We start from the raw sequence: 56,667 nt of genomic DNA on the forward strand, positions 1-56,667 counted from the left end.
GCKCTGGTGGAACGAATTTAAACTGCGGTGGATGGATCGTCATCCAATGGCAAAGACTTACAAGGAATTCGTCCAGCTCGTTGAAGATGGGATCCACTATTTCAATCACGATAATCGTTCAGGACAAAGAGACGGCCTTACCCCAGAAGAATACTGGAATAAGGCCATCTAAAAGCTACCAAAATTTTATATTATTTCATCTGTCAACTTGACAGGGCCGACCGCAAAAACTGACGCCCTTAATCGTTAATCTGACTGATTGGGATCAAGTGTCGCCGTTAACTTTTAGCAGCCAGATCTTTGTTAATCACAATGTTCTGGTACATCCAAGTTGTCATCAGATAATACAAACCGTAAAGTGCGATGAACACTCCGAATGGCACAATGAGATTATCATAAGGCGCTTGCAGAATCATTTTGAACAGTTGTAATCCAAATAAAACGTGGATCATACCAACCACACCTGGCAGGAGGAAAAGAACCCCGATCTCCTGACGAATAGAACGACGCAAAACCTGTGGACGCGCGCCGATTTTTTGTAACATCAGGTAACGGCGCTTGTCATAATTGGCACCGGAAAGAATCTTAAACATCAAGGTTGACGCCAGCATCGCCAAGAACGAAAGACCTAAGAAGAAGCCCATAAAAGTAAGCCCGGAGTACATACCGTTGAGAATCGAATATGACACGAATTTTTGATCGGTATCATTGCCCCATAATTTTGGATATTGTTTTTGCTGCAACGTCACGATCTTTTCAATGGTGTCGTAATTCTGGTTGAAGTTTTTGACTCTAAAGGTTGTTAACGTTTCGGCATTCCCTAGCTTGGCAAATGTCGCATTATCGGTGACCCGAATCTGTTTACCGCGGTTGTTGCCGATGAAAATTCCAAAAGCACCGTAGTATTTGGAAGCAATTTGGTTAAAGTTACGGCTTGTTAATGTGACTGTGCGTAACTTGCCTTTCATGCTTTGATCACGGATCTGAACCTTCAGCGGATGAGCGTCAAGTGCGCGTTGGCTAATATAAACCATTTTGTCATCCGACTTAATCGTATACTGCTGTTTTTCCGTCACGCCTTGTAACTTTTTCATTTCCGCTTGAGTCTGCGCATTCGGTGAGGCCACCGTCAAATCGTAAACCGTGTACTGGCTTGCCAACACCGGAATGTCGTGGGTAAATCCTAAGCCCACGGTAATCGCCCCTAATGCCAAGGCCACCAAAATGGACACAACCGACAGAATCCGCGTATAGTCACGAATCCGAAAACTCAACTGTGACAGCGTGAAGGTGTGCAGCTGTTTGGAAGCAAAGGAGCGGTCGCGTTTCAGCAAAGCAATCAATCCTACAAACACAGCATTAAATAAGAAATAGGTCCCCATCACGATGGTTACCAAAGCTGTCGGAATCGCTTTGAGGCCAATATGAAGCGCATTGGCCATGCAGTAATAGCCAACAGCCAGTAAAATCAAGCCTAGAACGACTTGTAAAGCAAAGATTCCTTTTTTCTGCTTGACCCGATTCGGCGTTTGCGCTTGCCGCAATAGCCGCATCATCGGCATTTTCAGCAACTTAGCCGTGTTGTAAATTGCCGATAAAATGAACAACACAACGAAAAAACCAAATGTCCATAAAATCGCCGGCATCCAGAAAGCGGAAAAACCGGTTGCTTTAGCGTGCAGCGCATGAATCAGCCATTTGCCAATAAAATCCGTTCCAACCAAGCCGATTAAAACGCCAGCGAATGTTGCGAAGAGGCCAATCGCAACAGTTTCAAGAAAAATAAGCTGGCCGATTTTCCGACCCTTGGCGCCGAGCATCATAAACATCGCATAATCACGCTGCCGCATACTCAGCAGAAAACTGTTGGCATAAACAATGTAGACAAACGTAATGATCGCCAGTAACACTGCGCCAAAGCCGAAAATGAACGGTGTGTAGCTAATCGGCGAATTTTGTTTTAAAAAACTGGTGTTGGTCGCCAAGGCCATGAACATATAAAAGACCGCGCTGGCAATCACCAAACCAGAGAATAACACCGCATAGTCACGAAAGCGGTTCTTTAAGCCGCCAAGTGCAAGTTTGCTTAACATAGACCCCGCTCCTTACTTTTGAAATGTGCCAAGGGTTTCCAGAATTTCCTGGTAGAACGCTTCTTGGCTCTTATCGCCGTGCACCAATTCAGATCCGATCTGACCATCTTTAATGAAAAGAATACGGCTCGCATAACTTGCGGAAAACGGATCATGGGTCACGAGTAAAATCGAAACCCCGTGATTTTTGTTTAAGTCATCCATGGTATCTAGCAATTCACGTGCAGCTTTGGAATCCAAGGCGCCAGTCGGTTCATCACCAAACAAAATGTCCGGTTGTTGCACCAAGGCACGTGCAGCGGCAACGCGTTGCTTTTGCCCACCGGATAACTCGGTTGGATAATGATCAAGCACTGCGTTAATGCCTAAAGTTGCCGCAATTTGATCAACCGCCGCTTGTTGCTTTTTGGCACTGACATTTTGCAACGCCAACGGCAAGGCGATGTTTTCACGTCCGGTCAAATTCTCCAATAAATTAAAATCCTGGAAAATGAAGCCGATTTTCTTTGCGCGAAAATCCGAAAGTGCGTTGCCTTTTAGCTTAGTAACATCTTCGCCTTTAATTCGTACGGCACCGGCAGTCGGACGATCAAGCGTACTAAGAATGTTCAGTAATGTTGTTTTTCCTGAGCCAGAAGCCCCCATAATTCCTACGAATTCACCGGGTTCGACTTGGAAACTAACACCTTTTAATGCAGGTGTCTGCTTTTCACCACGTTTACCATAAGTCTTGGTCACATTTTCAACCGTCACAACGGGTTGTCTGTTCATGATAATCCTCCATCTGCTTGTTTACTTTCTGAATAAAGTTATCATACCGGCTCTAGATCGGCATTTCCTGATAATGGGCTAACAAACGCCCTTTTCAACCTAACGTCTTTGTAAGCGACTTTAGTTTTTCTTTACTTGTCTAAGGTGGCTTCTGTTATTTCAAAATAGTTTGGCCAGCGCCCACTAATAGACGCTGTCACATGTAAAAGCCATGCATATTCAGGCAAAAGAAAAACAAGGCCGCGATCTTCCAAACTGCATCAATCTAGACCTTGTTTCTCCTTAGTTTATACACTCGTTGGTTTATTGTAATTTGTCTCTGGCCGCTTTCGGAACGTCCTTAGAAGGAACCCCTTGCCAGCGGGTGATGCCACGTTTTTCGTTGTAAGTCATCTTGAGATAGGCATTCATCTTCAAAGGACGATCCCGGAAAACCTTAAACTTCAGTTGTTTAGCTTGGCCTTTTTCATCATAGCCGGTTAGCTGGTAAGCATATTGCTTGTTGCCTTCGCTGTCATTTGATGCCTTGCCCGTTTCGGTGATCCTCGTATAGTAGCTCGGACCGCCATAGCTAAAATGTTGATAAGCTTTCATGGCACCGAATCCCAGCACGATCAAGGCAATAAGCCCTATTAGCATTTTTTTCAATGTCGTTTCGCCCCTTTTTAAAGTCCAACCGTTGCAGCGATTCGGGAAATGATGGTTCCCACAGCTGTCAGGCTTACAGATAGTTTATCAAGAGAGGCGCGAAATCGAAAAGAGAATTGGCTAACAAATCACAAGATGTAACTAACGGGTTTGTAAGCAGAAATCGCGGTATAAATTGTCAGTACGCAAAAAGCCCATCAGATCAGGCACACTAACAATTGGCGGCAATATGGCCACTGCCAGCTTTACATTTAGTACAAACTGACTGCGCGGACGGTTCATTCATCATGCAAAACGATCTGGCTGGCACTTGCTTCCAAACTCGCCAACACATCCTGCTGTGCGATGAAATCCAGCCAACTTTGCTGCGGATCCCGTTCATCTTCTTCTATGTAGCGTTTCAAGTTGCAATAAGCGCTGCAGATGAACTGCTCCACCATCGCATCAACCGCCTTTTCTTCCCAAGCTAAATCTCTTTTGGTCGCGGGACATCCTTGTGTGGACTTCAACCGTTGATAAACTGTAGCCCGCTGCCGAAAAACGCTGACGGCATGGCAATGGGTCATCACATATTCTTCAAACACTTCATGATTCAAACTTCCGCCTTCTTTAATTGATTGAGCGATTATGCTTGTCATCATTTTAACATGGCGAGCGTTGATTCAGGATGTGGCGCCGGTGACGGTATATTTTCAGCCTCCATTTGGCATCATGTGGCACGATTTTATGATCAACCAATATCTTCTTTCTCTCTCAGTACAGTTCAAGCTACTTTAAGCCATAACTTCTTCCACCCCTATCACGATTAGAATAAGTGAAACGGGAATCAAAACAATGCCAAAAAATAAAGAAGCCCGTCGGTAAGGATTGTTTACGCCAAGACGCTTAAAAAACCACCCTGCCAATAGAACAAGAAGCATGATACCAAATGGCGAATCTCCAAGCGTCTCTTGTGCATCATTTTCACGAAGCTTCAAAAATGCCCCTACAAACACGCAACTGTTGAAGGCGCAGAGGAACCCGAGTAATAATGTGAACATGTCATCATTCCTTGTTTTGTCTAAACCTGGGTTGCGTATCAAAACTCAATGTTTAAATGTGCTAGCTAAACTCATCCGATTAACCTGGACAACTAAAGTTCACTCCGCCTAACTAAATCAACTGCCGCATCGCACGTCGCCTCAAACTCAATACCGCGTGCATATTCATTGCGCTCTTGATATGCTTCCCATAAACTTTTCAAATTCTGGTTATCCCGCAGAGATTGAATCGTTGAGATATAACTTGGCAACAACATCCCTGTGCCCCGAAGCTTTGTGGTCGTTCGCAATGCCGACTTTAACGTCTTAAAGTCAATGTTTTGAATTTGCACTTTATCAAACAAATACAAATCGTAATAGTCTTTCAATCGCGTGTTCAAATCTATTCTTGCCACCATTGATTCCAATTTTTCCGATAGAATCGTCTCCACATTGTACGCCATGATTGTAATATTCTGATCATTGAATATGGTGCGATGATGCCATAAAATTTCACGTGGCGTAATGACATCTCCAGTTGAAACATCGATACTTGTCACAATCTCGCTGGCAAATATTTTGGCTTGTACTTTAACGCGAAAACCTGAATAGTCGGCAGCAGCAACCCGAATATCGTTAATTTTAGTGATCCGCATGTTAATGTCACTCTCAGGGTCATTCATATCTGCGATTTCCGAGAAAACTTTGATAACCTTTTCCTTGGTAACAGGCAGTCCCTTGATTGACGTATCAATATCACGTGTTGAACGGGTATCAACGCCCAACATGGATGCAATCAAAAGCCACCCTTTAAAATTAAATTGTCCCGATACCTTGATTTAGAAATCCGATAGACAATCTCATCCAGCACAACTTCCTGCATCAACAATTGCGGGTCAAGTTGTTTTTGTTTTGCCATATTTCTAACTTTCGCCTTGAACTGCTGACCGTTGGTGACGCCAAGTTTCATAAAAGTACCTCCATATATGTCCTAATTTGGTCTTTCACGTTAAAGATATCAGCGTATTCACTTAATCGATGCAGGTTCTTATTTTTCATCCTTGAAAATGACACCATTGCTTGCTGAATCGTTTCTGCATCTGATCGATCGCGCGTTCTTAGAATATCGCATAATGTGCGTTCAACGTTATAAGTTCGCACCAGATGCTGACCCGGACTTTTAACAAGTTCTGCACCAAGTTCATACCACGCTAAATTTTGACGATAGACCTTAACCGGATATTGATTGATCTTAGTTGGGTGATAGTTTTGTGGAAAGTTCATCTCATACGTGCCTGGAGCCCGATCAGTCATATCATGTAAAAATAATGCCGTATCCTTAAAATAAATCCCCTTGCGAAACCGATACTGCAGAATATACATGTTATCTTCAAAAATAGCCGGATCAATGTACACACCACGATCCACCCGTTCTAATTTTCCGGCTCGAGTTAGTTCTCCGAGTATATGTGGATCAATTCCCGCCTGATCAATTTGTCGTCGGGTTACCTGACCATTATTTGCATGCAGCAATTCGCTTATAGCATCTAGTTGCATTGTCTCATCTCCCACATTCAAACATCATTATAGAACACAACTATGTTTGATCGTGTAGTTTAATCAAAAACTAAAAATGTCGTGTCAAAATTTAGCGTCATAAAAATTGCCTGGACTGGATGAAGGCAATCGTTGACCCATTGCAAATTTTTTAAAGCAACAAAAAACACCTTCTCGAAATTTCGAGAAAGTGTTGAACTCCAAATATTGATCGAATGATTAACGCTTGGAGAATTGTGAAGCCTTACGAGCCTTCTTCAAACCGTACTTCTTCCGTTCCTTCATACGAGGGTCACGGGTCAGCATGCCGGCCTTCTTAAGTGGGCCGCGGAAGTCAGGATCAACGGTCAACAAGGCACGGGCAATGCCGTGACGAGTTGCGCCAGCTTGGCCAGAGAAACCGCCGCCATTGACGTTAACAAGAACGTCGTAGCTGCCAGTAGTTTCAGTAATGCCAAATGGCTGCGTTAAATCGGTGATCAGGTTTTCATATGGAAGGTAGTCGCGAACGTCTTTACCGTTCATCGTGATCTTGCCGGTGCCAGGAACCAAACGGACCCGGGCAACGGAGTTCTTGCGACGACCTGTACCTGCGTATTGTACTTGTGCCACAGTTATTGCCTCCTTAGATTAAGTTTGAAATGTCGAGTACTTCTGGCTTCTGTGCCAAATGCGGGTGTTCCTCCCCAGCATAGACATGAAGCTTCAAGAATTGCTGATGGCCAAGTGTATTCTTGGTCGGAAGCATCTTCTTAACAGAATATTCAACCAGACGTGCCGGGTTATCCCGTAAAAGATCCCCAGCGATTTCATGTTTCAAACCACCTGGATGCTGACTGTGACGATAGTAGATCTTGTCTGAGGCTTTTTTGCCAGTCAACTTTAGCTTCGAAGCGTTGATGACGATCACATTGTCACCGGTATCAACGTTTGGTGTGAATTGCGGCTTGTTCTTACCACGCAAGATCGAAGCAACGACGGATGACAGACGACCCAACGCAATATCCGTTGCATCGATCACATACCATTTACGTTCGATTTCACCTGGCTTAGCCAAAAATGTTGTACGCACGATTTGTTTCCTCCATAATTCTGTGCTTGTTTGAACACGTTAAGTTTCCGGGGCTTATCGTGGGGCAAACAATACCAGCTACTAGAATACCAACGATTCAGGCCTAAGTCAATGTTAAATTACAGCACGACGCCACAAGTGAGCGTAATCGGTTGGCTTTTTCACATCATCCCAAAGCTTTTGCCGTTAGACCCCAATCTTCCGCACCAACGCCTGCCAGGAAGATTGCGAACCAGTAACGATCGAACCATGTGCCGTTATTCCGTCATGAAGCCGAGCAAGTTGCGATTGACTAACCCGACTCCGAACCGTTATCTGCAAGTCTCCTTGCTGCAACTGGTTCGCTGACGGTATCTGCGTAACTTTTCCGATGAGTAAAAGTGCATCCCCAGCATCCGGTGTGATTTTTACACGCACCTGCTGACCACGTTTAACGCTAGAAACGTCCTTTTTTGTGACCTTCAAGTTGAAGTTGATTGAAGATTGGTGATTTTGCTCAGGTAAAATCCGGCCAATCACCTGTTTTTTCCCAACGATTTGCTGATCAGCAGCCGCTGACTGGCGAAAATAGATCAGCCCTGTAACTGGTGCTTTAATGGTTTGCGGTTGGCTAGCGTGCCTTAAGTCATCGTATTTTGCCTCAAGCTTTTCAAGGGTTTGTTGGATGCGCTTCGCGTCCGCTGCGATTGTTTGCTCAGTTATGCTTTGCAAAGTCGTTAACAAGGTTTCTGCACCGACTTGGCTAGTTCCTGTCGTTTGTTGATTCTCTCGTTGCTGTGCTTGCAAGGCAGCCAATTGTTTTTGTCGATCATTTAACCTACCTTGCAACTGAGCCAAATCTTGGTCCTGAATTGACGCTTTTTCTGCATCACCTGCCATGGCGACTGCCCGCTGATAATGTTGATAAAAACCAGCATAAGGATTGTCGGGGGCAACACTTCCTTGACCGCGAATGGCAGCTTCAGCAGCTTGTACCTGACCGATCTCGTTCATCGTCTGAGCGATCATCGTTGTCAGTAGCTGGGCAACTTCCTGCTTTTTGTTATTAAGCGCCTGGTCGCCACTCGCCTCATTCCCAGATAACGTCTGCATCACCATTTGCCGTTGGTTTAAATAAGTCTGTAACACTTCTTGATAACCAAATTCATCGGCCTTTGAAAAAAGATTTCTATTTTGGTCAACGCTTTGTTCGAGCATTTGCAATTGCCTTTGCTGTTTTTTTAGGTCAGTTATCTGACTAGCCAGATCGTCAGCTCGCTTTGGATCACCGGTTGAGCGATAAACCAAAATAGACTTACTTTTGCGAACTTTTTGACCAACTTGCATCATGACTCGGGTGATGGTCGCTGGCCCTTGTACATAAAGCGCACGACCTCGCTGACTGGTAGCAATGGTGCCATTTGCCTGCGCAACTTTTTCTTGTTTGGTAAGGACCAGAAGTAGAACCATGAAACAGACAAACGCGATGAGTGGTAAGACGATCCAGCGCTTAAAATGCTTGAAGCGATGAGTGAAATCAGTTGTCGTCATCAATTGATTTTCTTTCTGGCTCATGGCGACTACCTCCTCAACATTTGGGCATAATACCCGCGTTTGCCAAACAACATCGAATAGCTTCCTTGTTCAACGATTTGGCCATTAACCAACACAACAATTTTATCAGCATTACGGGCTAGCTGCGGCTGTTGCGTCATTAAAATGATCGTTCGATCTTTTAGGGCAAACAGGCGATTAAGAATTTGATCAGCCACGGCACTTTCGATCTGGCTAAAAGTCCCATCGAAAATAAGCACTTTCGCCGGCGATAATAAGGCCCGAGCGATTGCCAACCGCTGCTTTTGGCTTGCTGTTAGAGTTGCAGTATCGGCATCAACCAGTGTATAAACGAGGTTCGGCAGGTTTGTAATGTCATCGGCAATTTCGGCCGTATCACAAGCAGCATCCATGTCCTCATCGGTCACATCTGATCGATTGCCAAGGCGCAAGTTGTCAAGGATGGAGCCGGAGAAAATCACCGGCTGTTCTGGAACATAGATAACATATTGTTGTAATAGCGATAAGCGAATGTCATTGATATTCGTTTGATTAAAAGTGATCGTCCCACTGCCGGCATCAAGTGGCAATAAACCGCCGATTAAACGTGCTAAAGTCGTTTTGCCGGCTCCACTCACGCCCACGACTGCCATGGTATGATTTGGCATAATCGTTAAATCAATCTTTTGTAAAACGGGATGCTTTTGCTGGTAGCCGAACGTAACCTGGTTTAATTTAATCGTCCCAGTAATTTGTCGTGACTCACTGACGCGGCGTTGCTGCTCAGCCGTATTATTTGACGGAAGATCACGCAAACGACTTTCGGCAACGCCAATTAACTCCCTTTGCGGCTGCAACCGCACCACTTGTGTCAAGTGACCGATCAAGTAAACAAACAAGGCAGCAAATGCTAACAATTGACCGAGACTAAGCTGCTGCATTAGGACCATGTCGGCACCTAGCCATAAAAGACTGACCGTTAAGATGAAATGGAACGCCTGCAGCACCGCGCGTTGGAGTTGCACAAACTGTAGCTGGGCAAACTTTTTATGTAGATCATCGGCAAACCTCTGATCAACCCGTCGAAAAAGATCTGGTTCGGCACGCAATGCCTTCATTGCCTCAACGCCACGAAGGCCTTCAGCAATTTCGGTGTTAGCCGCCACACCGGACTGAATCGTGGCGTAACCAGCTGCCCGCAAGCGATCACGGGAAAGCCACATCAGTAAAGCATCCCCAAATACAGCCAGAACTGCTAGTAACGCCAACTTCCAGTTCATAACAATCAATAAAACAAGTAATATTGTCGCAGCAAGCGTTTCAAGCCACTGAGTCACAAGTGTTTTGGCAGCAACCCCAATGAGCCGACTTACTTCCGCGACTTCGGCAGTGAGCGTTTGCCGCTGGCGATTCAAAAAAGGCAAAGGCATCGCGTATAACCGGCGGACATAGGCCAAAGTCACATCAATCATGAGCCGTTGATCCAGCATCCCTAACAAAAGTTCACGGCCCCATGTCACCGCTGCTTCAAAAAGACCTGCCCCCATTAGTGCGAGCGCCATGATAACTAAAGGCGTCATTAATCCATTCGGCAGATAAGTATCCACAATGGTCTGGAAGAAAATAGCCCCTGCAACACTGATACCTGTCGTCGCTAGCATCGCAAATATCAAATGTACCAAAGCCACTTTTTGTTGCAAAATCAGCGCTTTAATCGTCTGTAAATGTGTTGAAGGCATTTTAACGGCTGCATGCCTCAGCCTCGGCTTAATAAGGGCACCAGCCGCTGTCCACGTTTGGTCGAATTGTTGATAGGATAACCACTTAACGCCAACTGTCACATCAGGATCCGCTACCAACAAATGCCGTTTGGTGATTTTGAAGACAACAGCAAAGTGCTGCTGCCCGTTCTTTGCGTCTCGGCTCGCCACAATCAGTGGTGTTTCGTTTAAACGCTTCGGAGTAATGCTGCTAACACTTTTCGCTGTGAAATGAAGTGCCTCGGCAGCATGAATCAAGTCATCTAGTGTCGTTCCAGTCTGGTCAACTTTAGCCAGTGCCCGCAAACGCACTGGCAATATCTCCGACCCATAAAATTTCAAAACCATGCTCAAAGCTGCAACACCGCTTTCTCGCGGGTCAGCTTGTGGCACATAGTCACACCGATTGAAGTGCCTCACCCAAAAATCCCCGGTAACCCTCATGTGTGTGCTCCCCTTGTCACTATGCTTGATCAGCATTTAATTAACATTAAGCTTATCACAAAATATTAAAATATTTGTCATTAAAAAACAGCTAAGGCAATTAAGCTCACAAACATAAAAGGTCGCCATGTTACTTTTTCCCGTCCGTTCGACTAACGCCAGTACAGAACATCTGCAACGCCCGATCAAGTGGCAGTTGTTGTTGAAAGCCGCCGTTTTCTGAAATATTAGACGGTCGCAAATAAAAAGCTAGAATGTTTAAAAAATATAGCGTGACTTCGCGAGGCTGATATGCCTCCAGTAATTCAGATTGAAAACCGGCAAAAAAGTGGTCTAATGGCGCAAGCAGACTATTCTGCCAGGCTTTAAAAACTCTTCCCCGCGCGCTGGCCTTCAAAGTGGCAATATCGTGAATCACCATTTGCAAGTTCATATCATTGTCGTCGGTCAGAATATGTCCTAAATGGTTCACCTTAGCGACTAGGTTGCCACTGCTGGTTTGTGCCGATGCAATTTTGGCCGCCATGTTATCACTCACCTGCATCACCACTGCCAAGTACAGTTTTTCTTTGGTGCCGAAGTAATGATAAAGCAACGGTTGCTGCACGTTGCTAGCTTCAGCAATCATCCGCGTGGTGACACTGGCATAGCCGTTGGTCATAAATAAATTCTGTGCCTCGGCCAAAATACGTGCAATGGTTGCCTTCTTTTGCTTTTCTCGTTGATTCATTTTTACCAAGCCCTTTTTATTTATCAACTGATAAACGAGTGCTATAATGATTTTACAAAATTCAAACGGAGGTGATCGAAATGTTTCTTGCCATTAAAGAAATTCTGCACAACAAGGCGCGTTATCTTTTAGTTGTCGTCACGTTCGTCCTCATTGCCTACCTGGTCTTCTTCCTGACGGGTCTGGCAACCGGCTTAGCACGCAATAACCGTACTGCGATTGACGCCTTGCCTGGTAATTATGTGTTAATGTCCAAATATGCTAACAAAAACCTGCTGAGTTCCAGCTTGACTAAGCAGCAAGTTGATAAAGTCGCTAATAAGCACACCGCTGTGCTCGGCCAGGTTTCTGTGGTCGCCGAGAATACTAGCACAGATAAGAAAGTCAATAGCAACGTTTTTGGCATTAATCTTACTGGTAAGCTGAAGCCGACTGTCACTAGTGGCCGTATGCCGAGAAACAATCATGAAGTTCTGGCCGACGATAGTGTTACCAACGAAGGCCTGCATAAGGGTGATCGCATCACGCTCAATGGTAGTGACCAAAAGTACCGAATTGTCGGTTTCACCCATGATCGCCGCTTCTATACTGTACCTGTATTTTATACAACTTTGGCAACTTTTCGCCAATTAAAATACGGCCAAGCCAACGTGGCCAACGCTTCAATCGTCATCAGTACCCGCCCTTTCAAGACGATTCCCGCAAAAACCCAACAAATTAATCGGGCGACTTTGATTAACAACATTCCTGGTTATACCGCCGAAACGTCCACATTCGCGCTGATGATTGGTTCCATGATCGGGATTATGTTACTGATTATCGGCATTTTTATGTATATTCTCACAATTCAAAAAATTTCGATGTACGGCGTCATGCGGGCGCAAGGTATTCGTACCCGCTCCATTATCGCTGCGTTGTTCTGGCAGATTCTGATTCTTGCCGTCGTCGGGGTTGGTATTGGCGCCGGGTTGCTAGGAATCACTCAGTTTATTCTGCCAAAAAAAATGCCGTTCTATGCCAATCCGACACTCTTCTCAAGTATTGCTGCCGCACTGGTTGTCATGTCATTAGTCGGCGGATTATTCTCATTGCGCCGCATCATTAAAGTTGACCCATTAGCTGCCATCGGAGGAGGGGAATAGCATGACCAATCTCGTTGAATTAACCCAAGTAACGAAAATTTACGGCAGCGGCCGCACTGCAGTCACGGCCTTACAACCAACTGATTTTGTTCTGAAAGCAGGCGAATTTGCCGCGATTATCGGCCCTTCAGGCTCAGGAAAAACCACACTGCTCACAATTATCGGTAATTTACAACGTCCTAGTGGCGGCAAGGTCATCATCAATCATCAAGACACCACACATTTCACAGAACATCAACGGACTGACCTGCGTTTCAACACATTCGGCTTCATACTGCAAGCCAGCAATCTGATTCCCTTTTTAACTGTCAAAGATCAGCTAGCATTAGTCGATCGGTTCAATCACCATAAACAGCACAAAATGTCGAAAAGTGAGTTGTTCGACATGCTGGGAATCACCGATCTTGCTAGTAACTACCCGGCTGCACTTTCTGGTGGTGAACGCCAGCGGGTGGCCATCGCTCGAGCATTGTACAATGACCCGCCGATCGTCTTGGCCGATGAGCCGACCGCCAGCCTAGACACCAAGCGCGCGCTGCAAGTCGTGCAACGACTCGCCGACATTGCCCACAATACCGATCGTGGCGTCATCATGATCACCCACGACACCCGACTACTTGATCCCGTCGATACCGTTTATGAAATGCGCGACGGCCACCTTAAAGCCCTCCCCAATTCCAGTTTGGAAAAGATTCAGGAAACCGCGATTTAGTCAAAATTATTTAATTTTTAGCACTCAATTAAAAACAGTGCTAAAAATTTGCATCATTAACCGGTAAAAGGCTTATAATGAACCTGTATCAAAATTGAGTCTAAATCATGGAGGTAATTCATTATGGCATCAGTAGATCCTGAAAAGACATTGTTTCTCGATGAACCAATGAACAAGGTATTTGACTGGAGCGACAGCGAAGCACCTGTTCGTGACGCGCTGTGGGATTATTACATGGAAAAGAACAGCCGCGACACCATCAAGACCGAGGAAGAAATGAAACCAGTCCTCGACATGTCTGACGATGAAGTCAAGGCACTGGCAGAAAAGCTCCTCAAAAAGTAATCACAAAAAGCTAAACATCATGAACCCCCAACCGCAAAGACGGAAGGGGGTTCTTTTGGTGTGAGCGTGAACTGGCGCGGTTAGGGGCCGGAGTGTAAGTGGCCTTGGGCGTGATGGCGCTCCTTGCCATTGCGACCAAGGTTCTTACATGCAGGCTCCTGTGCCAGTGAGCGCGTTATTGAGCGCCAGCAGGAGCGCTTAGAAATCGGAGTGTAAGTGGCTTTGAAACCCAAATGACCCGGGTTTGGCCATCACACCCGAGGTCCTTATGTGTAGGTTTCTGAGCTGGTGAGCGCGTTATAGAACATCAAAGTCCCTTACTTAATTACTTCTAATAGAACAACATCCCCTCATCGTGGTCACTTTTGCCATTGCGCCTGAAGCCCTTATACGTAGGTTTCTGGGCTGGTGAGCGCGTTATAGAACATCAAAGTCCCCCTAAACAATTGCCTTTAATACCCCCCTGACAAGCACATTTCCCCCAAAACAGCTTTTCCTTGACCCCAACGCAACGTCACCCTTTAAAGTTATAATAGTCCAAGGGAGGCACGTCATGATCTACTCAACCAAACAGCTCGCCAATCTCGCTGGCGTCACCGTCCGAACGTTACGCTACTACGACAAGATCGGCCTACTGCAGCCGCATCGCAATCCGCTCAACCAATATCGCGTTTATACACAGACAGAAGTTAATCGCTTGCAAGTCATCCGGTTCCTACAGCTCTTCGAAATGCCTCTAGCCACAATCAAAAATCTACTAGATGGCCCAACCGATCAACTAACCGTCGCCCTAACCCGTCAGCGCAAACAAATCATGGCAAAACGCGACCAACTAAGTTTACTGTTGCAAACCTTGGATCAAACTTTAGAAAAAGGGGTCGACACGATGACAGATGATGAGAAGTTCGCAGCGTTCAAAGAGCAAGCTATTAACAACAATGAACAAACTTTTGGCAAAAAAATCCGTGAACAGTATGGTGAGGATATCGTGAATGCCAGTAACGAAAAATTCCGCAAAATGTCGCAAGCACAAGTAGCAAAACTCACTACATTGCAGCAAAAGATTCTAGATGAATTAAAGCCACTTGTCGGTACGACCGACTTCAACACGCCAGAAGCCAAACATCTTTTCAAGCTGCATAAACAATTTCTGCAGCTCACTTGGCCATCCGAACAATACTCGCCAAAAGCCCATCGCGGTCTTGCTGCCATGTATGTTTCGGATCCACGTTTCAGCAAATATTATGAAGATGGTACCGGTAAAAAAGGTGCCGCTGAGACGCTCAACGCCATTATTCGCCATTACACACGGTAGTTTGGAAAGTTCGACAATTTTGTCTTCTGAATGCGAAAAAAGTCATTAAATGCAAGTCAGAAATCAAGATTGACAAAAAGGATGGTGACATAGTGTCACCATCCTTTTTGTCAATCCTATTGGTTGAATAGTCGCTTAAATTCATTTTGCGCTTGAGGAAATGCGCCGCCAAGTCAGTAATAAACTTCCTTCAAATACAATCCCGAAGCCGGAGCCGTTCCTCTCGCCTGTTGTCGATCCTTAACCGCAAAAAGCCGTTCAAAATCATGGACTTCGCGCCGGCCGTTACCAATCTCGAGCGCCGTGGCGACCAGTATTCGCACCATGTTGTACAAGAAGCCGTTGCCATAAAATTCAAAAATCAGTTCATTTGTTGCCGTATCTTCGCGAACCGTGGCCTCGTAAATCGTCCGAACCTTATCTTTAATCACACCTCCACTGGCTGCGAAACTCGTGAAGTCGTGCGTTCCGATGAGATCCTTTAAGGCTACTTCGATTCGCGCAACATCCAGCTTATAAGGATAGTGGCCAGTGTAAAGCCGATTAAACGGATTTGTGTAATAGCCGCGCGCAACCCGATACATGTAACGCTTACCTTTAGCCGAGTATCGCGCATGAAAATCCGCCGCAACAATTTCCGCCTTCAAAATCTCAATATCTAAAGGCATTAGCGAATTCATCGCTCGCAGCATTGACTCTGCAGGAATATTTCCCGGGTAATCAAAGCTAATCACCTGGCCCAAAGCGTGAACGCCTGAATCGGTACGTCCGGAACCATCCACATGCACCGGTTGGCCTTTCGTCATTTTAGTCAAGGCATTTTGCAACACGCCTTGGACCGTCCGTTGTTTTGGCTGAACCTGATAGCCGGCAAAGTTAGTGCCATCATAAGCCAATGTCACTTTATAATGCGTCAAAAACTATATTTCCTTTCTAATACGCCCGCAGCAAAAGCAACAACCCAGTCAAAACCGCCATACCAGCGGCAGCTATCCAGTCGCGCTGGTGGTAACGCAAAATCCGATACTTCGTGCGATCGTCGCCACCTTGATAGCCACGCGCCTCCATCGCCGTTGCCAGTTCATCCGCAGTGGTAAAACTAGAAACAAACAGTGGAATCAGCAATGGCACGACAGCCTTCATCTGTTGGAAAATGTTGCCTTCACCGAAATCAACACCGCGCGCACGCTGCGCATTCATAATTTTAGTCGTCTGATCCATCAGTGTTGGTACGAAGCGCAAGGCAATTTGCAAAACCAACGCCAGCTCAGTGACTGGTACCCGAATCACGCGTAATGGCTTGAGCAAGCTTTCAACCGCATCCGCTAACGACAAAGGCTGTGTCGTCAACGTTAGCAAGGTCGACATGAAAATGATCAGCACAAACCGAACGAAAATAAAGGCACCATTGATCAACCCGAGCTTCGTGATCCACAACCAGCCCCAATGCCAGTAAACCATACCGCCGCGCACAAATAAAACCTGGAGAGCAACGGTAAACAGAATCAACCAAATCAGCGGGCGCACCCCACGCAGGAAAAAACCAATCCGAATACCAGATAGCCAAATCATGAATAAGGTGGCAACGAACATCATTAAATATGTCTGCCAGTTGTTGGCGAGAAAAACAATCCCGATATAATAGAAGCTCGCCATTAATTTAGTCCGTGGATCCAACTGATGAATCCATGAATGACCCGGAATATACCGGCCAAGCAACAGTTTATCCATGCTGGCCACCCCCAATCTGTGGCAACAGCTGATCAGCCAGCTCCGTCTCGGTTAACGGCCGGGGATCGAAATGGAATCCTTTTGCTATCAATTGTTGGGCCATTTGGGCGGTTTTAGGCAGCCCCAACTGGTTGGCTTTCAACCATGCCGGGTCACTGAAGATTTCCCGCGGCGTGCCCGTTTTAATTAGGCGTCCCTCAGCCATCACCCAGACGGTGTCGGCATAATCAGCCACGTCATCCATTTGATGGGTCACCAGGACAATGGTTTGGCCTTGTTCCCGATGTAGGCGTTCAAACATTGTCATCATTTCATGGCGACCAGCCGGATCCAATCCAGCCGTGGGTTCATCAAGCACCAAAACTTCAGGCTGCATCGCCAATACCCCGGCAATGGCAACCCGCCGCATTTGCCCACCAGATAAATCAAAAGGCGACTTTTCTAACACATCATGCGGCAATCCAACCATGGCGACCATTTTGTCAGCCAACGCCAAAGCGTCCTTTTCACTCACACCGAAATTCTGCGGACCAAACGCAATGTCTTTGGCGACAGTTTGTTCAAACAACTGGTTTTCGGCAAACTGAAACACCATGCCAACTTTTTGCCGCAATGGTTTTAAATTTTTATTATTCGTTTCGTTGGTGATCACCTTGTCACCAATTGTCACCGTACCAGATGTGGGCTTTAACAACGCATTCAGGTGCTGAAGAATAGTTGATTTGCCAGATCCTGTATGCCCGATAATCGCAGTATAGCTGCCATCATGAATCGTGCCGGAGACATCTTTAATACCGTCACCGGCGAAAGGCGTACCTGCCTGATAGGTAAAGCTCACATGGTCGAATGTAATGTCCACAGGTAGTCTACCAACCTTTCATTGTCCAAATATGCTTTCGGCATTGCCACCCCACGCTGAATCAAGGCATCTTTTAGCTTCTCCGAATACGGAACGTCCAATCCCAAGCGCAACAAATCCGTACCATGGGCAAAGATATCGCTCGGCGTCCCAATTTCGTTAATTTTACCGTCGTTAAGCAAAATAATCCGATGAGCTACCGCGGCTTCGTCAATATCGTGCGTAATCGACAGGACAGTCAGGTTAAGTTCGTCTTTTAACTCACGAATGACCCCTAAAACTTCCTGGCGACCAGCCGGATCCAACATTGACGTTGATTCATCCAAAATAATAATCTCCGGCCGCTGGGCAATAATACCGGCAATCGCAACTCGTTGCTTTTGACCACCTGACAACCGCGCCGGCTCCCGATCGGCAAATGCTGTCATGCCAACCCGTTCCAGCGACTCGTCAACGCGTTTAACCATTTCATCACGGGGAACACCCCGATTTTCCAAGCCAAACGCGACATCATCAGCCACCGTTGCGCCAACAAATTGATTATCAGGATTTTGAAAAACAATGCCGACTTTAGCGCGAATGTCCCAGACTGTTTCTTCGCTGAGCGTCATTCCGGCGACTTCGACCGTGCCCGACTCAGGCGCCAGCAACCCATTCAAATTCTTAGCCAGCGTACTTTTGCCGCTGCCATTATGCCCGATAATGGCCAGCCATTCACCCTTAGCTACATCAAAAGAAACATCCGTCAGAGCTTGATGTTTTGCTTCGGGATAAGTGTAATTCAAGTGTTGAACACGAATGACGTTGCCCACGATGCCCCTTCTTCCTACGCTTTGTATACCGAACAATAATACCATATTTTACTGAGTTGTTGGGAATAAGCACTTGCACTCATATGATCAATTGGTGACCGTAATGCTGCATAGGTATTTGTCCCATTTTATAGACTTTTTGTCCCAAACCGTGTTATTCTGTTTTTGAGGTGAAACCCCATGAAAAAAAAGGACATCATCAACCTAATCAAAGCTCACTACGATCAGGATGAGCTTCTATTTCGCAGTACGACCAATGATATAGCCCGGGACTTTGATGCCAGTGGTGACCACCAACTGGCACAATACATCATGACCTTCTTGTCAAGCGCCAATACATTTGTGCCGCAAGCGTATACGTTCGAAAGCCCGTTCTTCAAGACTGTCAACACAAATACCGGCGCACTCCCTCTGCCAACACCCATTGCAGACGACATTAAGGGAATCATCAATGCTGTCAATCACCACGTCGGCATTCATAAGTTTCTTTTTGAAGGTGCTCCTGGTACCGGTAAAACCGAGTCCGCCAAACAAGTTGCTCGGCTACTTTCTCGTAAACTCTACATGGTCGATTTTAACAGCCTGATCGACAGCATGATGGGGCAAACTGCTAAGAATATTGCAGCAGTTTTCAATGAAATCAACCGCATGCCCGCGCCTGATCAAGCAGTTATTTTATTCGATGAAATTGACGCAATTGCACTGGATCGTGTGAATACCAACGATCTCCGAGAAATGGGTCGAGCCACCTCCAGCGTTTTGCAAGCGCTTGATCGCGTCAATGAAGATGTTGTCGTGATTGCTACCACTAACCTCTATAAACAGTTAGACCGCGCATTTATTCGTCGTTTCGACAGCGTTATTGACTTTGATCGTTATACTCAGGAAGACAAGCTGGACATCGCCGGGATTCTGTTGAATAACGACTTAAAGAAATTCAAAAATGCCAGCAGGGATATGAAGCTCGTTCGTAAGATTCTTAACAGTATGCCCAGTATTCCTAATCCTGGTGAATTAAACAACCTGCTTAAAGTATCCTTGGCCTTTAGTGACCCAGACGATCCTCAAGATTACCTCCGGCGATTATACCGAACAACGCAAAATATCAGTGAGATGCCTAGCTTCCTGCAACTCAAAAAACAAGGCTTTACACTCCGCGAAATCGGCGTATTAACCGGTGTTTCTAAGAGCCAGGTCGCGCGTGAATTGAGAGGTGCTTCCGATGAATGATGTCTTGACGTTAAAGGGCAAATTTGAGCATCGCAGTAATTCCGGCGGTGGAGGCAGCCCGCGATTACCCCAAGATACACATGTTTCAGCTGACCATGTTCTTAGTCTAATTCAGGATCTGAAAACCACCCAAGCTTTCTGGAAAAAGAACAATTTATTAGACAAATATCTAATTAGTGCCCATTACATTAAAGTCGCTGCCAAAAGCAATCGTATTCAAGGCTTTTTTGCGTATCACAAGGAAAACCCCAACAACGCGATTGTCGGGGCCAAATTTGCGGCTGGGCCAGTCCATGTCATCACTTATTTTGTCTCGCCCGAAAGTGTCAGCCGTTCAATCGTCATCGCTACCCAAGTGGCAACCATTCTGGAAGCTGAGTTTGGTGGTGCCACCACGGCCGAGACTTTTAACAATCCCAAGTCATTTGCGTCTATTGATTTCAAAAAGTACAGCATTCCTAAAACAACTTTTCAACAATTTGTGGTTGATGCACATTATGTGGACCACTTTGGTATCGAATCCGGGCGCTTACCACAAATGCAAAGTGCCATCGTTTCGCTCTATGACACCCAGCAGCCAATTCTGCCACTGTTAAAAAAACTCGGTATCACTGCCGATAGACTCGATATGTTGGACGATACAACTATCAGGCTTGATGCAGGTGAAGTGACAATGCTTATGGAAAAAGCCCCATTCCTTGTCGCTATGGCTACGACAGATCTTTCCAAATTGTCACCAACTGCTTTTCATGATCCGGAAACGTTAACTATGGGCCAGATTCCCGAACCTAAGAATGAACCTACGATTGGCGTCATTGACACGCTCTTCGATGATCATGTGTATTTCAACAAATGGGTCACCTACACACAAATGATTGATCCTAACATTCCCATTGATCGTGGTGATTATTACCATGGAACCGCGGTCACATCAATCATAGTCGATGGATCAAGTCTGAATCCGTCACTCGATGACGGCTGCGGACGCTTCAAGGTACGTCATTTTGGCGTTGCTACTAGCCGCGAGTTCAGTTCTTTTGAGGTCATCAAGTCGATTAAACAAATCGTTGCCTCCAATCCTGACATTCATGTGTGGAATTTATCACTGGGATCAAAAAACGAGGTAAACCCAAATTTTATCTCAGCGGAAGCATCTGTTTTGGATCAGCTACAGTACAAATACAATGTTATCTTCGTTATCGCGGCAACCAATAAGGAAGCTGCAGATGCTCCAAAAAGAATCGGCGCCCCAGCTGATTCCATTAACTCGTTGGTGGTAAGTTCCGTGGATAGACATCAACAGCCAGCAGCCTACTCACGTGAAGGAATCGTCCTTGAATTTTTCACCAAACCCGATGTGAGCTATTACGGCGGCGTGGGCAATGATTTAATCCGCGCGGTAGAACCCATCAGCGGCGGTGTCCAGGTGGGTGGCACATCGTTCGCTGCGCCTTGGATCAGCCGCAAACTTGCTTATCTAATTGAAGTGCTTGGACTAAGTCGTGAAGTCGCTAAAGCAATGGTGGTCGATTCAGCGATCGGCTGGCATCCAGAACTGAGCAAGCAAGCACTTGCTTTGCGCGGCAACGGGGTCGTGCCACTAAACATCCAAGACATCCTGCACACAAGGGATGATGAAATTAAATTCGTCATTCAAGGTGCCGTGACGCAATGGGAAACCTACAACTATCAATTGCCCGTTCCCGTTGTGGCTAACAAACAACCGTACGTGGCGAAGGCAACATTGTGCTATTTTCCGAAATGTTCGCGTAACCAAGGCGTTGATTACACGAATACAGAGCTTGACCTTTATCTTGGTCGTATCAACGACAAAGGCAAGATCAAAAGCATTAACGAGAATGTCCAAAGTTTTGATAACACTCACCGGGTGAACGAAAGTGATGCCCGCGAGAATTTTCGCAAGTGGGACAACATCAAACATATTAGTGAAGTGTTGAAACCTAACGCCCGAGCGAAAAAGGTATATTCGAATCCAATGTGGGGAATCAGTTTAAAAACCAAAGAACGTCTAAGCAACCATGACGGTGAGCATATTCGTTTTGGTCTCGTTGTCACGCTCAAAGAGATCAACGGCGTGAACCGGATCGACGACTTTATTCAGCAAGCGAGCCTTAAGGGCTGGTTGATTAACCGCATTGATGTCGCTAATCGGGTTAAAATTTATAATCAAGCTGAAGAGGATGTCCATCTAGAATAGTGGCATCACCTTTCCAGAAAGAGAAACAAAGTCGGCCGAAAATTCCACTCGGTCGGCTTTGTTTTTAAAATTGAAAACAATGTTCTGATATCTCGTTGTACTCGGCGTCATTTAGCCATTCTTTAAGATGATATCAACACGTCATTTAATCGGTGCCTGATGCTGAGTAACAAAACCACCATAAAAGAAACAATCAGCTAAAACTCTTTTTCGATAATATCTTGCTTCGTACTTAAAAAGGCAAAGACGGCAACAACGATCGCACCAAGTACCATCAGGATCCAAGCTTCCCACCGTGTTGGATCAGTTTGAAGCACCGCAATGCCGACGTGACTTTTGCCATTCACAATCCAAAGATTCTGGCGCAACATTTGGACAAGGAAAATGAAGAAAACTGCCCAAATCATGCGCCCGCCTTTTCTAAACAATCCGACATAGGCAGAGACCATGCCAGCCGGAAAGATGCTTAAGAAGCTCAGCATCATCAATAATAGAATACCAGCCGTCGATTTCGGCAATGCCTGTGTTGCAAGCGGGTACCATTGAGCCAGCCCGACCATCGCAATCCAAAGTGTAAAAAGTGGGATTAAAGTTTGAATCAGTTGCGGGTACTTTTTCTGTTTGCGAGACTGTCTGCCGGTTAAGAAGCCGCAAACAATCGCAATCATCCACACGTCACGCAGCCATGTCACGGTCGCGTTACCATTGGCATCTCGATACACGCTTGGAATAAAGGGGCCGCCGAAGCTTCCTACGTTGGGCGGCATCACGTTGATCACCAAGACCACAAGCATCACGACAAGCGTTAGCCAGATCCCCACGACCAGCAAGCCGATCTGCCATGGCGCGCATTGTTTCAACCAATTGTGCATGTCATTCACCCCCGATAGTGTGCAGTATACAGGAAAAATGATGGCTGTGCTGGATCGTTGATGACTTTTTGGCCGCTAGCAATATGGATATTGGGAAGATCGAAGGTGTCTGGATAATAAGAAAAAGTGGCAGTAAAAAGGAATCGCTTCGAGTTTGGGCGATTGCTTTTTACTGCCACTTGGGTGTGGTTGTGTTGTTTGGCTTATTGGGGATGCTGTTGAAGGCAGGTGAGGTTTAGGTTTTGCTCTCTATAACGCGTTCACCAGCGCAGAAACCTGCATGTAAGGACCCCAGATCACAATGGCCAAAGGGCTTCGCGCAACGTACAAAAAGTCTGTTCTATTGAAGGCAAAGTATGGGTTTGTCTTCCGTTTTCTATAACGCGCTCGCCAGCGCAGAAGTCTGCATGTAAGGACCCCAGACCACAATGGCCAAAGACCAGCCATTGTGGTCTGGGGCCACTTACACTCCGGTTTCTAACCGGGCTGGCTCACGCTCACACAAAAAAATCATTTAATGATGGAGACATCGGTTGCCCGGTGCTCTCAAGCTAGACTAAGCAGGACTGAGCCTGCCATCATCGTAACGCTCCATCGATCAAATGATCAAAGTTGGTTGACCTTCAAGGGCCAGCCGGTTTTTAACTGTGTTTAGACGAGCTCAATGATAACCATTGGGGCACCGTCACCGCGACGTGGCGCAGTCTTCAAGATGCGGGTGTACCCGCCATTGCGATCTGCGTATTTTGGTGCCAAGTCACTGAACAGCTTTTGCAAAGCGGACTTCACAATAACACTGTCTTCCTGTTCCTCGACACTTGCAATTTCGTTGCGGACATAAGCTGCTGCTTGGCGGCGTGCATGTAAATCGCCACGCTTGCCCAAAGTGATCATCTTTTCAGCAGTCGAACGAACTTCCTTAGCGCGGGCTTCGGTTGTGACGATCCGTTCATTGATCAGCAGATCAGTTGTCAGATCACGCAACATTGCTTTACGCTGTGAGCTGGTCCGCCCTAATTTACGGTAACTCATGGATTGGCCTCCTTTTCGAAATTTTAGTCTTCTTTACGCAAACCTAAGCCAAGATCAGCCAACTTGTTTTTAACTTCTTCAAGTGACTTACGGCCTAAGTTGCGCACTTTCATCATATCGGCTTCTGTTTTGTTGGTTAACTCCTGGACCGTGTTGATCCCGGCACGCTTCAAACAGTTGTAAGAACGAACCGACAAGTCAAGCTCTTCGATGGTCATCTCAAGCATCTTTTCCTTGTGCGTTTCTTCTTTTTCAACCATAATTTCGGCGTTTTTAGCCTCATCCGTCAGATTGACGAAAATATCCAGGTGTTCGGTCAGGATCTTCGCTGCTAAGCTGATGGCTTCACGTGGTGAGATTGAGCCATTAGTCCAAACATCCAGCGTTAACTTGTCGAAATCATTCCGACGGCCAACACGGGTGCTTTCAACTTGATAGTTAACCCGGCTGATCGGGGTGAAAATCGAGTCGATCGGCAAAACACCGATTGGCATGTCATCAGACTTGTTCTGGTCAGCTGCCACATACCCGCGACCCTTTTTAACAGTCATACGTACATGGAAGTGCCCGCCGTCTGCAACAGTACAGATATACTGTTCAGGATTTAAGACCTCAACATCAGGATCAGTGACGATATCAGCAGCAGTTACCTTAGCCGGACCGTTGACATCAATTTCGATGTTCTTATCTTCATCGGTATTCATCTTGAGTGCCAATTTTTTGATATTCAAAATGATTTGGGTGACATCTTCCAGCACACCATCGATTGTCGAGAACTCATGAAGCACCCCGTCAATCTGAATGCTGCTGACAGCTGCGCCCGGTAATGAAGAAAGAAGGATCCGCCGCAACGAGTTACCTAACGTAGTACCGTAGCCGCGTTCCAACGGTTCAACCACAAACTTGCCATAGTTGGTGCTTTCATCAACTTTGGTAATGTTCGGCTTTTCGAATTCGATCATCTAGTTTGTACCCCTTTCAAAACGAGAAGTGAAGATTTGTCTGCCTGACCGCCATAACGGTCGAAGGGTAACAATTAAACACGACGACGCTTTGGAGGACGAGAACCGTTATGCGGAACCGGTGTAACATCACGGATCGCAGTAACTTCAAGACCTGTTGCCTGAAGCGAACGGATTGCAGCTTCACGACCAGAGCCAGGGCCCTTAACCGCAACTTCAACCGACTTCATGCCATGTTCCATTGATTCCTTCGCAGCCGCTTCAGCTGCCATCTGCGCAGCAAATGGCGTTGACTTACGACTACCTTTAAAACCGAGTGCACCAGCAGAGGACCAAGCGATCGCATTGCCGCGAGGGTCCGTGATCATTACTAAGGTGTTGTTGAAGGTTGAGTGGATATGAGCCACGCCAGATTCAACGTTCTTGCGGACACGGCGCTTCCGCGTAGTTTTTCTACCTGCCATCGATCAATGACCTCCTTTAATTATTTTTTCTTGCCTGCCATGCTTGCTTTCTTCCCTTTACGGGTGCGAGCATTGTTTTTGGTGTTTTGCCCACGAACCGGCAAGCCACGACGATGACGGATGCCGCGATATGAACCGATTTCCATCAAACGTTTGATGTTCAAGTTCACTTCACGACGGAGATCGCCTTCAATTTTGTATGAATCCAAAGCTGCACGAATCTTGTCTTCTTGTTCTGGGGTTAGGTCATCTTGACGAACGTCTTCCGGAACACCGGCAGTCTTGAGAACCTTTTGAGCGGTTGTCTTGCCAACACCATAAATATAGGTTAAGGCAATGACGATTTGCTTACCACGTGGTAAGTCGACACCTGCGATACGAGCCATGTACAATGACACCTCCTATTGTTTTAGTTTGTATTATCCCTGACGCTGTTTATGCTTTGGGTTTGCAGAGCAGATAATCATGACCCGACCCTTACGACGGACCACTTTGCAGTGCTCGCACATCTTTTTAACAGATGGACGTACTTTCATGAGAATATAGCCTCCTTGAGTTGGCAACTACTTGAAACGGTAGGTGATCCGGCCTTTGGTCAAATCATAGGGTGACAACTCAACCGTTACCTTGTCCCCTGGTAAGATTCGAATATAGTGCATCCGAATTTTACCGGAAACATGGGCGAGAATTTCCGCACCGTTTTCAAGTTTGACTTTGAACATCGCGTTGGGTAAGGTATCCGTCACGGTGCCTTGGATCTCAATTACATCGTCTTTTGCCACGAAGTGTTTCCTCCTAAAAATTATTGGTTCTATTAACGCGCGAAAAGGGTGAGGCCGATTGGCACTCACCGCATACCGCGATATTGTACCATAATTCTTCGACTTTGAAAACAGTCATGAGGGGCGTGCAATCGTCCAAGCACTTATTTTGCCACAGTCGCCAAAATCGCTTTGATATCATCAAACACTTTGTCAATGTCCTGGTCGCCATTAACCGTGTGCAACAGGTTCTTCTTTTTGTAGAAGTCCAATAGCGGTGTGTTCATCTCGATATTGACTTTAAGTCGATTCTTAACCGTTGCCGGCTTGTCATCTTCACGTTGGTAAAATTCATGACCGCCGCAACGATCACAAGTGCCGGCAACCTTTGGCGGATTGTAGATTTTGTGATAAGTGGCTCCGCATGTCTTACAGATAAACCTACCAGACAAACGGTCAACCAATTTTGCAGGCGCAACATCAATGTTGATAACAGCATCTAACGGCTTCTTAAGATCAGCTGTGATCGTTTCGAGTGCCTCTGCTTGTTGAATGGTGCGCGGAAAGCCGTCAAGCATATAACCGGCGTCGGTATCGGATTCAGCAAGGCGTTCCTTGACAATGCCGTTGGTCACGGAGTCCGGTACCAACTGTCCTTTATCAATAAACCCCTTTGCTTCTTTACCCAATGCCGTGCCAGCAGCCATCGCAGCTCGAAACATATCTCCGGTAGAAATATGTGCAATCGGATAAGTATCCTCGATCCGTTCTGCCTGCGTGCCTTTCCCTGCACCGGGAAGTCCCATTAAAATGAGATTCACGTTGCATCCTCCTCTAAACATACACACACCAGCGCAGCAGCGAAGTCTTGGATTCAAACAAAATGTCTGAATTTTCTGACTGCCAAGTGCACTAGCCTATACACTGCTTTTGCCGCGTTAGCCAATTCAAAAATCGAACCGGGTAACGTACAATTTTGTTTACTTCTTCTGATCATCCTTAACCAAATCACCACGGATAAAGCCGACATACTCACGTTTCATGAGTAACCCGTCTAACTGCCGAACTAATTCAATCGCGGTCATAACAACAATCAGTAGACTGGTACCACCAAGCCCAATTGATTGTGGCAGGCCCCAAATATTAGCAGCAAGTTGCGGTAGTAAGGCAACCAAACCGAGGAATAGTGCGCCGACTGTCGATAAACGCATGAGCAGTCGCGAGATATAATTCTCGGTTTCCTTCCCCGGCCAAACACCGGGAATGTAACTACCTTGTTTGGTGAGGTTTTCTGCGACCTTTTCGGGATTTACCTGAACGAATGCATAGAAGAATGTGAACAGGATAATCAAAATCGTATAGATCGCAGTTCCGGCTGGTTTTTGCATATTGAAGATGTTCGTCATGACCTGATACCAGCCATCACTACCATGATTCTTCTGAAAAGCCATTAAGATTGTCTGCGGCGTTACAATGAAAGAACTCGCAAAAATAACCGGAATAACACCGGCAACGTTCACCTTAAGTGGAAGGTAACTATTGCTACCTGCACTAGTAACGCGGCGGGTATACTGAATCGGAATCTTGTAGTTTGCTTGTTGAACCCAAGTGACGAAAGTGATCACGATAATCACAATCACTGCCAAGGCGGCTAAGAACGCAATTCCTTTCCAGATCTCGGCGCCGGAATATACTTGAACATTGTCCCGATATAACTCCTGAAGACCTGAAGGCAGACGTGCAATGATCCCTGAGAAGATCAGTAGCGAAACACCATTACCAAGTCCCTTATCGGTGATTTGCTCACCCATCCAAGTCAGCAGCATTGTACCGCCGGTGAGGATGATACCAATCGTAATGTAGGTGCTAACAGACGGATTCTTGACCAAGCCCATCGAACTTAATGTTTGAAAGCCGGCTGTGATCCCAATTGCCTGAAAGAACCCAAAAATGATGGTGAGATAACGGGTAACCTGATTCAGCTTGCGCCGACCGACTTCCCCTTGCTTGCTCCACTCAACAAATTTCGGAACGATATCCATTTGCAGTAGCTGAACCACAATCTGCGCCGTAATATACGGCGAAACCCCCATTGAAAAGATGGAGTATTGCGCAAGTCCGCCACCGCTGACGGTATCCAGCAGTGAGATCAAGCCTGTCGAGCCAATTGACTGCAGTGCTTTGGCATTAACGCCTGGCACTGCGATCAGTGTACCTAATCGATAGACCAATAAAACCGCTAAAGTGAAGAAGATCTTGTTACGGATGTCTTTAACCTTGAGCGCGTTTTTTAGGGTCCTCAGCATTAGATCACCTCAATCGAACCGCCAGCTGCTTCAACAGCAGCCTTTGCTGCGGTTGAAGCTTTTGCAACCTTAATGGTCAATTTTTTCTCAAGTTTGCCGTCTGCCAGCAACTTGACACCGTTCTTTTCGTTCTTAACAATACCAGCATCGATTAAAGATGCTGGTGTTACTTCGGCACCATCGTCGAAGCGGTTAAGATCGGAAAGGTTAACGATTGCGTATTCCTTGCGGTTAATGTTATTGAAACCGCGTTTTGGCATCCGCCGGAACAATGGCATCTGGCCACCTTCGAAGCCAAGACGTGTCTTGCCGCCCTGACGTGCCAATTGACCTTTTGTCCCTTTACCGGCTGTCTTACCTTGACCGCTAGAAGTACCGCGGCCCAGACGTTTGCGGGCATGACGGGAGCCGACACTCGGCTTTAATTCGTGCAATTGCATACTCTTGGGCACCTCCTTGTCGAAATAATGTATTAATCCTTGATTTCTTCAACAGAAACCAAGTGTGAAATTTGGAAAATCGCACCGCGAGTGGCTGCGTTGTCTGGCTTAATTACCGAGCTATTGACCCGATTTAAGCCTAATTCCTTCACAATCTTACGTTGCTTAGGAAGACGGTGGGCAGCACTACGGGTCAAAGTAATCTTCAATTGAGCCATGTGTTTACCTCCTAGTCTTCAAGCGATGACGCAGAAACGCCGCGCAATTCAGCAACTTGTTCCCGAGTCCGCAATTGTGAAAGGCCGTCCATTGTTGCGCGAATCATGTTGATTGGCGTATTCCGGCCGAGTGACTTACTAGTGATATCGGCAATGCCGGCAAGTTCCATGACGGAACGGATAGCACCACCAGCAGCAACCCCGGAACCTTCTTCAGCAGGCTTCAACAGCACTTCACCAGCACCAAAGTGGCCGATAACTTCGTGAGGAATGGTTGTTCCCACGATCGGTACTTCAATGAGGCTCTTCTTGGCTGCGTCAACCGCTTTACGGATTGCTTCAGGTACTTCTTGGGCTTTACCAGTTGCAAAGCCAACGTGACCGTTCTTGTCACCGACAATTGCAATTGCAGCAAAACGCAGGCGCCGACCACCTTTAACAACCTTTGTAACCCGGTTGATGGCAACGACCTGGTCTTCTAAGTCCAATTGGTTTGGATCGATAAATGATGCCATGTGTTGGTTATCCTCCTTTTTACTAGAATTCGAGGCCATTTTCACGTGCTGCTTCAGCTAACGCAGCAACGCGACCATGGTACAGATAACCACCACGGTCAAAGACCACAACTTTATGACCATCAGCAACAGCGCGCTTGGCGATCAGTGCGCCAACCTGTGCAGCTGCATCGGTCTTGTTTTCAGGATCTTTAATGTCCTTATCAAGAGTGGAGGCACTTGCTAGCGTCACACCCGCTACGTCATCAATTAATTGCGCGTAGATGTTTTTATTGGAACGGAAAACGTTCAAGCGTGGGCGCTCGCTCGTACCAGAAATCTTGCCTCGTACGCGGGCGTGACGCCGTTGCCGAGTCTTGTTCTTATCTGGCTTTGAAATCACAATGTTCACCTCTTGTTAAATTTGTTGAAGGTTACGACTACTTACCAGTCTTACCTTCCTTACGACGGACATGTTCGTCAACGTAACGAATCCCTTTACCCTTATAAGGTTCAGGTGCACGGACGGAACGAACAACGGCTGCGAATTGGCCAACAACCTGTTTTGAGATCCCACTGATGATGATCTGAGTGGTACTTGGAACTTCAACAGTGATCCCTTTTGGTGCGGTCATTTCGACCGGATGCGAGTAACCGACGTTCAAAACAAGCTTTTCGCCTTGTTTTTGGGCACGATAGCCAACACCGACCAGTTTCATTTCCTTCTTGTAGCCTTCGGTAACACCGACGACCATATTGTTTAAGTTGGCACGCATGGTACCGTGGATAGCCTTATACGAATCATCAGGACGGGTGAAACTGATTTCGTCGCCTTCTTGATGCATTTCGATTTCAGGAACAAAATGACGGGTCAATTCGCCTTTGGGACCCTTAACCGTGATATTGTCGCCATCTTTGGTGACGGTGACACCGGCTGGGACTTTAATGACTTTATAACCAATACGACTCACTTATCGGCACCTCCTTTTTGATGTTATGAATTACCAAACGTAAGCGAGTACTTCGCCGCCGACGTTCTTGGCACGAGCTTCCTTGTCGGTGATAACACCTTCGGAAGTTGAGATAATTGCAATTCCTAAACCATTTAAAACCTTAGGAACAGCATCGCTCTTAACGTATGAGCGCAGACCCGGTTTGGAAATCCGCTTCAAGCCGGAGATAACCCGTTCATTGTTCTTACCATACTTCAAGAAAATGCGGATCATGCCTTGCTTATCATCATCGATAACTTCATAGTCACGGATGAACCCTTCACGTTTAAGAATCTCAGAAATGTCTTTCTTCATCTTTGATGCAGGTACGACCAAGGACTCGTGACGCACCATATTAGCGTTACGGATCCGGGTCAAGTAATCTGCGATTGGATCGGTCAAGACCATTGATTTAACCTCCTTTGTCTAGTGATTACCAGCTAGCTTTGCGCATGCCTGGAATTTGGCCGGCATGTGCTAACTCACGAAGGCAAATCCGGCAGAGTTTGAATTTACGATATACGGAATGCGGACGGCCACACCGTTGGCACCGCGTATATTCCTGGACTGCAAATTTTGCAGGCCGACTGTTTTTAGCGATCATTGACTTCTTAGCCAAGTAGCGGACCTCCCTTATTTGGCGAATGGCATCCCGACTTGCGTGAGCAATTCGAGTGCTTCTTCATCAGTATTTGCCGTTGTGACAATAACAACATCCAATCCACGAACCCGATTAACCTTATCGTAATCGATTTCCGGGAAAATCAGTTGTTCCTTAACACCCAACGTATAGTTCCCGCGGCCGTCGAAGGACTTAGGGGAAATACCATGGAAGTCACGCACACGCGGCAGGGAGACATTGATCAGCTTATCTAAGAAATCATACATGCGTTCGCCGCGCAGGGTCACCTTTGCGCCGATTGGCATGCCTTCACGCAGACGAAAGCCCGCGATGCTCTTCTTGGCCTTGGTGATCAGCGGATGCTGGCCAGAGATCAGTGTCAATTCATCAACAGCTTCATCCAGCAACTTAGCATTCTGGGTTGCATCACCAACACCCATGTTCAATACGATCTTTTCGATCTTAGGTGCCTGCATGGTGCTCTTGTAGTTGAACTTGCTTACCAATGCAGGGGCGATTTCTTTGCTATAACGTTCTTCAAGACGATTCTCCATGAAAAAGTTTGTCCTCCTTCCCTATTATTTATCGATTGCGGTGCCAGACTTCTTAGCAATCCGCACTTTGTTCCCATCTTTAACTTCAGAACCGACCCGGGTCGGCTTATTGGTTTCAGGATCCAGAAGCATCACGTTGGACGCGTGAATAGGTGCTTCTTTATCGATGATACCGCCTTGCGGATTGGCGTTGTTCGGCTTTTGGTGCTTCTTGATCATGTTGATGCCTTCAACGACAACTTTATCAGCGCCTTTCAGGACTTTTGTGATCTGGCCTTCTTTGCCGGCATCTTTGCCGCGCATAACCCGCACTTTGTCACCAGTTTTGAACTTCATGTATCGCACCTCCTATTTGGTCAGAATGATTAAAGCACTTCGGGCGCTAAGGAAACGATCTTCATGAAATCGCCGTCACGCAATTCACGTGCCACAGGTCCAAAGATACGAGTCCCACGTGGGCTCTTGTCAGCGTTGATGATGACAGCTGCGTTCTCATCGAATTTGATGTAAGAACCGTCGGCACGGCGAGCACCGGACTTGGTTCGAACAATGACAGCCTTAACAACATCAGCCTTCTTGACAACGCCACCTGGTGTTGCTTGTTTTACAGTTGCGACAACGATATCACCGATGTTACCGGTCTTACGGTATGAACCGCCAAGAACCTTAATCACAAGGATTTCGCGCGCGCCTGAGTTATCTGCTACTTTAAGACGACTTTCTTGCTGAATCACGGATTTGGTCCTCCTTTCATTCTAAAAATGATTAGATGATAACTGCCTTTTCGACAATGTTCAATAAACGGAAACGCTTATTGCGTGATAAAGGACGAGTCTCCGCGATTTGTACAATATCGCCAACTTTAGCGCTATTGTCTTCGTCATGCGCATAAAACTTCTTGGAATACTTAACACGCTTGCCATAAACAGGGTGTGTTTTGTATGTGCTGACTTCCACGGTGATGGTCTTGTCCATTTTATCCGAGACCACGCGGCCTTGATAAACTTTACGAGAATTACGTTCTGCCAAGGTAAATGTCTCCTTTCCGATTATTTATTGAGTTCCTGTTGTCGAAGGACCGTTTTGATCCGTGCAATGTTTTTGCGAACCTGCTTCAAGCGAGCGGTGTTTTCCAATTGGCCAGTTGCCTGTTGGAAACGCAAGTTGAACAGTTCTTCTTTGTATTGCTTCTCTTTGTCGAGCATCTCAGCAGTGGTTAATGCAGTAATTTCTTTAGCCTTCATTTGATTGCCCACCTACTTCCTCGCGTGAAACGATCTTGGTCCGGATTGGGAGTTTGTTGGATGCTAAGCGCAAAGCTTCCTTTGCGACTGCTTCGGATACGCCGCCGACTTCAAACATGATCTTCTCACGTTTAACGACTGCAACCCATCCGGTCGGTGCACCTTTACCATTACCCATCCGGACGCCGACACCTTTAGCGGTGTAGGACTTGTGAGGGAAAATGCGGATCCATACTTTCCCACCACGCTTCATATAACGGGTCATCGCAACACGCGCTGCTTCGATCTGGCGGTTGGTGATCCAATGGGATTCCAATGCTTCCAAACCATATTCGCCGAAGTCAACGTTCTTGCCGCCCTTGGCTGCACCGCGCATCTTCCCACGGAATTCACGACGATGCTTGACACGCTTAGGTACTAACATTGATTATTTCCCTCCTTTCGCACTATTTTGCTGTGGCTTCTCAGGTAAAATTTCACCACGATTGATCCAGGTTTTGATTCCGATCCGGCCATAAGTGGTGGCTGCTTCTTCCCATGCATAGTCAATATCGGCACGCAAGGTGTGCAGCGGTACTAAGCCTTCGTTGTAATGTTCGCGACGAGCGATATCAGCACCGTTCAAGCGACCGGAAGCCTGGGTTTTGATTCCTTTGGCGCCTGCCCGCATGGTCCGTTGCATTGCTTGACGCATCGCACGACGGAATGCAATTCGCTGTTCAAGCTGACGAGCGATGTTTTCGCCGACAAGCTTGGCATCCAGATCAGGTTTCTTGATTTCAATAATGTTGATGTGAACTTGACGACCAGTCAGCTTGTTAAGCTGCTTACGCAAGTTTTCAACTTCAGAACCGCCTTTACCGATAACCATACCCGGCTTAGCAGTATGAATGGAAATGTTGACGCGCTTTGCGGCACGTTCGATTTCAATACGTGATACGGAAGCCTCTGACAGCTTCTTATTGATGAAGTTTCGGATTTCAATGTCTTCATGCAAGTAGTCAGCAAAGTCTTTGTCTGCATACCACTTGGCATCCCAGTCACGGATGACACCGACACGGAAACCGGTTGGATTAATCTTTTGACCCACGCGTTATCCCTCCTTATGCTTCTTTTTCGGATACGACCACGGTGACGTGGCTTGTCCGTTTATTGATCGGTGATGCGCTCCCCTTGGCACGAGGACGGAACCGTTTGAGGGTCGGCCCTTCGTTGACATAAGCTTTGCTTACATAAAGGTTTTGTGCATCTAAGTCATAGTTATGTTCTGCATTCGCAATAGCAGATTTGAGCACTTTCTCGATGATCGGTGAACCGGATCGAGGCGTAAACTCAAGAATTGCCAGAGCTTCAGCAACATCGCGACCACGAATCAAGTCGATTACCAAGCGCGCTTTGCGAGCAGCAATCCGAACTGTTTTGGCCGTTGCCGTTGCAGACGTAATTTGATCAGCCATGAATGTTGTGCTCCTTTCTAGCGTGCTGTTGTCTTCTTGTCATCGGTGTTGTGACCGCGGAAGGTACGCGTAGGAACAAACTCGCCCAACTTGTGACCAACCATGTCTTCACTCACGAAAACCGGGACATGTTTGCGACCATCGTAAACGGCGATGGTGTAACCAATGAAACTTGGAAAAATAGTGGAACGACGCGACCATGTACGAATAACGGTCTTCTTGTCGTTATCTGCCTGCGCTTCAATCTTCTTTAGGAGATGAGCGTCGGCAAAAGGTCCTTTTTTAAGACTGCGACCCATTGTGTGACCTCCTTTAATCGATGTAACACATTAATGTGTTTACTTCGTCTTGCGGTGACGAACGATGAACTTCTCGGACTTAGCCTTGTGATCTCGGGTCTTCTTACCCAAGGTCTTCTTGCCCCATGGTGATAATGGCGACGGACGGCCGATTGGTGCTTTACCTTCACCACCACCATGCGGGTGATCGTTAGGGTTCATAACAGAACCACGAACTGTTGGACGGAAGCCTAACCAGCGCTTGCGGCCAGCTTTACCAATGCTGATCAATTCGTGTTGTTCATTACCAACAGCACCGATTGTGGCACGGTTTTCACCCAGAACCAAGCGAACTTCGCCGGAAGCCAACTTGATGGTCACGTACTTATCGTTGTCTTTACCCAGTAACTGAGCTGAAACACCGGCTGAACGTGCTAACTGAGCACCTTTACCTGGCTTTAATTCGATGTTATGAATCGTGGTACCTGCTGGGATATTCTTCAACTGCAGCGTATTGCCGACTTTAATATCAACATTTTCGCCAGAGTAAACTTTATCGCCTACCTTGAGACCTTTTGGTGCCAAGATATAGGACTTAACCCCGTCTTCATAATGCAGTAAAGCGATGTTTGCGGTCCGGTTTGGATCATATTCAATGGCTTTGACCGTTGCAGCCATGCCATCTTTATTCCGCTTGAAGTCGATCACACGGTAGAATTGCTTGTGGCCGCCGCCACGATGTCGAACCGTGATGTGGCCGTGGGCATTGCGTCCTGCGGTATGGCTTTGGCTGACCAGCAAAGTCTTTTCAGGCTTTGTCTTGGTGATTTCAGCAAAGTCGGAGCCGGACATGTTACGCCGGCCGTTGCTTGTTGGTTTATATTTTCTAATCGCCACGTGTTTAACCTCCTATAACGAATTTTTGTTACTTGTTATCGTTATCTTCATCAGCGAAGATCTTGATTTCTTTGGAATCGGCGCTCAAGGCAACCAAGGCCTTGCGACGACGACGCGTCATGCCTTCGTAACGGCCTTGACGCTTCTTCTTACCGCGAACGTTGGCAATGTTGACATTAACCACTTTCACGCCGAAGATTTCTTCAACAGCTTTGCGAACCTGCTGTTTTGTTGCATGAAGCGCAACTTCGAATGTGTATTTACGGTTATCCATTTCAGCCATCGATTGCTCGGTAACGATTGGACGTAAAATGATATCGCGTGCTTCCATTATGCAAGCACCTCCTCAATCTTTTGGAGCGCAGATTGGGTTAAGATCAATTTCTTGTAATCAACAGCGTCCAAGACGTTGATACCCTCTGCAGGAACAACTTTCACATTCGGCAGGTTGCGTGCCGCCTTGGCAGCAACTTCATTGCCGTCTTCGAGCACAACCAATGCCTTTTCATTAACCTTGAGACCGTCTAAAACATTTTGGAATGCCTTAGTCTTTGGTGCGTCAAAGTTCAAGCCATCAACAACGACAAGATCGCTATCAAGAAGCTTCTGTGAAAGTACGGATTTAATCGCCAAACGACGAACCTTCTTAGGCAGCTTGTAAGCATAGCTGCGTGGTGTCGGTCCAAAGACGATCCCACCGCCACGCCATTGCGGGCTGCGGATTGAGCCTTGGCGGGCACGACCTGTACCCTTTTGGCGCCAAGGCTTGCGACCGCCACCGGAAACAGCGGAACGGTTCTTAACGGCGTGAGTACCTTGACGAAGGGAAGCTCGTTGCATCACGACTGCGTCAAACACGACGTTTTCATTTGGTTCGACTGCCCAGATGGCATCGTTGAGTTCAACTGTGCCGTTTTCTGAGCCATCTTGCTTATATAAAGTAACGTTAGCCATTAGTTATTGTCCTCCCTTCGTATTATTTAGCTGCTTTAACAGCAGAACGGATCGTAACAAAGGACTTATTTGCCCCTGGAACGTTGCCTTTGATCAACAGAACATTGTGATCTGTGTCAGCGGCAACGACTTGCAGGTTTTGCATGGTGCGGGTACGATTACCCATCCGGCCAGGCAATTTCTTACCCTTGAAGACCTTGTTGATGATGGCTCCAAGAGAACCTGGACGACGGTGGTAGCGAGAACCGTGAGCCATAGGACCGCGGGACTGACCATCTTTCTTGATGTTACCTTGATAACCGTGACCTTTGGAAGTACCGGTGACATCCACAATGTCGCCTGCTGCGAATTCGTCAGCTTTAACTTCGCTGCCGACTTCATAATCACTAAGCGCTACATCGCGGATTTCGCGAACGAAGCGCTTAGGGGTCGTGTCAGCCTTTTTGGCGTGACCGACGCTTGGCTTATTCGTCAAGACTTCACGCATATCGCCGTAGCCCAGTTGAACTGCTTCATAACCGTCAGATTCAACGGTCTTGACTTGCATTACAACGTTGGGCGTTACGTCGATGACGGTAACGGGAACAAGTTCGCCGTTTTCGGTGAAGACCTGCGTCATGCCAACTTTTTTGCCTAAGATTCCTTTACGTGCCATGGGTACACCTCCTATTTTTTATAGATTATAATTTAATTTCGATATCGACACCGCTTGGCAAGTCGAGCTTCATCAAAGCATCAACTGTCTTCGGTGTTGGGTTCACAATATCGATCAGACGTTTATGTGTCCGCATTTCGAATTGTTCACGTGAATCCTTGTACTTATGCGGGGAACGTAGCACCGTATAGATTGTACGTTCTGTTGGCAATGGGATCGGGCCTGAAATTGTTGCGCCAGTGCGCTTTGCAGTGTCCACGATCTTGTCTGCGGATTGATCGAGAATCCGGTGTTCATAAGCCTTCAGCCGGATCCGAATCTTTTGTTTTGCCATTGTGTGACCTCCTTCGTCTATTATCAGTTAGTAGACTAGCTCCGTGAAAATTACCAACTCGCTGCCGTGGCAAAGCGGCCGGGCGTGTCGCAACCTCTCACATCTACGCTACTCTGGTTCACCTTTTGAACCAAGTGCACAGTTGTCCCCTTCGAGAAACAGCACTCTTGATAGTATACAAAAACATTCCTGCCATTACAAGCTTTTCTTTCGGTTTGCAGAAAAAATCCGCGTGCGGTCAAACTGTTTCTTCTATATAGTAAGCGCCTTTTGTCAACCAGTCGAGCAAACCCGGTAATCTAAGCAAACTTGTTTTCTCAAGCCGCCAGCTGTGCTACATTCAGTAAAAGAACGTTTACCCTCGCAATCGATTGGAGACCGCTTATGAAATTTGACCACTATAAAAAATTCGTCAACGCTACCTTAGACATTCTACTCGGCCTGCTTGCCATCGTTGTCGTGATCTTCATGCTCCGCTACATCCTCGACATTGGCAGTATGATCCTCCGCCCACTTTCCACCGACCTGTTCGGCAAGGTGATCCAGGAAGTCACCAGCTTCTTCATGCTATTCGAGTTCGTCATCATGCTCATTCGCTACATTGAAGAAGGCCACCACATCCCCATCCGCTACCTCATCCTGATTTCCATGACCGCGATTCTACGCCAGCTCCTCGTGCTCCACGACCGCGGCACTGAGACGCTGCTCCTGACGCTGGCGATTCTTGTCTTGGCGGGGGTCTTGACCGTCTTTTCGTATGTCAGCGGTGATTTCAAGCACTCGCGGGATGAAAAGGATGTGGATATTGACCAGCATTTTTAGATTTGTGATATCTCTATCACTACTTCATTAAAGTTAACAGATTGCTCGAGGCAACCCAAACTGAAGTACTTTCAATGATGTCTATAAGGTCCCGGCATCAATAGTCAGATTTAGTTAATTACGTGATGGCATTCTTTATTAATAGCAAAGTTAGATCTTTAACAAATTTTACAAGAATGCTTGCTACATAATTGTAGCAGCCTTTGCTTTTTCATGTTATCCTTTAGGTACGAAGGATGGTATAGTGATGCTCCCGATTGAAGAAACCCTTGCTAAGCTAAAGTTCTTAGTGTCCGAAGAACGATTCAACATTGTAAGACGAAGGAGCCCGCGCGCTCAGGCTGTAACGTCGGATCTCGCAAAATTAATCATCAGTTATTTGACTGTTGAAGATTACAAAAAACATGAATTAGATCACAATGGTAGCAATGAGTATATTTGGGTTTTCAAAACTGAATATGAGGTTGTCTATTATATAAAGTTTAAAATTTTGCAAGAGAGAAACTGGGTGCGGTTTATATCTTTTCATGAAACTTACAAGCCTTAGGAGGTGGTTGCTGTGAGTAAGAAATATGTTATTAAAAATCATACGAACACTTTCCTCATTCGTGGTAAAGAGTACGAAGTAAGTGCTCCTGCTAAGTTTGATCAGACAACAGGTGAACTCGTGGACGATAAAGAACTCGATGATGCGGCTCTTGAGATTGCAAACAATAAATACCGTCAAGAGATGAATATCGTCTCCCCGGAAGAAATAAAGAAGTATCGCGCTCGTACAAACTTGTCTCAGCGAGATCTTGCAAATTTAATGGGTTGGAGTCCAACAACAGTCGCACTCTATGAAACCGGCGCTTTCCCGTCAGAGGCAAACAACAAGTTACTGAGAGCTCTCATCAATGATGACACCTTCTTATCTTCTTTGGTGGCCCAAACCAAGAATGATTTAAATAAGCCCGTCTTAAAAAAGGTTGAATCTTATTTAAGTGATCACCAGCATCATGGATATAAATCCTTTGTTCACAACACCAACTTTAATGCTCTCCAACTTACCAACTGGTTTCGTGTGAGAAATTATTTCAACTCTCAGACTGATCCTAATACTGAAGAGTTAAGTCAAATGAAAGTCGTTAAACTACTTTATTTTGCATATGGCAGGTGGTTAGCGCGAACTGATGGTCAACTATTTACATCAGATATTATCGCCATGCCATACGGGCCTGTCGTGGAAGATGTCCATCAGCACTTTTCAGGAAAAAGAGGTATCGTGCATAACCTCGATAAAAAGGCATTTAATGATTTCAATCTCGTTGAACAAGATGATAACGTCGCTGCTCTCCTAAGGGAAGTTGATGATGACTTTGGTGACTACTCAGCTTCCGGTTTAGTCAAATTAACCCATCAACCTGGTTCTCCATGGAGCATAACAGGCAGTGGCGTGATTAGCCCCTTGTTAATTAAGGAAACGTTTAAACGTCATCAAGAAATGTAACACTAATCTCCAAAGAAACATCTAAAGCCTTTTAGCCGTATGGCGTAACAAAGGGCATGTACTAAAGAAACACGGCAGACAGTGAGCTGAACGATCAGCCGACTGTCTGCCGTGTTTCTTTTCTATTTTTTATCAATTTTGATGGTATATGCCGTCATCCGTTGTGGGTCTTGAACCCATAATAAAATGTCTCAATAATCCATCTTGCATTATGTTGAACGCGAAGTCTGCAGTATCAATGAAGTAATCCCCAAAACCACCTCACCCTATACGACTCGCGTTCAAACATCCGTTGTGTTTACCCGACTCATTAAACTAGCCAACCTGGTCAATCATTCAGCGCTCATGACAATCCCCACGATCGGCATGAGCAAAACCGCCCATTATTGCAATCTGGCGTCTCGCTATTTCGCGTGCCGATATCTGCGGACGCCAGCAAAGCCAAGAACCGCAATGATCAGCGCACCGGCTTCGGCCAAAACGACATCACTTTGGCTTTCGCCTGTTGCTGGATAAGCATGTTTACCGTACTTTTGCGTCATGCGGCTAAGTGGCTGCGTGCTGGAAGGCGCCATCTTGACTAATGGTGTCACGACCGCTGGCTTAGAAGCAGCGCCTGAACCAGTTGTATTCGTGTTCTTAGGTGTAACCAAGCCATCTGGTGTCGGAGCGGTTGAGCTATCGGCGCCAGATGCCGCGGAACTTGATGTGCTTGATGACGCCGAGCTGGCAGCACTTGAAGCTGCTGAGCTGGTTGCACTGGAGCTTGCCGAACTGGCAGCACTTGATGCAGCAGAACTATTGGCACTGGATGCTGCAGAACTTGACGCGCTCGAGGTTGCTAAGCTTGCTGAGCTGGAGGTTGCAGAACTGGCTGCATTCGATGCACTGGAACTATTTGCACTAGAAGCGGCGGAACTTGACGCGCTCGAGGCTGCTGAGCTTGCTGAGCTGGAGGTTGCAGAGCTGGCTGCACTCGATGCACTGGAACTGTTGGCGCTGGATGCTGCAGAACTTGATGCGCTCGAGGCTGCTGAACTTGCGGAACTAGATGTTGCAGAACTGGCTGCACTCGATGCACTAGAACTGTTGGCGCTAGATGCTGCAGAACTTGAAGCACTTGATGATGCGGAACTACCACCACTTGTAGGTGTGTTCGGTTCGGGTCCCGGATCAAGCTGAGCAACTTCTGCATCTAGTCTTTTAGTAAGAGCTTGAACTGATGCATCCTGCTGATCATTGAAAGTTTGAATCTTTTGTGGAATTTGTCGAATAGCATCATAATCAGCATTAATTTTTTCAGCAATGCTAGAGAGTTTGTCGGAATAACTGTCATAGGCAGCCTGGTAATCTTTTTGTTGCTGATTTTTGAGATTGTTAATTTTGCTCTGGACTTGTTCAACCTTCACATCAATCTCATAATTATTATCAACCGGTAAGGAGGAGTCTTTTTCTGGAACAGTAGCTATATTCTTTCCGTCAAGATCACCGCTAGTATCAAAATTGAGAAGCCATCCGCCATCACTATTGCCTTCGCCTGGAAAATACTTAAGTGCCCATCCACCAGATGTCGTATCATAACTTTCGCTCAGAAGAATCTTCCTGTGTCCCCAGTTATGGTCGCCTTCATAGGTATCACTTGACCCGTCCTCATTAAAAAGACCATCTATTGCTGACGCGACTCCATCAAGGACACCAAGCATCGTAGTTTTACCATCCACTTTTTCAGTTGGAATTACTCCACTCAGCGCCTCAGCCCAACTACCCCCGAAAATCTTGTTGAGAATATCTGGGTCGTGAGTCATACCTGTTAACGAATCACTTCTTTTTTGTACTAGAGACAGAAACTCCTCTGTTGACTTTAAAGGACTTAATCCCAGAAATGACCGATAATTGTTAACAAGCATCATGGCATACTGATTAACCTCAAGTCTTTGAGCTTGGCTTAATTGGCCATTTTTAACAACGTCAGTCAATGCCCATTTGGGAACATGCACACTGTCACCACCAGGAAAGAACCAGTCATCCGAGTGTGAAGATAAACTAACTGTAGCAAGCACCTCCTTATCGGTAAACTCTGGTAAATGTTGAACCAAATAGTTACCATTCCACGTCTTATTCTTGCTATCAGCAGCCGTAATAATATTGTTCCAAGCACCTGTACGAGCAACAAAATTAAAAGTACCCCCATCACCAACTTGGATGTTTGGTGTCACTCTCTCAGCATTTAAATCGCTAATTTCCTTAGTGGCAGCTTGACTTGCAGCGGCATAGCTAGCCGCTTGGGATTTCTGGAATGTCATTAAATCCGACCATCCATCTTTTTGGTACTGATAGTAATCGGAAGTGTCCTTGTCCTTTTGAGCATTGAGCTGCTTATCAATCTGATCTGGATAAGCGCTCTTAGCTGCCTCTGCCTGACTCTTCGCAGCTGCTTCCTGCTTCGCCGCATCCGCCTTAGCCTGATCATACTTAGCCTTAGCCGCCTTCCACTGCTCATCTGTCATACTTGCCGAAGAAGGTGCTGGCGCATTGGTTTGCACCGCAACAGTAGCAGCCTTCGCCGCAGCACTGGCCGGTTGTGCAACTTGAACGGGGGTTGTTGATGCCGCTTTTTGTTGCGCTGGTGCTGCAGTCTGCGCCGTTGCGACTGTTGCTGTCTGGGCCTGTGCTGCCTGGCTTGAAGCAGCTGAAGAAGGTGTCGTGGCGTCAGTCTTATGAACCTCTTTGACTGACTGCACGGTTAGCTGCGGTTGCGTCTCCGCTGCCCGGACGGTTTGTGTCTGGGTCACGCCAAAACCACCAATTGCCAACGCAAATGCTGACGCTACCACCCATTGGCTACCGCGTTTGTACATTTTCTTCTTATCATTTACCACATGTTGTGCAAATCGATTGTATAACATTGTGTCCCCTCCAATTCATGTATGTACTCTTGGATTCATGAACAACAAAAATTATACGAAACAATTAGGTGCGTTATACCTAGTGAAGCTTTTCAACCATCATTTTTCACTTGAATCCCAACGCAGCAACGGTTAGGTCAAAAAGAATTTCCGTAGTTTCTGCGTTTTTCTCAAACTGCCGCTTGAAGTTTTCGTTTAAACTTGTTCAATTCAGTTTTGCCATTGATAACAGATAATCTTTCATAAGACAGCAAAAAGCCGTTTATGTCACCAGACACCTAATATGGGTGTTGGTGACATAAACGGCTTTTTAATTCAATCTAACTGGCTGACGATTAAATCTTGCCAACCAATGCTGCACCAGGCTTCAAAGTCTTTTCGCCTGGTTGCCAGTTTGCCGGGCATACTTGGTCGCCATGGGCTGCGACGAATTGAGCCGCCTGCAAGGTGCGGAGAATTTCGTTGGCATTGCGGCCGATGCCAAAGTTGTTGACGGAATAGGTTTGGATGACGCCATCTGGATCAACGATGAAGGTACCACGGAAGGCTTGGCCGCTTGCGGCATCACGGACGTCTAACGCGCTGGCTAAGGTGCCGGCTGGATCGGCAACCATCGGATAAACAACCTTCTTAATGGTCGGACTCGTTTCTGCCCAAGCCATGTGAACAAACTCGGTATCTTCGGAAACGGAATAGACTTCAGCCCCAACTGACTTGAACTGATCGTAATGGTCTTGCAAATCGCCTAATTCAGTCGGGCAAACAAAGGAAAAGTCGGCCGGATAGAAACAGATCACGGCCCACTTGCCACGCATGTCTTGATCGGTCACGGTGTGGAAATCTCCATGCTGATAAGCCGTCAAACTAAACTCCGGTAACTTTTGTCCAATAAAGCTCATAATATTGCCTCCAATGTTAGAATGATTATCATCTACACATTAAGGATAGCCGTTTGCTCGGTTTTTGACAAGGGCGTTTTGGACATTGGCCGGACGAATGGCTTAAAAAATCCACAACCGGTCGGAATCACTTCCCTTGGTTGTGGATTTTTTTACATATCATCCGATAAGTTGTATTTCGACAAATCGGAAATACCGTATCGTTCCTTCAGCGACGTTGCAAAGACCCACACCACATAGTCGCGCAGATATTTTGGCGCCAGCACTTTGACCAAGCCACCTTGGCCGAGGAGCCACATGCGAATGCCGAAACCATCGTTAACGGCGATTTCGATGTGATAAACGCGCCTTGCATAGTGATTGGAGTTGTCAGGGTCGACGCGAATCGGCTTGGGGTCGACTTTGGCTTGCGGGAAGCGGTCGGTCACATAGGTTGGATCATAGGCATATTCGATTTCCAGGTTAATCGGCTTGCCAAGATAGGGATACCAAGTGTGCACCTGCAGCCGGCCGCCTTGGAAGCGATCGTCGTGATTGTGGGTTGGGTGATGACCATAAAATTTCAGATTGCTGATGGCATCGAGGCGAAACTTGGCAAATTTGCCGCGGTCAGGATTTTCCGGGCGCTCATCACTGCCGTCAACAATCAAGTTGAAGAACAAGTCACCGAAAAAGAGCCCAGTCGGCAGTTTGTGGTCAAAATGGTGCTGTTCGCCGTGATACGTGAAGTCGAAGCTGATCAGTTCATGATTGACGATCGCCTGGCTCAGTCGCTCCAGCCGGTCGCTCAACGGGATACTCGGAACGCCACGGTATTCAAAAATCGGATTCCGCATCACCGTATCGTTGCCCTTGTGATTCGCGCCGGTTGGCATCAACTGCCGCAACAAGGTTTTCATCTCATCGGTGGCCAAACCGCGGCTCGCCGTTAAAATCAAACCCATTGCCAGCAACTGACCATCCGTCAACTTGGTTCCTTGCGCCCGCAACCCTGACTGCAGCCGATAGTGGCCAGCTGGCATTTTGGCGAAGGCATCCGGCTCATCCAACTCACGGTCAAAAAGCTGCCTGATTGTGGCAATATCGCGGCGAATGGCTGATTCATCTTTTCCAAATTCGGTGATTAAATCCTGCTTGTGCAAAACATCCCCGCGCAACAAGCGTAACAAGATTGTGACGATCCGTTCCTGACTCGACACCCGACCTACCCCCAATGCAAGGTTATTATATAACATCGAGTATACTATACCGCCGGACGGAGCGGGAGATGATTTTTGCGGTCGACCACAACAACTGTGCCATCGTGACCTGTTTCATCCCCATTGCTGCGGGTTATCAGCGTTTATTTCGGCCATCTCATTCATCTTCCTTGAGCCGCTTGAAAAAGTCCTGCAACGGGCTCTGATCAGCTGCTGTTTTCGCATCAGCCACATTTTGTTCATGCAATTTCAGGATGGCAATGTGATCTTGCAAGGCCTTTTTGACATAGGTCGCGACCAAGCGTTCAAATGGTTCTAGGTCGTGCTTGCTGCGGCTGATCTCCAGTGCCTCCATATAAGCTGTCCGCGCCGCTGGGTCTGGTTGGATGTTGATCACCGGATAGCCATGTCGCGTCAAGGCCATGTTCATCAGCAAGCGCGCTGTTCTGCCGTTACCATCTAAGAACGGGTGAATCGCCACAAATTTAGCATGCAACTGGGCAGCATACACCACCGGATGAAGGTCTTTTTCGGCTGTCGTCATCCATTCGACCAAAGCTTCCATCGCCGGTTTGATGTCAAACGGTTCAAGATACGGCCGATCTTTTGCCCCACTCGGCCAGACAAGCAGCGTGCGAAATTGACCGGCCTCACTTCGCTGTCGGACGGTTTGCAGCGTCACAATGCGATTAATATCGCGAATATCCCGTTCACTAATTGGGGCATTACCAATCGCTAGTTTCTCAACAAAATCATACGCCTCACTGAGGTCAAGTGTCTCAAGGATATCCTTCACCGGCGCCCCATGAATCGTCAATCCGGCGTCTAAAATCGACTCGGTTTCCGCCTGACTCAGGCTATTGCCTTCAATCGCGTTTGACGACCAAACATGATCGACTTTAATTTGTTGATGCAGCATTTTGGCCTGTGTCGCATCTAAGGGCCGGTATTGCTGCATTTCATCATGCAACTTGGTCAGTTCGTGCAAGATTTCCTCGATACGCATCGTCACACCTCCTCGTAAACACCTTTTTCAATTGGACTTCCCCGTTAATCTTTCAGGATCACCGAAAAAATCCGACTAGTGCTAACTTGCTTTTATCATATCAGGCCACCAACAAAAAAACACGGTAGACATGTCAACCTGATCAGTTGACTGTCTGCCGTGCCTTTTTCAATGTTGACGCTGGGCATTCAAGGATCATTCCTTGGTTGCGACACCGCCGCCATTTTTCTTGATGATTTCTGCTTGGATGCTCTTTGGAACTGGTTCGTAGTGGTCGAAGGTCATGGTGAAGGTGCCACGGCCTTGGGTGGCACTACGCAAGGTGGTTGCATAACCGAACATTTCGGCAAGTGGCACCATGGCGTTGACCAATTGAGCATTCCCACGAGCTTCCATACCTTCAACGCGACCGCGACGAGCCGTGATTTGGCCCATGACATCGCCAAGGTATTCTTCAGGTGCAACGACTTCAACGTGCATGATTGGTTCCAGAATAACCGCACCGGCACTCTTTGAAGCGTTCTTCAGCGCCATGGAAGCAGCCACTTTAAAGGCAGCTTCGGAAGAATCGACTTCGTGGTAAGAACCATCATAAAGCTTGGCTTTGACGTCGATTAACGGATAACCGGCGAGCACACCATTGGCCATGGCTTCTTTCAAGCCTTGCTCAACAGCTGGGATATATTCACGCGGAACAACCCCACCGACAATGGCATTTTCAAATTCGAAGCCTTTACCTTCGTCATTTGGTGTGAATTGGATCCAAACATCACCATACTGACCTTTACCACCAGACTGACGAACGAATTTACCTTGGGCAGATGCTTCTTTCGTGAAGGTTTCACGATAAGCAACTTGCGGTTCGCCGACTTTGGCAGCCACTTTGAATTCACGCTTCAAACGGTCAACCATGATGTCCAAATGCAATTCGCCCATGCCGGCAATCAAAGTTTCACCGGTTTCAGGGTTGGTTTCAGCCTTGAAGGTCGGATCTTCTTCGGAAAGCTTCTGCAAGCCAACGTCCAGCTTGTCTTGGTCTTCCTTGGAATCAGGTTCGATGGAAACCTGGATAACCGGATCCGGCACATCCAAGGATTCAAGAATCAACGGGTGGTCGACATCGGTTAAGGAATCCCCGGTTGTGGTATTCTTCAAGCCGATCGCTGCCGCAATATCACCAGAGAATACTTCAGGAATTTCTTCCCGGTGATTACTGTGCATCTGCAATAGACGGCCGACACGTTCACGGTTGTCTTTAGTTGCGTTCAAGACATACGAACCGGCTTCCAGTGTGCCACTGTATACCCGGATGTAGGTCAGACGGCCAACGAACGGATCAGTCGCAACTTTGAAGGCCAAGGCAGCAAACGGCTTGTCATCGCCAGCGGTTAACTCAACAGCATCCCCTGATTCAGGATCGGTTGCGTGATATGGCCGAACATCCAGTGGTGATGGCAAGTAGTCGATAACGGCATCCAGTAACATCTGAACACCTTTATTCTTGAAGGCGGAACCAGCAAGAACCGGGTAGAATTCCAAGTTGATGGTCGCTTTACGAATCGCAGCCTTCAATTCAGCGTTGGAAATCTCTTCGCCTTCAAGGTACTTGTCCATGATGCCATCATCAACATCGGCAACGGCTTCAATCAGTTCATTGTGGGCCTTTTCGGCTGCTTCCTTATATTCATCAGGAATGTCAACCGTATCCCACTTGGTGCCGAGTTCGTCTTCATCATACAAATCGGCTTTCATGTCGATCAGATCAATGACCCCTTCGAACTTATCTTCAGCACCGATTGGCAATTGAACGGCGTGGGCGTTGGCTTGTAGACGATCATGCAAGGTCTGCAAGGAATAGTTAAAGTCCGCACCGATCTTATCCATTTTGTTAACGAAAACCAACCGCGGAACGCCGTAAGTTGTCGCTTGACGCCAAACGTTTTCAGTCTGCGGCTCAACACCGGATTGGGCATCCAAAACGGTGATCGCACCATCTAACACACGCAGCGAACGTTCAACTTCAATGGTGAAGTCAACGTGCCCTGGGGTATCGATGATGTTGACCCGGTGATCCTTCCAGAAAGCCGTAGTAGCAGCACTGGTGATGGTGATCCCACGTTCTTGTTCCTGTGGCATCCAGTCCATCTGTGAAGCTCCTTCATGAGTTTCACCGATTTTATGAATTTTACCGGTATAATACAAAATCCGTTCAGTCGTGGTCGTTTTACCGGCATCGATGTGAGCCATGATCCCGATATTACGGGTACGGTCTAACGGAAATTCACGTTTGTTGGCCATGTGGCGTATTGCTCCTCTCTTGTTTCAACTGGCTTTATACAAAGAATGGCTACTATATACCAAGCCGCGGATATAATAGCCAAATCATCTTACCAACGATAATGTGCAAATGCCCGGTTGGCGTCTGCCATCTTGTGGGTATCTTCACGCTTCTTCACTGCGGCGCCGGTGTTGTTAGCGGCGTCCATGATTTCCTTAGCCAACCGCTCGTCCATCGTATGTTCACCGCGTTGACGGGAATACTGAACGATCCAGCGAAGACCAAGTGTGGTCCGACGATCCGGACGAACTTCAATCGGCACCTGGTAGTTAGAACCACCGATACGGCGAGCCTTAACTTCCAAGACCGGCATAACGTTCTTCATGGCTTCTTCAAAAACGTCTAATGGTTCGTTCCCGGTTTGTTTCTTAATCATATCAAATGCATCATATAAAATGGTTGATGCCTTACCGCGCTTGCCATCAATCATCAAGTGGTTGATCAGACGAGTCACCAGTTTTGAATTGTAAACTGGATCAGGTAATACATCGCGTTTTGCAACACTGCCTTTACGTGGCATGTATTTTGGCCTCCTCTTTAAACGCGTTCTCGGAAAACACAAACTTCCCGATCACGCTCTCCTTATAACCGCACAAAGCGGCACTAGAAAATTTTATCATGATCATCTGCGGCTAAACCGCGATCAATGGTTTACTTCTTCTTAGGACGCTTTGCACCGTACTTGGAGCGACCTTGCATCCGGCCGTCAACACCGGCAGTATCAAGCGCACCACGAACAATGTGATAACGAACCCCTGGCAAGTCCTTCACACGGCCGCCACGGATCAAGACAACACTATGTTCCTGCAGGTTGTGGCCAATCCCCGGAATGTAAGCTGTCACTTCGATCAAGTTGGACAGACGAACACGGGCATATTTCCGCAAAGCAGAGTTAGGTTTCTTTGGTGTCATCGTGCCGACACGCGTTGCAACCCCACGTTTTTGCGGTGCTGGATTGCTGGTAAGGCTCTTCTTCTTGCTGTTGTAACCGAAGTTCAACGCAGGAGAGTCTGACTTGGTTGTTTTGGATTTACGACCTTGGCGAACTAATTGATTAATAGTAGGCATTAAGCTTCTCCTTCCTTATTTTGCATCATTTTTAAGTCCACACATCCAGGCGGTTCATTTTTTCTGATAAAAAAATGGCCAACCGAACGGCGACGGCTCTTAACCCAGTCAGCACGTCCGGATAACCCGAATAAACTGGAAAAAAGCACCTTTGATAGTGTACTATCCTGTACGCATCAGTGTCAAGCGTAACCTGAACTAGATCAAGTTAACTAACAACTTTTAATAATAACAAAATGGACCCACAAAGCAAGCATTCCGCTCACAGAAAGCAAATGAGCCAATCCTTTTGTGTCGTAAGCGCATATCAACAGCTTCGGATAAGTCTCATGAGAGCATTTTAAAGTTGCTTTGCTTTAATTGGCGGAATGTACTTTACGAAGGGAGATGGCGATCATGTTTTCAGGGTTGATGTTGCTGAGTGTTGCTAAGTTAACAAAAGACTTAGCAGCTGATAATCGGTGTTTTCACTGTTGCCTAGCAGTACTTTTAGGGATAGTTGCCCAAACTTGGCTGTCATTATTGTTGAGTGTGGGTTTGTTAATTTTTAGCGTGTCTGATTGGCGCGAACGATCAGTGTCTGCCGGTTGGTTTAGCGGCTGGTGCTCCCTGCTCCTCATCCTGTTTCCTTGCGATTGGTTTAACCTGTGTTTGCTGGCTGCTTTGGTTGGTGGACTCGCGATCGTCTCACACGGGTTAGGCAGTGCCGATGTGATTCTCATTGGCGTATTCGGTGGTGTCTTGCAACTTGAAATTGCACTCATCATCACGTTCTTGGCATGCATCAGTGCTACCATCCACTGGTTAGTGACACATCCATCGTCCCTCCCGCTCATTAGTCATTTAGCGATTGGTTATGGCTGTGTGCAGTTAGCGCATGGTTGGCTATTTTGAAAAAAAGCTTAGTGCCGTAAAACGCGGCCATCCATAACGTGTTCACTGGCGCAGGAGCCTGCGTGTAAGGACCTTGGTCGCAATGGCCTAGAGTGGCTCACTGGAGATTATTCTATTATAGGCAATTGTGTAGGTAACTTTCGCGTTCTGTAACGCGCTCGCAGTCGCAGAAATCGGAGTATAAGCGCTCCTGCTCGCGCTTACAAAAAAACACGGTGTAAAAGCCCTTAAAGGACTCTTACACCGTGCTTGTTTGTAACTAAATGATTCAAATAGCTTGGCGGCTAACCGGATGATTACTTATTGTCAGCATCATCCTGTTGGTCGTCTTTTTGCTGACTATCTTTTTCCTTCATCTGCTTTTCAATGTCGGAAATCGAATAGACACTATCGGAAACCGTGCCGACACTCTTCGGTTCTTCGTGGCGATACGTTGCCATCCCGGTACCAGCCGGAATGATCTTCCCAATGATAACATTTTCCTTCAAGCCAACTAACGGATCGTTCTTACCACGAATGGAAGCATCGGTCAGAACTCGCGTTGTTTCCTGGAAGGAAGCAGCTGACAGGAAGCTGTTAGTTTCCAAGGAAGCCTTGGTAATACCTAACAGAACCGGACGTCCAGTAGCCGGAATGCCGCCACTGATGATCGCTTGCGTGTTCTTCTCCTTGAAGTCCGCAATGTCGAGCAAGGTTCCTGGCAAGATGTTCGTATCGCCCGGATCCATGACGCGGATCTTGCGTAACATCTGCCGAACCATGACTTCAACGTGCTTATCACCAATATCAACACCCTGCATACGGTAAACTTTCTGGACTTCAGAAAGCAGGTAGTTTTCGGTTGCCATCACGTCACGCACTTTGATCAACTGCTTAGGATCAATTGAACCGCCTGTCAGTCGTTCGCCGCGGTTAACATGATCGCCTTCCGCAACCGCCACACTGGATGCATACGGTACACTATAGGTTCGGGTATCAGTCTCACCCTTCACCGTAATTTCACGCGTATGCTCAGCCGGATTTTCATCAATAGCGGTTACTTCACCGGTGACTTCCGTGATCACAGCTTCACCTTTAGGGTTCCGCGCTTCAAAGATTTCCTGAACACGAGGCAGCCCTTGGGTAATATCTTCGCCACCAGCAACACCACCGGTATGGAAGTTACGCATGGTCAGCTGGGTACCTGGTTCACCGATTGACTGGGCAGCAACGGTTCCGACTGCTTCACCGACTTCAACCTGTTCGCCGGTGGCCATGTTACGGCCATAGCACTTCTGGCAAACACCATGTTTAGTATTGCAGGTGAAGACCGAACGGATGGTGACGGCTTCGACACCGGCATCCACGATCTTCTGCGCCATATCTTCATCCATCAAGGTATTGCGCTTAACCAAGACTTTGCCGCTCTTAGGATCAAGCACGTTTTTCATGGTAAATCGACCGACAAGTCGATCATACAGCGGCTCAATCATTTCGTTACCCTCACGGATAGCGCGAACGACCAAACCGCGATCGGTGCCACAATCTTCTTCACGAACAATGACATCCTGCGCCACATCAACCAGCCGCCGAGTCAGATAACCCGAGTCAGCCGTCTTCAGCGCCGTATCAGTCATCCCTTTACGAGCACCGTGAGTGGACATGAACATTTCCATAACGGTCAGACCCTCACGGAAGTTCGAGATAACCGGCACTTCCATCATCCCACCGTTAGGCGCAGCCATCAGACCACGCATGCCGGCAAGCTGAGTGAAGTTTGAGATGTTACCACGAGCACCAGAATCAGACATCATGGAAATTGGGTTATTCGGGTCAAAAGAATCAACCAGCTTTTGCTGAATTTCATCTTTGGCATCGTTCCAAATCTGGATAACCCGATCATGGCGTTCATCATCGGTGATCAACCCACGCCGGAACTGCTTAGAAACAGTTGCAACCTTCTTATGGGCCGCTGCCACAATTTCCGGCTTTTCCTTCAAGTTGGTGATGTCGGCAATCCCGACAGTCAACCCAGAGTTAGTGGATTGCGTATAGCCCAAAGTCTTCATGTCATCCAGTAAATCACTGGTCCGCTGAACTTTATAAACCTTGAAGACTTGCGCAATGATGTCAGACAGGAAGCCTTTCTTGAATGGATCAATCAAAGGTGCATCCGCCAGATAAGCGTGAATATCTTCACCCTTGTCGATGAAGTACTTATCAGGCACACCGTTGACAATGTTATCTTGCGTCGGTTCATTCAGGTACGGGAAGTCTTTTGGCATAATCTCGTTAAAGATCGCCTTGCCGACACTTGTTACCATGATCTTCTTCTTTTGGTCATCCGAAAATGGCTTGTCTTTGAAGGAGTTGGCTGCAACGCCGACCCGACTGTGCAAATGAACATAGCCATTTTGCAGCGCCATCAAGATTTCGTTGGTGTCCTTGAAGATCATGCCTTCGCCTTCGCGACCCTTTTGCTCCATGGTCAGGTAATAGTTACCTAACACAACGTCCTGCGAAGGGGTAACGATTGGTTTGCCGTCTTTTGGCGCCAAAATGTGGTGCGCCGCAAGCATGAGCATCCGTGCTTCAGCCATCGCTTCATCAGACAACGGCACGTGAATCGCCATTTGGTCACCGTCAAAGTCCGCGTTATAAGCTTCGCAGACCAATGGGTGCAACCGAATGGATTTCCCATCAACCAAAACAGGTTCAAACGCCTGAATGCCAAGTCGATGCAGCGTAGGCGCACGGTTTAAGAGTACCGGCCGCTCCTTGATAACATCTTCAAGCACATCCCAAACGTCATCATCCTGCCGATCGATCTTACGCCGGGCATTCTTGATGTTGCTTGCCATGTCCCGCTTAACCAGTTCGCGCATCACGAATGGCTTGAAGAGTTCCAGGGCCATTTCACGCGGTACGCCACACTGGTAAAACTTCAGCCATGGGCCAACATCGATAACGGAACGACCAGAGTAGTCAACTCGCTTACCAAGCAAGTTCTGACGGAACCGACCTTGCTTCCCCTTCAGCATGTGTGACAGAGACTTAAGCGGACGGTTTCCTGGACCGGTAACCGGACGACCACGCCGACCATTATCGATCAAAGCGTCAACCGCCTCCTGCAGCATCCGCTTTTCATTTTGAACAATGATACTTGGTGCATTCAGGTCAAGCAGTCGCTTCAGACGGTTGTTACGGTTGATGACCCGACGATACAGATCGTTCAAATCAGATGTTGCAAACCGGCCGCCTTCGAGCTGAACCATTGGCCGCAAATCCGGCGGGATGACTGGAATGGTGTCCATGACCATCCATGCCGGATCATTACCGGATTCCTTGAAGGCATCCAGAATGTCCAACCGGCGAATCGCGCGTGTCCGTTTTTGGCCTTGCGCCGACTTCAGGTCATCTTTTAATTCGGTCACTTCTTTGTCGAGATCGACATCCTGTAACAATTCCTTGATGGCTTCAGCACCCATCTTGGCATTGAAGGTTTTGCCGTATTCTTCGCGCTTTTCACGATATTCGCGTTCGGTCAGAAGTTGCTTTTTCTCCATTGGCGTATCGCCTGGATCAATCACAACGTAAGAAGCAAAATAGATGATTTCTTCCAGTGACCGTGGCGACATATCCAGTACCAGACCCATCCGACTTGGGATGCCCTTGAAGTACCAGATGTGGGTAACCGGTGCGGCTAATTCGATATGGCCCATCCGCTCACGCCGAACCTTGGAACGTGTCACTTCAACCCCACAGCGATCACAAACAATCCCCTTATAGCGGATCCGCTTGTACTTACCACAGGCACATTCCCAGTCCTTAGTCGGTCCGAAGATGCGTTCATCGAACAAGCCGTCCCGCTCAGGCTTTAAGGTTCGATAGTTGATCGTTTCAGGCTTTTTGACTTCCCCATACGACCAGCTGCGAATCTTGTCCGGCGAGGCTAAGCCGATTTGCATACTTTCAAACTTATTGACATCAATCAAAGGGCTAACCTCCTATTTCTTATCGTCGGTACTGTTATCGGCAGGCTTACCATCACTCGCTTGAGCTGCGGCTTCGTGTGCCTTCTTTTCTTCTTGCTGGGCTGCGAATTTCGCCAAAGCATCGACTGAAACAACATCGTCTTCGTCGTCATCCATGTCCCGCAATTCAATTTCTTTCTTATCCGCACCAAGCACCTTCATGTCCAGACCCAAGGCTTGTAATTCTTTAACAAGCACACGGAAGGATTCCGGTACACCTGGCTTTGGAATCGGTTCGCCTTTGACAATGGCTTCATACGTCTTAACCCGCCCGACAACATCATCTGACTTATAGGTCAGAATTTCCTGCAAGGTGTAAGCCGCACCATAAGCTTCAAGGGCCCAAACTTCCATTTCACCAAACCGCTGGCCACCAAATTGTGCTTTACCACCAAGTGGCTGTTGGGTAACCAAACTGTAAGGTCCAATTGAACGAGCATGGATCTTATCGTCAACCATGTGTGACAGCTTCATGTAGTACATAACCCCTACAGATACCCGGTTTTCAAACGGTTCGCCGGTACGACCGTCATATAGAACTGACTTACCGTCGGAAGCCATGCCAGCTTCCTTGACGGTTGCCCACAGATCTTTATCGTTAGCGCCATCAAAAACAGGCGTTGCCACGTGAATACCCAAGTTACGTGCCGCCATGCCCAGATGCAATTCCAGCACCTGACCAATATTCATACGACTTGGCACACCCATTGGCGATAGGCAGATGTCGACCGGTGTTCCGTCTGGCAGATATGGCATATCTTCTTCAGGAACCACGACAGAAACTGTCCCTTTATTCCCGTGACGACCGGCCATTTTATCGCCGACCTGAATCTTCCGCTTCTGGGTGATATAGACACGAACCATCATGTTGACACCAGGAGACAGCTCATCGCCTGCTTCACGAGTGAAGATCTTGACATCCTGAATGATCCCGCCGCCGCCATGAGGTACCCGTAATGAAGTATCGCGGACTTCACGAGCCTTTTCACCGAAAATAGCGTGTAACAACCGCTCTTCAGCAGACAACTCGGTAACCCCTTTAGGTGTCACCTTGCCGACTAAAATATCGCCGTCACGAACTTCGGCACCGACACGAACAACACCGAACTCGTCCAAATCCTTGAGGGCTTCTTCACCGACGTTTGGAATTTCACGAGTCACTTCTTCAGGCCCGAGTTTGGTATCACGTGCTTCGGATTCATATTCTTCAATATGAATGGACGTGTAAACATCGTCTTTAACTAACCGTTCAGACAGCACAATCGCATCTTCGTAGTTGTACATGTTCCAAGTCATGAAGGCGATGATTGGGTTTTGGCCCAATGCCAGTTCGCCGTTTTGCATGGCTGGCCCATCGGCAATGATTTCATCCACATCAACGTGATCGCCAATCGTGACAATCGGACGTTGGTTGTAGTTCTTGCCGGCGTTACTACGCTTGAATTTCATCAAGTTGTAGGAATCCAAGGCACCGTCTTCACGGCGAACCCGGATTTGCTTAGCATCGACATATTCAACTGTCCCGGCATTCGTAGCCAGAACCGCTGTCCCTGAGTCATGCGCCGCCTTATATTCCATCCCGGTCCCAACAAGTGGGGCGTGCGGATTGATCAACGGCACCGCCTGACGCTGCATGTTAGCGCCCATCAAGGCACGGTTGGAGTCATCGTTTTCCAAGAATGGAATGCATGCCGTCGCAACCGCAACAACTTGCTTAGGCGAAACGTCCATGTAGTCAACTTTGTCAGGTGAAATTTCGATGTTGTTATCTTTGTGACGCGCCAAAACGGTATCGTCAACGAAAGACCCATCATCGTTCAATGGCGAGTTAGCCTGCGCAACGATGTAGTTATCTTCTTCATCGGCGGTCAAATAGTCAATCTTATCGGTAACCTTATGCGTATCCCAAGAAACACGGCGATACGGGGTTTCAATGAAGCCATAAGGATTAACGACCGCGTATGATGCCAGACTGTTAATCAACCCGATGTTCGGGCCTTCAGGTGTTTCAATCGGACACATCCGGCCATAATGAGTGTAATGAACATCTCGGACTTCATAACCGGCACGATCACGCGTCAAGCCACCAGGTCCAAGGGCAGAAAGACGACGCTTGTGGGTTAATTCGCCCAGTGGGTTGGTCTGATCCATGAACTGGGACAGCTGGGAACTGCCAAAGAATTCCTTGATCGAGGCAACAACCGGCCGAATGTTGATCAGTTGTTGCGGCGTAACGGTGGCAGTATCCTGAATCGACATCCGCTCACGCACAACCCGTTCCATCCGGGAAAGTCCGATCCGGAACTGGTTTTGCAGCAATTCACCAACGGAACGAATCCGGCGATTACCTAAGTGGTCGATATCGTCAACTGAGCCAAGCCCTTCTTGCAAGTTAAGGAAGTAGTTCATCGAAGCCAAAACATCAGCTGGAACAATGTGCTTAACCTTTTTGCCAATATGACCGTTGCCGATCAAATTGATCTCTTTATCCGGTGTTACCTGTGAG

General features: G+C 47.1%; 67 protein-coding genes (1 of these 67 only partly in view). 11 read left to right on the forward strand and 56 right to left on the reverse strand.

Going from position 1 to position 56,667, the window contains the following annotated elements; translation table 11 throughout:
• The first annotated feature begins 46 nt into the window (after positions 1 to 46).
• Positions 47 to 172 (forward strand): IS3 family transposase, encoded by a 126-nt coding sequence (locus tag BVJ53_RS15535; protein WP_331250564.1) that lies wholly within the window; start codon positions 47 to 49, stop codon positions 170 to 172.
• 106 nt (positions 173 to 278) lie between these two features.
• On the opposite strand, the gene BVJ53_RS09975 is transcribed toward BVJ53_RS15535, so the two are convergent.
• The 13 genes from BVJ53_RS09975 to BVJ53_RS10030 all read right to left on the reverse strand — a co-directional run bounded on the left by BVJ53_RS09975 (position 279) and on the right by BVJ53_RS10030 (position 11,627).
• Positions 279 to 2,093 carry an FtsX-like permease family protein gene (locus BVJ53_RS09975; protein WP_129302284.1) on the reverse strand — a complete coding sequence of 605 codons (1,815 nt, stop codon included), beginning with the start codon at positions 2,091 to 2,093 and terminating at the stop codon, positions 279 to 281.
• A 12-nt stretch (positions 2,094 to 2,105) separates the two neighbouring features.
• Positions 2,106 to 2,864 carry an ABC transporter ATP-binding protein gene (locus tag BVJ53_RS09980; RefSeq protein ID WP_129302285.1) on the reverse strand — a complete coding sequence of 253 codons (759 nt, stop codon included), beginning with the start codon at positions 2,862 to 2,864 and terminating at the stop codon, positions 2,106 to 2,108.
• Between the two features lie 303 nt (positions 2,865 to 3,167).
• Positions 3,168 to 3,512: a YxeA family protein gene (locus BVJ53_RS09985; RefSeq protein WP_129302286.1), complete on the reverse strand. Its 345-nt coding sequence runs from the start codon at positions 3,510 to 3,512 to the stop codon at positions 3,168 to 3,170.
• A gap of 278 nt (positions 3,513 to 3,790) precedes the next feature.
• Positions 3,791 to 4,108, reverse strand: coding sequence for a hypothetical protein (locus BVJ53_RS09990; RefSeq protein WP_129302287.1), 318 nt, complete (start codon positions 4,106 to 4,108; stop codon positions 3,791 to 3,793).
• 177 nt (positions 4,109 to 4,285) lie between these two features.
• Positions 4,286 to 4,552 (reverse strand): hypothetical protein, encoded by a 267-nt coding sequence (locus tag BVJ53_RS09995; RefSeq protein ID WP_129302288.1) that lies wholly within the window; start codon positions 4,550 to 4,552, stop codon positions 4,286 to 4,288.
• A gap of 92 nt (positions 4,553 to 4,644) precedes the next feature.
• The gene (locus BVJ53_RS10000; RefSeq protein WP_238150164.1) at positions 4,645 to 5,331 is read right to left on the reverse strand and encodes a nucleotidyl transferase AbiEii/AbiGii toxin family protein; all 687 of its coding nucleotides are present in this window, start codon (positions 5,329 to 5,331) and stop codon (positions 4,645 to 4,647) included.
• Complete coding sequence (locus BVJ53_RS15340) at positions 5,328 to 5,501, reverse strand: hypothetical protein (RefSeq protein ID WP_238150165.1); 174 nt, start codon at positions 5,499 to 5,501, stop codon at positions 5,328 to 5,330. Before BVJ53_RS15340 ends, BVJ53_RS10000 begins: the two co-directional genes overlap by 4 nt.
• The gene (locus BVJ53_RS10005) at positions 5,498 to 6,088 is read right to left on the reverse strand and encodes a type IV toxin-antitoxin system AbiEi family antitoxin domain-containing protein (RefSeq protein ID WP_129302289.1); all 591 of its coding nucleotides are present in this window, start codon (positions 6,086 to 6,088) and stop codon (positions 5,498 to 5,500) included. Before BVJ53_RS10005 ends, BVJ53_RS15340 begins: the two co-directional genes overlap by 4 nt.
• 219 nt (positions 6,089 to 6,307) lie before the next feature.
• Entirely contained in the window at positions 6,308 to 6,700 is a 393-nt protein-coding gene (gene rpsI / locus BVJ53_RS10010) for a 30S ribosomal protein S9 (protein WP_010492533.1), read from the reverse strand.
• A gap of 13 nt (positions 6,701 to 6,713) precedes the next feature.
• Positions 6,714 to 7,160, reverse strand: coding sequence for a 50S ribosomal protein L13 (gene rplM, locus BVJ53_RS10015; protein WP_005686771.1), 447 nt, complete (start codon positions 7,158 to 7,160; stop codon positions 6,714 to 6,716).
• A 186-nt stretch (positions 7,161 to 7,346) separates the two neighbouring features.
• Complete coding sequence (locus BVJ53_RS10020; protein ID WP_129302290.1) at positions 7,347 to 8,714, reverse strand: hypothetical protein; 1,368 nt, start codon at positions 8,712 to 8,714, stop codon at positions 7,347 to 7,349.
• Between the two features lie 5 nt (positions 8,715 to 8,719).
• Positions 8,720 to 10,933, reverse strand: coding sequence for a peptide cleavage/export ABC transporter (locus BVJ53_RS10025; RefSeq protein WP_129302291.1), 2,214 nt, complete (start codon positions 10,931 to 10,933; stop codon positions 8,720 to 8,722).
• A 94-nt stretch (positions 10,934 to 11,027) separates the two neighbouring features.
• Positions 11,028 to 11,627, reverse strand: coding sequence for a TetR/AcrR family transcriptional regulator (locus tag BVJ53_RS10030; RefSeq protein WP_129302292.1), 600 nt, complete (start codon positions 11,625 to 11,627; stop codon positions 11,028 to 11,030).
• An 80-nt stretch (positions 11,628 to 11,707) separates the two neighbouring features.
• On the opposite strand from BVJ53_RS10030, the gene BVJ53_RS10035 reads away from it, so the two are divergent.
• The 4 genes from BVJ53_RS10035 to BVJ53_RS10055 all read left to right on the forward strand — a co-directional run bounded on the left by BVJ53_RS10035 (position 11,708) and on the right by BVJ53_RS10055 (position 15,141).
• On the forward strand, positions 11,708 to 12,769 hold the full coding sequence (locus BVJ53_RS10035; protein WP_129302293.1) for an ABC transporter permease: 1,062 nt from the start codon (positions 11,708 to 11,710) through the stop codon (positions 12,767 to 12,769).
• A 1-nt stretch (position 12,770) separates the two neighbouring features.
• On the forward strand, positions 12,771 to 13,481 hold the full coding sequence (locus BVJ53_RS10040) for an ABC transporter ATP-binding protein (RefSeq protein WP_129302294.1): 711 nt from the start codon (positions 12,771 to 12,773) through the stop codon (positions 13,479 to 13,481).
• Positions 13,482 to 13,604: 123 nt separating this feature from the next.
• Positions 13,605 to 13,826, forward strand: coding sequence for a P8 family protein (locus BVJ53_RS10045; protein WP_049170276.1), 222 nt, complete (start codon positions 13,605 to 13,607; stop codon positions 13,824 to 13,826).
• A 553-nt stretch (positions 13,827 to 14,379) separates the two neighbouring features.
• Entirely contained in the window at positions 14,380 to 15,141 is a 762-nt protein-coding gene (locus BVJ53_RS10055; RefSeq protein WP_129302295.1) for a MerR family transcriptional regulator, read from the forward strand.
• Positions 15,142 to 15,314: 173 nt separating this feature from the next.
• Here BVJ53_RS10055 and truA read toward each other — a convergent pair whose 3' ends face one another.
• The 4 genes from truA to BVJ53_RS10075 are packed head-to-tail and all read right to left on the reverse strand — an operon-like array spanning position 15,315 to position 18,543.
• Entirely contained in the window at positions 15,315 to 16,058 is a 744-nt protein-coding gene (truA, locus tag BVJ53_RS10060) for a tRNA pseudouridine(38-40) synthase TruA (RefSeq protein WP_129302296.1), read from the reverse strand.
• 16 nt (positions 16,059 to 16,074) lie between these two features.
• Positions 16,075 to 16,872, reverse strand: a complete 798-nt coding sequence (locus tag BVJ53_RS10065; RefSeq protein ID WP_129302297.1) for an energy-coupling factor transporter transmembrane component T family protein — start codon at positions 16,870 to 16,872, stop codon at positions 16,075 to 16,077.
• The gene (locus BVJ53_RS10070; protein ID WP_129302298.1) at positions 16,865 to 17,731 is read right to left on the reverse strand and encodes an energy-coupling factor ABC transporter ATP-binding protein; all 867 of its coding nucleotides are present in this window, start codon (positions 17,729 to 17,731) and stop codon (positions 16,865 to 16,867) included. Before BVJ53_RS10070 ends, BVJ53_RS10065 begins: the two co-directional genes overlap by 8 nt.
• Positions 17,707 to 18,543 carry an energy-coupling factor ABC transporter ATP-binding protein gene (locus tag BVJ53_RS10075; protein WP_010492573.1) on the reverse strand — a complete coding sequence of 279 codons (837 nt, stop codon included), beginning with the start codon at positions 18,541 to 18,543 and terminating at the stop codon, positions 17,707 to 17,709. Before BVJ53_RS10075 ends, BVJ53_RS10070 begins: the two co-directional genes overlap by 25 nt.
• Before the next feature lie 180 nt (positions 18,544 to 18,723).
• Between BVJ53_RS10075 and BVJ53_RS10080 the strand changes: the two genes are divergently transcribed.
• The gene (locus tag BVJ53_RS10080; protein ID WP_129302299.1) at positions 18,724 to 19,773 is read left to right on the forward strand and encodes an ATP-binding protein; all 1,050 of its coding nucleotides are present in this window, start codon (positions 18,724 to 18,726) and stop codon (positions 19,771 to 19,773) included.
• Positions 19,766 to 21,991 (forward strand): S8 family peptidase, encoded by a 2,226-nt coding sequence (locus tag BVJ53_RS10085; protein WP_129302300.1) that lies wholly within the window; start codon positions 19,766 to 19,768, stop codon positions 21,989 to 21,991. Before BVJ53_RS10080 ends, BVJ53_RS10085 begins: the two co-directional genes overlap by 8 nt.
• A gap of 197 nt (positions 21,992 to 22,188) precedes the next feature.
• Here BVJ53_RS10085 and BVJ53_RS10090 read toward each other — a convergent pair whose 3' ends face one another.
• The 30 genes from BVJ53_RS10090 to rpsJ form a co-directional block, all read right to left on the reverse strand.
• Positions 22,189 to 22,863, reverse strand: coding sequence for a hypothetical protein (locus BVJ53_RS10090; protein WP_129302301.1), 675 nt, complete (start codon positions 22,861 to 22,863; stop codon positions 22,189 to 22,191).
• Positions 22,864 to 23,514: 651 nt separating this feature from the next.
• Entirely contained in the window at positions 23,515 to 23,895 is a 381-nt protein-coding gene (gene rplQ / locus BVJ53_RS10095; RefSeq protein ID WP_010492577.1) for a 50S ribosomal protein L17, read from the reverse strand.
• Between the two features lie 23 nt (positions 23,896 to 23,918).
• Positions 23,919 to 24,857, reverse strand: a complete 939-nt coding sequence (locus BVJ53_RS10100) for a DNA-directed RNA polymerase subunit alpha (protein WP_047105402.1) — start codon at positions 24,855 to 24,857, stop codon at positions 23,919 to 23,921.
• Positions 24,858 to 24,931: 74 nt separating this feature from the next.
• Complete coding sequence (rpsK, locus tag BVJ53_RS10105; RefSeq protein WP_003567514.1) at positions 24,932 to 25,321, reverse strand: 30S ribosomal protein S11; 390 nt, start codon at positions 25,319 to 25,321, stop codon at positions 24,932 to 24,934.
• A gap of 20 nt (positions 25,322 to 25,341) precedes the next feature.
• Positions 25,342 to 25,707: a 30S ribosomal protein S13 gene (rpsM, locus tag BVJ53_RS10110; RefSeq protein ID WP_129302302.1), complete on the reverse strand. Its 366-nt coding sequence runs from the start codon at positions 25,705 to 25,707 to the stop codon at positions 25,342 to 25,344.
• Positions 25,708 to 25,740: 33 nt separating this feature from the next.
• Positions 25,741 to 25,857, reverse strand: a complete 117-nt coding sequence (gene rpmJ / locus BVJ53_RS10115) for a 50S ribosomal protein L36 (RefSeq protein WP_003567518.1) — start codon at positions 25,855 to 25,857, stop codon at positions 25,741 to 25,743.
• Positions 25,858 to 25,884: 27 nt separating this feature from the next.
• Positions 25,885 to 26,103, reverse strand: coding sequence for a translation initiation factor IF-1 (gene infA / locus BVJ53_RS10120; RefSeq protein WP_003567521.1), 219 nt, complete (start codon positions 26,101 to 26,103; stop codon positions 25,885 to 25,887).
• A gap of 143 nt (positions 26,104 to 26,246) precedes the next feature.
• The gene (locus BVJ53_RS10125) at positions 26,247 to 26,903 is read right to left on the reverse strand and encodes an adenylate kinase (RefSeq protein WP_129302303.1); all 657 of its coding nucleotides are present in this window, start codon (positions 26,901 to 26,903) and stop codon (positions 26,247 to 26,249) included.
• Between the two features lie 159 nt (positions 26,904 to 27,062).
• Entirely contained in the window at positions 27,063 to 28,388 is a 1,326-nt protein-coding gene (gene secY / locus BVJ53_RS10130) for a preprotein translocase subunit SecY (RefSeq protein WP_129302304.1), read from the reverse strand.
• On the reverse strand, positions 28,388 to 28,828 hold the full coding sequence (gene rplO, locus BVJ53_RS10135; protein WP_129302305.1) for a 50S ribosomal protein L15: 441 nt from the start codon (positions 28,826 to 28,828) through the stop codon (positions 28,388 to 28,390). The genes secY and rplO overlap by 1 nt, the downstream gene beginning before the upstream one ends.
• A gap of 32 nt (positions 28,829 to 28,860) precedes the next feature.
• Complete coding sequence (rpmD, locus tag BVJ53_RS10140) at positions 28,861 to 29,046, reverse strand: 50S ribosomal protein L30 (RefSeq protein WP_005686735.1); 186 nt, start codon at positions 29,044 to 29,046, stop codon at positions 28,861 to 28,863.
• An 11-nt stretch (positions 29,047 to 29,057) separates the two neighbouring features.
• A complete protein-coding gene (gene rpsE / locus BVJ53_RS10145) occupies positions 29,058 to 29,561 on the reverse strand; it encodes a 30S ribosomal protein S5 (RefSeq protein WP_010492603.1) in 504 nt (167 codons plus the stop codon).
• Between the two features lie 22 nt (positions 29,562 to 29,583).
• On the reverse strand, positions 29,584 to 29,943 hold the full coding sequence (gene rplR / locus BVJ53_RS10150; protein WP_005686733.1) for a 50S ribosomal protein L18: 360 nt from the start codon (positions 29,941 to 29,943) through the stop codon (positions 29,584 to 29,586).
• A gap of 37 nt (positions 29,944 to 29,980) precedes the next feature.
• A complete protein-coding gene (gene rplF / locus BVJ53_RS10155; RefSeq protein ID WP_025012539.1) occupies positions 29,981 to 30,511 on the reverse strand; it encodes a 50S ribosomal protein L6 in 531 nt (176 codons plus the stop codon).
• Positions 30,512 to 30,541: 30 nt separating this feature from the next.
• The gene (gene rpsH / locus BVJ53_RS10160; RefSeq protein ID WP_010492608.1) at positions 30,542 to 30,940 is read right to left on the reverse strand and encodes a 30S ribosomal protein S8; all 399 of its coding nucleotides are present in this window, start codon (positions 30,938 to 30,940) and stop codon (positions 30,542 to 30,544) included.
• 25 nt (positions 30,941 to 30,965) lie between these two features.
• Complete coding sequence (locus BVJ53_RS10165) at positions 30,966 to 31,151, reverse strand: type Z 30S ribosomal protein S14 (protein ID WP_129302306.1); 186 nt, start codon at positions 31,149 to 31,151, stop codon at positions 30,966 to 30,968.
• 14 nt (positions 31,152 to 31,165) lie between these two features.
• Positions 31,166 to 31,708 carry a 50S ribosomal protein L5 gene (gene rplE, locus BVJ53_RS10170; protein ID WP_003567542.1) on the reverse strand — a complete coding sequence of 181 codons (543 nt, stop codon included), beginning with the start codon at positions 31,706 to 31,708 and terminating at the stop codon, positions 31,166 to 31,168.
• Between the two features lie 24 nt (positions 31,709 to 31,732).
• Positions 31,733 to 32,044 (reverse strand): 50S ribosomal protein L24, encoded by a 312-nt coding sequence (gene rplX / locus BVJ53_RS10175; protein ID WP_129302307.1) that lies wholly within the window; start codon positions 32,042 to 32,044, stop codon positions 31,733 to 31,735.
• A 29-nt stretch (positions 32,045 to 32,073) separates the two neighbouring features.
• On the reverse strand, positions 32,074 to 32,442 hold the full coding sequence (rplN, locus tag BVJ53_RS10180) for a 50S ribosomal protein L14 (protein ID WP_129302308.1): 369 nt from the start codon (positions 32,440 to 32,442) through the stop codon (positions 32,074 to 32,076).
• Between the two features lie 31 nt (positions 32,443 to 32,473).
• On the reverse strand, positions 32,474 to 32,737 hold the full coding sequence (gene rpsQ / locus BVJ53_RS10185) for a 30S ribosomal protein S17 (RefSeq protein WP_005699404.1): 264 nt from the start codon (positions 32,735 to 32,737) through the stop codon (positions 32,474 to 32,476).
• Positions 32,738 to 32,757: 20 nt separating this feature from the next.
• Complete coding sequence (rpmC, locus tag BVJ53_RS10190) at positions 32,758 to 32,952, reverse strand: 50S ribosomal protein L29 (RefSeq protein ID WP_005686721.1); 195 nt, start codon at positions 32,950 to 32,952, stop codon at positions 32,758 to 32,760.
• Positions 32,942 to 33,376: a 50S ribosomal protein L16 gene (rplP, locus tag BVJ53_RS10195; protein WP_129302309.1), complete on the reverse strand. Its 435-nt coding sequence runs from the start codon at positions 33,374 to 33,376 to the stop codon at positions 32,942 to 32,944. The genes rpmC and rplP overlap by 11 nt, the downstream gene beginning before the upstream one ends.
• 3 nt (positions 33,377 to 33,379) lie before the next feature.
• On the reverse strand, positions 33,380 to 34,042 hold the full coding sequence (gene rpsC / locus BVJ53_RS10200; protein ID WP_010492622.1) for a 30S ribosomal protein S3: 663 nt from the start codon (positions 34,040 to 34,042) through the stop codon (positions 33,380 to 33,382).
• 13 nt (positions 34,043 to 34,055) lie between these two features.
• The gene (gene rplV, locus BVJ53_RS10205) at positions 34,056 to 34,409 is read right to left on the reverse strand and encodes a 50S ribosomal protein L22 (RefSeq protein WP_003567555.1); all 354 of its coding nucleotides are present in this window, start codon (positions 34,407 to 34,409) and stop codon (positions 34,056 to 34,058) included.
• Positions 34,410 to 34,426: 17 nt separating this feature from the next.
• Positions 34,427 to 34,708 carry a 30S ribosomal protein S19 gene (gene rpsS / locus BVJ53_RS10210; RefSeq protein WP_003567557.1) on the reverse strand — a complete coding sequence of 94 codons (282 nt, stop codon included), beginning with the start codon at positions 34,706 to 34,708 and terminating at the stop codon, positions 34,427 to 34,429.
• Positions 34,709 to 34,747: 39 nt separating this feature from the next.
• Entirely contained in the window at positions 34,748 to 35,584 is an 837-nt protein-coding gene (rplB, locus tag BVJ53_RS10215) for a 50S ribosomal protein L2 (protein WP_039639959.1), read from the reverse strand.
• Positions 35,585 to 35,612: 28 nt separating this feature from the next.
• Positions 35,613 to 35,915, reverse strand: coding sequence for a 50S ribosomal protein L23 (gene rplW, locus BVJ53_RS10220; protein ID WP_010492629.1), 303 nt, complete (start codon positions 35,913 to 35,915; stop codon positions 35,613 to 35,615).
• On the reverse strand, positions 35,915 to 36,538 hold the full coding sequence (gene rplD, locus BVJ53_RS10225; RefSeq protein WP_025012537.1) for a 50S ribosomal protein L4: 624 nt from the start codon (positions 36,536 to 36,538) through the stop codon (positions 35,915 to 35,917). Before rplD ends, rplW begins: the two co-directional genes overlap by 1 nt.
• A gap of 22 nt (positions 36,539 to 36,560) precedes the next feature.
• On the reverse strand, positions 36,561 to 37,193 hold the full coding sequence (gene rplC, locus BVJ53_RS10230; protein WP_010492633.1) for a 50S ribosomal protein L3: 633 nt from the start codon (positions 37,191 to 37,193) through the stop codon (positions 36,561 to 36,563).
• A gap of 25 nt (positions 37,194 to 37,218) precedes the next feature.
• Complete coding sequence (gene rpsJ / locus BVJ53_RS10235; RefSeq protein WP_005686699.1) at positions 37,219 to 37,527, reverse strand: 30S ribosomal protein S10; 309 nt, start codon at positions 37,525 to 37,527, stop codon at positions 37,219 to 37,221.
• 384 nt (positions 37,528 to 37,911) lie between these two features.
• Here rpsJ and psiE point away from each other — a divergent pair, with 384 nt between their 5' ends.
• The 3 genes from psiE to BVJ53_RS10250 all read left to right on the forward strand — a co-directional run bounded on the left by psiE (position 37,912) and on the right by BVJ53_RS10250 (position 39,838).
• Positions 37,912 to 38,349 (forward strand): phosphate-starvation-inducible protein PsiE, encoded by a 438-nt coding sequence (gene psiE, locus BVJ53_RS10240; protein ID WP_129302310.1) that lies wholly within the window; start codon positions 37,912 to 37,914, stop codon positions 38,347 to 38,349.
• Positions 38,350 to 38,596: 247 nt separating this feature from the next.
• Positions 38,597 to 38,896: a type II toxin-antitoxin system MqsR family toxin gene (locus tag BVJ53_RS10245; protein ID WP_129302311.1), complete on the forward strand. Its 300-nt coding sequence runs from the start codon at positions 38,597 to 38,599 to the stop codon at positions 38,894 to 38,896.
• A 12-nt stretch (positions 38,897 to 38,908) separates the two neighbouring features.
• A complete protein-coding gene (locus tag BVJ53_RS10250; RefSeq protein WP_129302312.1) occupies positions 38,909 to 39,838 on the forward strand; it encodes a type II toxin-antitoxin system antitoxin SocA domain-containing protein in 930 nt (309 codons plus the stop codon).
• Between the two features lie 404 nt (positions 39,839 to 40,242).
• Here the strand turns inward: BVJ53_RS10250 and BVJ53_RS10255 are convergent, their stop codons facing one another.
• From BVJ53_RS10255 to rpsL, 7 genes are all read right to left on the reverse strand, one after another.
• Positions 40,243 to 42,744, reverse strand: a complete 2,502-nt coding sequence (locus tag BVJ53_RS10255; protein WP_129302313.1) for an SEC10/PgrA surface exclusion domain-containing protein — start codon at positions 42,742 to 42,744, stop codon at positions 40,243 to 40,245.
• 335 nt (positions 42,745 to 43,079) lie between these two features.
• Positions 43,080 to 43,643: a redoxin domain-containing protein gene (locus tag BVJ53_RS10260; protein WP_129302314.1), complete on the reverse strand. Its 564-nt coding sequence runs from the start codon at positions 43,641 to 43,643 to the stop codon at positions 43,080 to 43,082.
• A 152-nt stretch (positions 43,644 to 43,795) separates the two neighbouring features.
• Positions 43,796 to 44,842, reverse strand: coding sequence for a helix-turn-helix transcriptional regulator (locus BVJ53_RS10265; protein WP_129302315.1), 1,047 nt, complete (start codon positions 44,840 to 44,842; stop codon positions 43,796 to 43,798).
• Positions 44,843 to 44,999: 157 nt separating this feature from the next.
• Positions 45,000 to 45,848, reverse strand: a complete 849-nt coding sequence (locus BVJ53_RS10270; RefSeq protein ID WP_129302316.1) for a Fic family protein — start codon at positions 45,846 to 45,848, stop codon at positions 45,000 to 45,002.
• Between the two features lie 195 nt (positions 45,849 to 46,043).
• Positions 46,044 to 48,146 (reverse strand): elongation factor G, encoded by a 2,103-nt coding sequence (gene fusA, locus BVJ53_RS10275; protein ID WP_129302317.1) that lies wholly within the window; start codon positions 48,144 to 48,146, stop codon positions 46,044 to 46,046.
• An 89-nt stretch (positions 48,147 to 48,235) separates the two neighbouring features.
• Entirely contained in the window at positions 48,236 to 48,706 is a 471-nt protein-coding gene (gene rpsG / locus BVJ53_RS10280) for a 30S ribosomal protein S7 (protein WP_003567577.1), read from the reverse strand.
• Positions 48,707 to 48,837: 131 nt separating this feature from the next.
• Positions 48,838 to 49,254 carry a 30S ribosomal protein S12 gene (rpsL, locus tag BVJ53_RS10285; protein WP_010492654.1) on the reverse strand — a complete coding sequence of 139 codons (417 nt, stop codon included), beginning with the start codon at positions 49,252 to 49,254 and terminating at the stop codon, positions 48,838 to 48,840.
• A gap of 396 nt (positions 49,255 to 49,650) precedes the next feature.
• Here rpsL and BVJ53_RS10290 point away from each other — a divergent pair, with 396 nt between their 5' ends.
• Positions 49,651 to 50,148 (forward strand): peptidase, encoded by a 498-nt coding sequence (locus BVJ53_RS10290; RefSeq protein WP_129302318.1) that lies wholly within the window; start codon positions 49,651 to 49,653, stop codon positions 50,146 to 50,148.
• Between the two features lie 296 nt (positions 50,149 to 50,444).
• Here BVJ53_RS10290 and rpoC read toward each other — a convergent pair whose 3' ends face one another.
• Together rpoC and rpoB are read right to left on the reverse strand one after the other, a co-directional pair.
• A complete protein-coding gene (rpoC, locus tag BVJ53_RS10295) occupies positions 50,445 to 54,122 on the reverse strand; it encodes a DNA-directed RNA polymerase subunit beta' (protein ID WP_129302319.1) in 3,678 nt (1,225 codons plus the stop codon).
• A gap of 12 nt (positions 54,123 to 54,134) precedes the next feature.
• A protein-coding gene (gene rpoB / locus BVJ53_RS10300) for a DNA-directed RNA polymerase subunit beta (RefSeq protein WP_129302320.1) crosses the window boundary here: on the reverse strand, positions 54,135 to 56,667 show its 3' portion. 1,070 nt of this gene lie beyond the right edge of the window; the window shows 2,533 of its 3,603 coding nt (coding positions 1,071-3,603); its start codon lies off the right edge, out of view; the stop codon is at positions 54,135 to 54,137.

Origin of the sequence: Lacticaseibacillus chiayiensis, assembly GCF_004123795.1 — a bacterium.
GTDB classification, from domain to species: Bacteria; Bacillota; Bacilli; order Lactobacillales; family Lactobacillaceae; genus Lacticaseibacillus; species Lacticaseibacillus chiayiensis.

Excerpts from the sequence above, each read along its gene's own strand:
- rplD (WP_025012537.1), bottom strand. The coding sequence starts at position 36,538 with ATGGCTAACGTTACTTTATATAAGCAAGATGGCTCAGAAAACGGCACA.
- rpsM (WP_129302302.1), bottom strand. The coding sequence starts at position 25,707 with ATGGCTCGTATCGCAGGTGTCGACTTACCACGTGGTAAGCAAATCGTC.
- rpsS (WP_003567557.1), bottom strand. The coding sequence starts at position 34,708 with ATGGGTCGCAGTCTTAAAAAAGGACCTTTTGCCGACGCTCATCTCCTA.
- rpmD (WP_005686735.1), bottom strand. The coding sequence starts at position 29,046 with ATGGCTCAATTGAAGATTACTTTGACCCGTAGTGCTGCCCACCGTCTT.
- BVJ53_RS10090 (WP_129302301.1), bottom strand. The coding sequence starts at position 22,863 with ATGCACAATTGGTTGAAACAATGCGCGCCATGGCAGATCGGCTTGCTG.
- BVJ53_RS09975 (WP_129302284.1), bottom strand. The coding sequence starts at position 2,093 with ATGTTAAGCAAACTTGCACTTGGCGGCTTAAAGAACCGCTTTCGTGAC.
- secY (WP_129302304.1), bottom strand. The coding sequence starts at position 28,388 with ATGCTGAGGACCCTAAAAAACGCGCTCAAGGTTAAAGACATCCGTAAC.
- BVJ53_RS10005 (WP_129302289.1), bottom strand. The coding sequence starts at position 6,088 with ATGCAACTAGATGCTATAAGCGAATTGCTGCATGCAAATAATGGTCAG.
- fusA (WP_129302317.1), bottom strand. The coding sequence starts at position 48,146 with ATGGCCAACAAACGTGAATTTCCGTTAGACCGTACCCGTAATATCGGG.
- BVJ53_RS10260 (WP_129302314.1), bottom strand. The coding sequence starts at position 43,643 with ATGAGCTTTATTGGACAAAAGTTACCGGAGTTTAGTTTGACGGCTTAT.
- BVJ53_RS10255 (WP_129302313.1), bottom strand. The coding sequence starts at position 42,744 with ATGTTATACAATCGATTTGCACAACATGTGGTAAATGATAAGAAGAAA.
- BVJ53_RS10080 (WP_129302299.1), top strand. The coding sequence starts at position 18,724 with ATGAAAAAAAAGGACATCATCAACCTAATCAAAGCTCACTACGATCAG.
- BVJ53_RS10065 (WP_129302297.1), bottom strand. The coding sequence starts at position 16,872 with ATGGATAAACTGTTGCTTGGCCGGTATATTCCGGGTCATTCATGGATT.
- rpsG (WP_003567577.1), bottom strand. The coding sequence starts at position 48,706 with ATGCCACGTAAAGGCAGTGTTGCAAAACGCGATGTATTACCTGATCCA.
- rplC (WP_010492633.1), bottom strand. The coding sequence starts at position 37,193 with ATGGCACGTAAAGGAATCTTAGGCAAAAAAGTTGGCATGACGCAGGTC.
- rpsH (WP_010492608.1), bottom strand. The coding sequence starts at position 30,940 with ATGGTCTTGACCGATCCAATCGCAGATTACTTGACCCGGATCCGTAAC.
- BVJ53_RS10020 (WP_129302290.1), bottom strand. The coding sequence starts at position 8,714 with ATGAGCCAGAAAGAAAATCAATTGATGACGACAACTGATTTCACTCAT.
- rpsJ (WP_005686699.1), bottom strand. The coding sequence starts at position 37,527 with ATGGCAAAACAAAAGATTCGGATCCGGCTGAAGGCTTATGAACACCGG.
- rplW (WP_010492629.1), bottom strand. The coding sequence starts at position 35,915 with ATGGAAGCACGCGATATCATTTTACGTCCAATCGTTACCGAGCAATCG.
- BVJ53_RS09995 (WP_129302288.1), bottom strand. The coding sequence starts at position 4,552 with ATGTTCACATTATTACTCGGGTTCCTCTGCGCCTTCAACAGTTGCGTG.
- rplV (WP_003567555.1), bottom strand. The coding sequence starts at position 34,409 with ATGGCTGATCAAATTACGTCTGCAACGGCAACGGCCAAAACAGTTCGG.
- BVJ53_RS10030 (WP_129302292.1), bottom strand. The coding sequence starts at position 11,627 with ATGAATCAACGAGAAAAGCAAAAGAAGGCAACCATTGCACGTATTTTG.
- BVJ53_RS10290 (WP_129302318.1), top strand. The coding sequence starts at position 49,651 with ATGTTTTCAGGGTTGATGTTGCTGAGTGTTGCTAAGTTAACAAAAGAC.
- rpsE (WP_010492603.1), bottom strand. The coding sequence starts at position 29,561 with ATGGCATCATTTATCGATCCAAACCAATTGGACTTAGAAGACCAGGTC.
- rplX (WP_129302307.1), bottom strand. The coding sequence starts at position 32,044 with ATGAAGTTCAAAACTGGTGACAAAGTGCGGGTTATGCGCGGCAAAGAT.
- BVJ53_RS10100 (WP_047105402.1), bottom strand. The coding sequence starts at position 24,857 with ATGATCGAATTCGAAAAGCCGAACATTACCAAAGTTGATGAAAGCACC.
- rpmC (WP_005686721.1), bottom strand. The coding sequence starts at position 32,952 with ATGAAGGCTAAAGAAATTACTGCATTAACCACTGCTGAGATGCTCGAC.
- rplP (WP_129302309.1), bottom strand. The coding sequence starts at position 33,376 with ATGTTAGTACCTAAGCGTGTCAAGCATCGTCGTGAATTCCGTGGGAAG.
- rpsL (WP_010492654.1), bottom strand. The coding sequence starts at position 49,254 with ATGCCTACTATTAATCAATTAGTTCGCCAAGGTCGTAAATCCAAAACA.
- rplE (WP_003567542.1), bottom strand. The coding sequence starts at position 31,708 with ATGGAGAATCGTCTTGAAGAACGTTATAGCAAAGAAATCGCCCCTGCA.
- BVJ53_RS10035 (WP_129302293.1), top strand. The coding sequence starts at position 11,708 with ATGTTTCTTGCCATTAAAGAAATTCTGCACAACAAGGCGCGTTATCTT.
- BVJ53_RS10045 (WP_049170276.1), top strand. The coding sequence starts at position 13,605 with ATGGCATCAGTAGATCCTGAAAAGACATTGTTTCTCGATGAACCAATG.
- rpsK (WP_003567514.1), bottom strand. The coding sequence starts at position 25,321 with ATGGCAGGTAGAAAAACTACGCGGAAGCGCCGTGTCCGCAAGAACGTT.
- rplO (WP_129302305.1), bottom strand. The coding sequence starts at position 28,828 with ATGCAATTGCACGAATTAAAGCCGAGTGTCGGCTCCCGTCATGCCCGC.
- BVJ53_RS10055 (WP_129302295.1), top strand. The coding sequence starts at position 14,380 with ATGATCTACTCAACCAAACAGCTCGCCAATCTCGCTGGCGTCACCGTC.
- psiE (WP_129302310.1), top strand. The coding sequence starts at position 37,912 with ATGAAATTTGACCACTATAAAAAATTCGTCAACGCTACCTTAGACATT.
- BVJ53_RS10270 (WP_129302316.1), bottom strand. The coding sequence starts at position 45,848 with ATGCGTATCGAGGAAATCTTGCACGAACTGACCAAGTTGCATGATGAA.
- BVJ53_RS15535 (WP_331250564.1), top strand. The coding sequence starts at position 47 with ATGGCAAAGACTTACAAGGAATTCGTCCAGCTCGTTGAAGATGGGATC.
- BVJ53_RS15340 (WP_238150165.1), bottom strand. The coding sequence starts at position 5,501 with ATGAAACTTGGCGTCACCAACGGTCAGCAGTTCAAGGCGAAAGTTAGA.
- BVJ53_RS10085 (WP_129302300.1), top strand. The coding sequence starts at position 19,766 with ATGAATGATGTCTTGACGTTAAAGGGCAAATTTGAGCATCGCAGTAAT.
- rplQ (WP_010492577.1), bottom strand. The coding sequence starts at position 23,895 with ATGAGTTACCGTAAATTAGGGCGGACCAGCTCACAGCGTAAAGCAATG.
- BVJ53_RS10025 (WP_129302291.1), bottom strand. The coding sequence starts at position 10,933 with ATGCTGATCAAGCATAGTGACAAGGGGAGCACACACATGAGGGTTACC.
- BVJ53_RS10040 (WP_129302294.1), top strand. The coding sequence starts at position 12,771 with ATGACCAATCTCGTTGAATTAACCCAAGTAACGAAAATTTACGGCAGC.
- BVJ53_RS10245 (WP_129302311.1), top strand. The coding sequence starts at position 38,597 with ATGCTCCCGATTGAAGAAACCCTTGCTAAGCTAAAGTTCTTAGTGTCC.
- rpmJ (WP_003567518.1), bottom strand. The coding sequence starts at position 25,857 with ATGAAAGTACGTCCATCTGTTAAAAAGATGTGCGAGCACTGCAAAGTG.
- BVJ53_RS09980 (WP_129302285.1), bottom strand. The coding sequence starts at position 2,864 with ATGAACAGACAACCCGTTGTGACGGTTGAAAATGTGACCAAGACTTAT.